Source organism: Paraburkholderia sp., from assembly GCF_050742655.1.
Classification (GTDB): domain Bacteria; phylum Pseudomonadota; class Gammaproteobacteria; order Burkholderiales; family Burkholderiaceae; genus Paraburkholderia.
This window is the reverse complement of sequence record NZ_JBOIGG010000008.1, coordinates 171934-227134: the sequence shown is the minus strand read 5'-3', so window position 1 is coordinate 227134 and position 55201 is coordinate 171934. Positions and strand designations below refer to the sequence as shown.

57 protein-coding genes and 1 pseudogene (2 of these 58 running past the window's edge) are annotated in these 55201 nt (G+C 64.0%); 26 read left to right on the top strand and 32 right to left on the bottom strand.

Annotation, left to right across the window (positions count from 1 at the left end; all coding sequences use genetic code 11):
* Window positions 1-720, top strand: the end of a protein-coding gene (locus tag ACREXZ_RS14090; RefSeq protein ID WP_431764698.1) for a peptidase domain-containing ABC transporter. 1467 nt of this gene lie to the left of the window's left edge; 720 of the gene's 2187 nt are visible here — the last part of the coding sequence; its start codon lies off the left edge, out of view; its stop codon occupies window positions 718-720.
* 6 nt (window positions 721-726) lie between these two features.
* Window positions 727-2166 (top strand): TolC family protein, encoded by a 1440-nt coding sequence (locus ACREXZ_RS14085; RefSeq protein WP_431764697.1) that lies wholly within the window; start codon window positions 727-729, stop codon window positions 2164-2166.
* Between the two features lie 120 nt (window positions 2167-2286).
* Here ACREXZ_RS14085 and phnN read toward each other — a convergent pair whose 3' ends face one another.
* From phnN to phnF, 3 genes are read right to left on the bottom strand one after another with little or no spacing between them, the layout of a single operon-like run.
* The gene (gene phnN, locus ACREXZ_RS14080) at window positions 2287-2880 is read right to left on the bottom strand and encodes a phosphonate metabolism protein/1,5-bisphosphokinase (PRPP-forming) PhnN (RefSeq protein ID WP_431764696.1); all 594 of its coding nucleotides are present in this window, start codon (window positions 2878-2880) and stop codon (window positions 2287-2289) included.
* The gene (locus tag ACREXZ_RS14075; protein ID WP_431764695.1) at window positions 2877-3605 is read right to left on the bottom strand and encodes a DUF1045 domain-containing protein; all 729 of its coding nucleotides are present in this window, start codon (window positions 3603-3605) and stop codon (window positions 2877-2879) included. The genes phnN and ACREXZ_RS14075 overlap by 4 nt, the downstream gene beginning before the upstream one ends.
* Window positions 3602-4360 (bottom strand): phosphonate metabolism transcriptional regulator PhnF, encoded by a 759-nt coding sequence (gene phnF / locus ACREXZ_RS14070; protein ID WP_431764694.1) that lies wholly within the window; start codon window positions 4358-4360, stop codon window positions 3602-3604. The genes ACREXZ_RS14075 and phnF overlap by 4 nt, the downstream gene beginning before the upstream one ends.
* Window positions 4361-4558: 198 nt before the next feature.
* Here phnF and phnG point away from each other — a divergent pair, with 198 nt between their 5' ends.
* From phnG to ACREXZ_RS14025, 9 genes are all read left to right on the top strand, one after another.
* Window positions 4559-5047 carry a phosphonate C-P lyase system protein PhnG gene (gene phnG, locus ACREXZ_RS14065; RefSeq protein WP_431764693.1) on the top strand — a complete coding sequence of 163 codons (489 nt, stop codon included), beginning with the start codon at window positions 4559-4561 and terminating at the stop codon, window positions 5045-5047.
* Between the two features lie 8 nt (window positions 5048-5055).
* Window positions 5056-5697, top strand: coding sequence for a phosphonate C-P lyase system protein PhnH (phnH, locus tag ACREXZ_RS14060; protein ID WP_431764692.1), 642 nt, complete (start codon window positions 5056-5058; stop codon window positions 5695-5697).
* Window positions 5697-6851 carry a carbon-phosphorus lyase complex subunit PhnI gene (locus ACREXZ_RS14055; RefSeq protein ID WP_431764691.1) on the top strand — a complete coding sequence of 385 codons (1155 nt, stop codon included), beginning with the start codon at window positions 5697-5699 and terminating at the stop codon, window positions 6849-6851. The genes phnH and ACREXZ_RS14055 overlap by 1 nt, the downstream gene beginning before the upstream one ends.
* Window positions 6848-7768 (top strand): alpha-D-ribose 1-methylphosphonate 5-phosphate C-P-lyase PhnJ, encoded by a 921-nt coding sequence (locus ACREXZ_RS14050; RefSeq protein ID WP_431764690.1) that lies wholly within the window; start codon window positions 6848-6850, stop codon window positions 7766-7768. The genes ACREXZ_RS14055 and ACREXZ_RS14050 overlap by 4 nt, the downstream gene beginning before the upstream one ends.
* Window positions 7765-8535 carry a phosphonate C-P lyase system protein PhnK gene (gene phnK / locus ACREXZ_RS14045; RefSeq protein ID WP_431764689.1) on the top strand — a complete coding sequence of 257 codons (771 nt, stop codon included), beginning with the start codon at window positions 7765-7767 and terminating at the stop codon, window positions 8533-8535. Before ACREXZ_RS14050 ends, phnK begins: the two co-directional genes overlap by 4 nt.
* A 45-nt stretch (window positions 8536-8580) precedes the next feature.
* Window positions 8581-9345, top strand: coding sequence for a phosphonate C-P lyase system protein PhnL (phnL, locus tag ACREXZ_RS14040; RefSeq protein ID WP_431764688.1), 765 nt, complete (start codon window positions 8581-8583; stop codon window positions 9343-9345).
* 56 nt (window positions 9346-9401) lie between these two features.
* Window positions 9402-10535: an alpha-D-ribose 1-methylphosphonate 5-triphosphate diphosphatase gene (locus ACREXZ_RS14035; RefSeq protein ID WP_431764687.1), complete on the top strand. Its 1134-nt coding sequence runs from the start codon at window positions 9402-9404 to the stop codon at window positions 10533-10535.
* Between the two features lie 255 nt (window positions 10536-10790).
* Window positions 10791-11573: an ABC transporter substrate-binding protein gene (locus ACREXZ_RS14030; RefSeq protein ID WP_431764686.1), complete on the top strand. Its 783-nt coding sequence runs from the start codon at window positions 10791-10793 to the stop codon at window positions 11571-11573.
* A gap of 244 nt (window positions 11574-11817) precedes the next feature.
* The gene (locus ACREXZ_RS14025) at window positions 11818-12933 is read left to right on the top strand and encodes a succinylglutamate desuccinylase (protein WP_431764685.1); all 1116 of its coding nucleotides are present in this window, start codon (window positions 11818-11820) and stop codon (window positions 12931-12933) included.
* A 389-nt stretch (window positions 12934-13322) separates the two neighbouring features.
* On the opposite strand, the pseudogene ACREXZ_RS14020 reads toward ACREXZ_RS14025, so the two are convergent.
* Window positions 13323-13460 (bottom strand): annotated as a pseudogene (locus ACREXZ_RS14020) (metal ABC transporter substrate-binding protein); the annotation flags it as partial.
* A 179-nt stretch (window positions 13461-13639) separates the two neighbouring features.
* Between ACREXZ_RS14020 and ACREXZ_RS14015 the strand changes: the two are divergent.
* A complete protein-coding gene (locus tag ACREXZ_RS14015; protein ID WP_431764684.1) occupies window positions 13640-14794 on the top strand; it encodes a porin in 1155 nt (384 codons plus the stop codon).
* Window positions 14795-14990: 196 nt separating this feature from the next.
* The gene (locus ACREXZ_RS14010) at window positions 14991-15389 is read left to right on the top strand and encodes a DUF6232 family protein (RefSeq protein WP_431764683.1); all 399 of its coding nucleotides are present in this window, start codon (window positions 14991-14993) and stop codon (window positions 15387-15389) included.
* 40 nt (window positions 15390-15429) lie between these two features.
* On the opposite strand, the gene ACREXZ_RS14005 is transcribed toward ACREXZ_RS14010, so the two are convergent.
* From ACREXZ_RS14005 to ACREXZ_RS13990, 4 genes are all read right to left on the bottom strand, one after another.
* Window positions 15430-16134, bottom strand: coding sequence for a fumarylacetoacetate hydrolase family protein (locus tag ACREXZ_RS14005; protein WP_431764682.1), 705 nt, complete (start codon window positions 16132-16134; stop codon window positions 15430-15432).
* A 126-nt stretch (window positions 16135-16260) separates the two neighbouring features.
* On the bottom strand, window positions 16261-17178 hold the full coding sequence (locus ACREXZ_RS14000; RefSeq protein WP_431764681.1) for a helix-turn-helix transcriptional regulator: 918 nt from the start codon (window positions 17176-17178) through the stop codon (window positions 16261-16263).
* Between the two features lie 180 nt (window positions 17179-17358).
* Entirely contained in the window at window positions 17359-18117 is a 759-nt protein-coding gene (locus tag ACREXZ_RS13995; protein ID WP_431764680.1) for a hypothetical protein, read from the bottom strand.
* Window position 18118: 1 nt separating this feature from the next.
* Window positions 18119-19261, bottom strand: coding sequence for an ATP-dependent nuclease (locus ACREXZ_RS13990; RefSeq protein ID WP_431764679.1), 1143 nt, complete (start codon window positions 19259-19261; stop codon window positions 18119-18121).
* A gap of 450 nt (window positions 19262-19711) precedes the next feature.
* Here ACREXZ_RS13990 and ACREXZ_RS13985 point away from each other — a divergent pair, with 450 nt between their 5' ends.
* Window positions 19712-20053 carry a hypothetical protein gene (locus ACREXZ_RS13985; protein ID WP_431764678.1) on the top strand — a complete coding sequence of 114 codons (342 nt, stop codon included), beginning with the start codon at window positions 19712-19714 and terminating at the stop codon, window positions 20051-20053.
* A 34-nt stretch (window positions 20054-20087) separates the two neighbouring features.
* Here ACREXZ_RS13985 and ACREXZ_RS13980 read toward each other — a convergent pair whose 3' ends face one another.
* Window positions 20088-22541, bottom strand: a complete 2454-nt coding sequence (locus ACREXZ_RS13980; RefSeq protein ID WP_431764677.1) for a glycogen/starch/alpha-glucan phosphorylase — start codon at window positions 22539-22541, stop codon at window positions 20088-20090.
* A gap of 303 nt (window positions 22542-22844) precedes the next feature.
* Here ACREXZ_RS13980 and ACREXZ_RS13975 point away from each other — a divergent pair, with 303 nt between their 5' ends.
* Together ACREXZ_RS13975 and ACREXZ_RS13970 are read left to right on the top strand one after the other, a co-directional pair.
* Window positions 22845-23072, top strand: a complete 228-nt coding sequence (locus tag ACREXZ_RS13975) for a hypothetical protein (protein WP_431764676.1) — start codon at window positions 22845-22847, stop codon at window positions 23070-23072.
* Between the two features lie 404 nt (window positions 23073-23476).
* Window positions 23477-24874, top strand: a complete 1398-nt coding sequence (locus tag ACREXZ_RS13970; protein WP_431764747.1) for an MFS transporter — start codon at window positions 23477-23479, stop codon at window positions 24872-24874.
* Window positions 24875-24893: 19 nt separating this feature from the next.
* Here ACREXZ_RS13970 and ltaE read toward each other — a convergent pair whose 3' ends face one another.
* On the bottom strand, window positions 24894-25898 hold the full coding sequence (ltaE, locus tag ACREXZ_RS13965) for a low-specificity L-threonine aldolase (protein ID WP_431764675.1): 1005 nt from the start codon (window positions 25896-25898) through the stop codon (window positions 24894-24896).
* A gap of 322 nt (window positions 25899-26220) precedes the next feature.
* Window positions 26221-26991: a peptidoglycan DD-metalloendopeptidase family protein gene (locus tag ACREXZ_RS13960; protein WP_431764674.1), complete on the bottom strand. Its 771-nt coding sequence runs from the start codon at window positions 26989-26991 to the stop codon at window positions 26221-26223.
* Window positions 26992-27345: 354 nt separating this feature from the next.
* Between ACREXZ_RS13960 and ACREXZ_RS13955 the strand changes: the two genes are divergently transcribed.
* Window positions 27346-27666: a hypothetical protein gene (locus ACREXZ_RS13955; RefSeq protein WP_431764673.1), complete on the top strand. Its 321-nt coding sequence runs from the start codon at window positions 27346-27348 to the stop codon at window positions 27664-27666.
* A gap of 110 nt (window positions 27667-27776) precedes the next feature.
* The gene (locus tag ACREXZ_RS13950; protein WP_431764672.1) at window positions 27777-28496 is read left to right on the top strand and encodes a DUF2968 domain-containing protein; all 720 of its coding nucleotides are present in this window, start codon (window positions 27777-27779) and stop codon (window positions 28494-28496) included.
* Between the two features lie 140 nt (window positions 28497-28636).
* Here ACREXZ_RS13950 and ACREXZ_RS13945 read toward each other — a convergent pair whose 3' ends face one another.
* The 11 genes from ACREXZ_RS13945 to ACREXZ_RS13895 all read right to left on the bottom strand — a co-directional run bounded on the left by ACREXZ_RS13945 (window position 28637) and on the right by ACREXZ_RS13895 (window position 38825).
* Complete coding sequence (locus ACREXZ_RS13945) at window positions 28637-28960, bottom strand: DUF4148 domain-containing protein (protein ID WP_431764671.1); 324 nt, start codon at window positions 28958-28960, stop codon at window positions 28637-28639.
* Between the two features lie 255 nt (window positions 28961-29215).
* A complete protein-coding gene (gene gndA, locus ACREXZ_RS13940) occupies window positions 29216-30625 on the bottom strand; it encodes an NADP-dependent phosphogluconate dehydrogenase (RefSeq protein ID WP_431764670.1) in 1410 nt (469 codons plus the stop codon).
* A gap of 175 nt (window positions 30626-30800) precedes the next feature.
* Complete coding sequence (locus ACREXZ_RS13935) at window positions 30801-31403, bottom strand: DUF938 domain-containing protein (protein WP_431764669.1); 603 nt, start codon at window positions 31401-31403, stop codon at window positions 30801-30803.
* Window positions 31403-32008, bottom strand: a complete 606-nt coding sequence (locus ACREXZ_RS13930) for a pyridoxamine 5'-phosphate oxidase family protein (RefSeq protein ID WP_431764668.1) — start codon at window positions 32006-32008, stop codon at window positions 31403-31405. Before ACREXZ_RS13930 ends, ACREXZ_RS13935 begins: the two co-directional genes overlap by 1 nt.
* A gap of 84 nt (window positions 32009-32092) precedes the next feature.
* Window positions 32093-32950 (bottom strand): NAD-dependent protein deacetylase, encoded by an 858-nt coding sequence (locus tag ACREXZ_RS13925; RefSeq protein WP_431764667.1) that lies wholly within the window; start codon window positions 32948-32950, stop codon window positions 32093-32095.
* A gap of 40 nt (window positions 32951-32990) precedes the next feature.
* Window positions 32991-33299 (bottom strand): oxidoreductase-like domain-containing protein, encoded by a 309-nt coding sequence (locus tag ACREXZ_RS13920; RefSeq protein ID WP_431764666.1) that lies wholly within the window; start codon window positions 33297-33299, stop codon window positions 32991-32993.
* A 21-nt stretch (window positions 33300-33320) separates the two neighbouring features.
* Window positions 33321-34079, bottom strand: coding sequence for an SDR family oxidoreductase (locus tag ACREXZ_RS13915; RefSeq protein ID WP_431764665.1), 759 nt, complete (start codon window positions 34077-34079; stop codon window positions 33321-33323).
* A gap of 68 nt (window positions 34080-34147) precedes the next feature.
* A complete protein-coding gene (locus tag ACREXZ_RS13910; RefSeq protein WP_431764664.1) occupies window positions 34148-35056 on the bottom strand; it encodes a glutamate/aspartate ABC transporter substrate-binding protein in 909 nt (302 codons plus the stop codon).
* A 43-nt stretch (window positions 35057-35099) separates the two neighbouring features.
* Window positions 35100-36347, bottom strand: a complete 1248-nt coding sequence (locus ACREXZ_RS13905) for a D-amino acid dehydrogenase (RefSeq protein WP_431764663.1) — start codon at window positions 36345-36347, stop codon at window positions 35100-35102.
* A 103-nt stretch (window positions 36348-36450) separates the two neighbouring features.
* Window positions 36451-37359 carry a LysR family transcriptional regulator gene (locus ACREXZ_RS13900; protein WP_431764662.1) on the bottom strand — a complete coding sequence of 303 codons (909 nt, stop codon included), beginning with the start codon at window positions 37357-37359 and terminating at the stop codon, window positions 36451-36453.
* A 56-nt stretch (window positions 37360-37415) separates the two neighbouring features.
* Window positions 37416-38825 carry a DUF2252 domain-containing protein gene (locus tag ACREXZ_RS13895; protein WP_431764661.1) on the bottom strand — a complete coding sequence of 470 codons (1410 nt, stop codon included), beginning with the start codon at window positions 38823-38825 and terminating at the stop codon, window positions 37416-37418.
* A gap of 24 nt (window positions 38826-38849) precedes the next feature.
* Between ACREXZ_RS13895 and ACREXZ_RS13890 the strand changes: the two genes are divergently transcribed.
* The 4 genes from ACREXZ_RS13890 to ACREXZ_RS13875 all read left to right on the top strand — a co-directional run bounded on the left by ACREXZ_RS13890 (window position 38850) and on the right by ACREXZ_RS13875 (window position 41512).
* Window positions 38850-39248 carry a hypothetical protein gene (locus ACREXZ_RS13890; protein ID WP_431764660.1) on the top strand — a complete coding sequence of 133 codons (399 nt, stop codon included), beginning with the start codon at window positions 38850-38852 and terminating at the stop codon, window positions 39246-39248.
* Complete coding sequence (locus ACREXZ_RS13885; RefSeq protein WP_431764659.1) at window positions 39202-39714, top strand: hypothetical protein; 513 nt, start codon at window positions 39202-39204, stop codon at window positions 39712-39714. The genes ACREXZ_RS13890 and ACREXZ_RS13885 overlap by 47 nt, the downstream gene beginning before the upstream one ends.
* A 32-nt stretch (window positions 39715-39746) precedes the next feature.
* The gene (locus ACREXZ_RS13880) at window positions 39747-40367 is read left to right on the top strand and encodes a LysE family translocator (RefSeq protein ID WP_431764658.1); all 621 of its coding nucleotides are present in this window, start codon (window positions 39747-39749) and stop codon (window positions 40365-40367) included.
* 167 nt (window positions 40368-40534) lie between these two features.
* Window positions 40535-41512 carry a 2-dehydropantoate 2-reductase gene (locus tag ACREXZ_RS13875; RefSeq protein WP_431764657.1) on the top strand — a complete coding sequence of 326 codons (978 nt, stop codon included), beginning with the start codon at window positions 40535-40537 and terminating at the stop codon, window positions 41510-41512.
* Between the two features lie 274 nt (window positions 41513-41786).
* On the opposite strand, the gene ACREXZ_RS13870 is transcribed toward ACREXZ_RS13875, so the two are convergent.
* Both ACREXZ_RS13870 and oxlT read right to left on the bottom strand, forming a co-directional pair.
* On the bottom strand, window positions 41787-42776 hold the full coding sequence (locus ACREXZ_RS13870; protein WP_431764656.1) for a LysR family transcriptional regulator: 990 nt from the start codon (window positions 42774-42776) through the stop codon (window positions 41787-41789).
* A gap of 46 nt (window positions 42777-42822) precedes the next feature.
* On the bottom strand, window positions 42823-44151 hold the full coding sequence (oxlT, locus tag ACREXZ_RS13865) for an oxalate/formate MFS antiporter (RefSeq protein WP_431764655.1): 1329 nt from the start codon (window positions 44149-44151) through the stop codon (window positions 42823-42825).
* Window positions 44152-44502: 351 nt separating this feature from the next.
* On the opposite strand from oxlT, the gene ACREXZ_RS13860 reads away from it, so the two are divergent.
* Together ACREXZ_RS13860 and ACREXZ_RS13855 are read left to right on the top strand one after the other, a co-directional pair.
* Window positions 44503-45447, top strand: a complete 945-nt coding sequence (locus ACREXZ_RS13860; RefSeq protein ID WP_431764654.1) for a LysR family transcriptional regulator — start codon at window positions 44503-44505, stop codon at window positions 45445-45447.
* 99 nt (window positions 45448-45546) lie between these two features.
* A complete protein-coding gene (locus ACREXZ_RS13855) occupies window positions 45547-45855 on the top strand; it encodes a hypothetical protein (RefSeq protein ID WP_431764653.1) in 309 nt (102 codons plus the stop codon).
* A gap of 66 nt (window positions 45856-45921) precedes the next feature.
* Here ACREXZ_RS13855 and ACREXZ_RS13850 read toward each other — a convergent pair whose 3' ends face one another.
* The 5 genes from ACREXZ_RS13850 to ACREXZ_RS13830 form a co-directional block, all read right to left on the bottom strand.
* Window positions 45922-46536: a hypothetical protein gene (locus tag ACREXZ_RS13850; RefSeq protein ID WP_431764652.1), complete on the bottom strand. Its 615-nt coding sequence runs from the start codon at window positions 46534-46536 to the stop codon at window positions 45922-45924.
* Entirely contained in the window at window positions 46537-47349 is an 813-nt protein-coding gene (locus ACREXZ_RS13845) for a fumarylacetoacetate hydrolase family protein (RefSeq protein WP_431764651.1), read from the bottom strand.
* A 137-nt stretch (window positions 47350-47486) separates the two neighbouring features.
* Entirely contained in the window at window positions 47487-48734 is a 1248-nt protein-coding gene (gene frc / locus ACREXZ_RS13840) for a formyl-CoA transferase (protein WP_431764650.1), read from the bottom strand.
* 359 nt (window positions 48735-49093) lie between these two features.
* Window positions 49094-49813 (bottom strand): GntR family transcriptional regulator, encoded by a 720-nt coding sequence (locus ACREXZ_RS13835; protein ID WP_431764649.1) that lies wholly within the window; start codon window positions 49811-49813, stop codon window positions 49094-49096.
* Window positions 49791-50021 (bottom strand): hypothetical protein, encoded by a 231-nt coding sequence (locus ACREXZ_RS13830; RefSeq protein ID WP_431764648.1) that lies wholly within the window; start codon window positions 50019-50021, stop codon window positions 49791-49793. The genes ACREXZ_RS13835 and ACREXZ_RS13830 overlap by 23 nt, the downstream gene beginning before the upstream one ends.
* Window positions 50022-50355: 334 nt before the next feature.
* On the opposite strand from ACREXZ_RS13830, the gene shiA reads away from it, so the two are divergent.
* Window positions 50356-51675, top strand: coding sequence for a shikimate transporter (gene shiA, locus ACREXZ_RS13825; protein ID WP_431764647.1), 1320 nt, complete (start codon window positions 50356-50358; stop codon window positions 51673-51675).
* Between the two features lie 40 nt (window positions 51676-51715).
* On the opposite strand, the gene ACREXZ_RS13820 is transcribed toward shiA, so the two are convergent.
* The 3 genes from ACREXZ_RS13820 to pcaQ all read right to left on the bottom strand — a co-directional run bounded on the left by ACREXZ_RS13820 (window position 51716) and on the right by pcaQ (window position 54746).
* Window positions 51716-52477 (bottom strand): ABC transporter permease, encoded by a 762-nt coding sequence (locus ACREXZ_RS13820; protein WP_431764646.1) that lies wholly within the window; start codon window positions 52475-52477, stop codon window positions 51716-51718.
* Window positions 52474-53484 carry an ABC transporter ATP-binding protein gene (locus ACREXZ_RS13815; protein ID WP_431764645.1) on the bottom strand — a complete coding sequence of 337 codons (1011 nt, stop codon included), beginning with the start codon at window positions 53482-53484 and terminating at the stop codon, window positions 52474-52476. Before ACREXZ_RS13815 ends, ACREXZ_RS13820 begins: the two co-directional genes overlap by 4 nt.
* A gap of 281 nt (window positions 53485-53765) precedes the next feature.
* Entirely contained in the window at window positions 53766-54746 is a 981-nt protein-coding gene (gene pcaQ, locus ACREXZ_RS13810; RefSeq protein ID WP_431764644.1) for a pca operon transcription factor PcaQ, read from the bottom strand.
* A gap of 99 nt (window positions 54747-54845) precedes the next feature.
* Between pcaQ and pcaH the strand changes: the two genes are divergently transcribed.
* A protein-coding gene (gene pcaH / locus ACREXZ_RS13805) for a protocatechuate 3,4-dioxygenase subunit beta (RefSeq protein ID WP_431764643.1) crosses the window boundary here: on the top strand, window positions 54846-55201 show its 5' portion. Its footprint extends 349 nt past the window's final position; the window shows 356 of its 705 coding nt (coding positions 1-356); its start codon is at window positions 54846-54848; its stop codon lies beyond the right edge, outside the window.

The following is a 55201-nucleotide window of genomic DNA, read 5'->3' as shown; positions in this document are numbered from 1 at the left end:
GCCGACCAGCTCGCTTTCCGTTACGCCGACGGGGAGCCGCCTGTGCTCGACGGTGTTTCGCTAAAAGTTGAAGCCGGCGAATCGGTCGCGATTATCGGGCCGTCGGGTTGTGGCAAGACGACGCTCATCAACGTGCTGCTCGGCGTGCTCGCTCCCTCAAGCGGAACGATCAGGATCGGCGGCATCGATATCAACCGGCTCGGGATTGACCGCCTCCGCTCGCTCGTCGGCACCGTCTTGCAGGACGACGTGCTTTTTGCGGGATCGATTGCCGACAACATCAGCTTCTTCGACCCTCAGGCCGATCAACATTGGGTCGCCGAATGTGCGCAGATCGCAGCAGTACATACTGACATCGTCGCGATGCCAATGGGTTACAACACCCTCGTCGGAGACATGGGCACGGTGCTCTCGGGTGGCCAGAAGCAACGGGTGCTGCTCGCGCGTGCGCTCTACAAGCGGCCAAAAATCCTTGTACTCGACGAGGCAACGAGCCATCTCGACGTGCACCGCGAGCAACAGGTGAACGCGGCAGTCGGCGCGCTGCGGATTACACGCCTGATCGTTGCGCATCGGCCAGAAACGATTGCGTCCGCGTCGCGAGTGATCCTGCTGAATGGCGGCAAGGTGGTGCTTGACCAACCAACGTCTGCGCTCCCTGCAGGCAAGGCCCCACCGCCACCTGTGGCATCCCACGGCCAGGCCATCGCGGGACGGTGACACGCGATGGCTAAAGCATTCCTTGTCGTGACTGCGTATGCAACCGCGTTGCTCACTTCGCAGACCGTCGAAGCGCAATGGTTCGACGTCTACGGGACTCACAAACTCGCCTCCGACTCGCCCGCCGCACCGTTGTTGAAGAATGCTTCGTGCCAGCCGGAAATCGTTGATCGTCCGGTCGAACTGGAGGACGCAATCCTCCAGGCGATCTGTGCGAATCCCCGGGCCCAGCAGGCATGGGCAAATGCTCGCGCGCAGGCAGCCGCCGTTGGCATCGGTGAAGCCGCATACCTCCCGACGCTGAATGCAACGGCTGGCATCGAACGTGACACGCAATCGACTACGTATGACGGCAGTAGATTCGGCGTGGATTCACCTGGAAGTTCGCAGAACTCGTCTAGCAGGTACGGAATGCTGAACCTGAGCTGGGTGCTGTTCGATTTCGGCAAGCGCAGCGCCGCACTTCGGCAGGCACGGCAACTCCTTGCCGCCGCCAATGCGTCTCAGGACGATACGCTGCAAACCGTGTTCTTCACGGCGGCGCAGGCTTATTACGCTGTTCGCGATGCCCAGGCCTCAGTCGATGCCGCACGGAAGACAGAAGACATCACGAAGGAAAGCCTCACGGAAGCCAGTGCGAAACACGACGCGGGTGCGGGCACACTGAGCGATCAGGTGCAGGCACAGACAGCCTGGCGACGTGCGCTGCTCGACCGCGTGAACGCCGAGGGAGAGGCACGCACGGCGGCCGGTGCACTAGCAGTTGCGATGGGGCTGGACGCGAATGCACCGGTCCGGATCGCCACGTCCGAGCCGCTCATGGATCGAGGCGAATTCGTGGAGGGTGTCGATCAACTTGTCGAAGATGCGAAAGCACGGCAGCCGAAACTGGTTTCCGCCCGTGCGAGACTGGATGCAGCGCGAGCGAATATCGACGCGACACGGGCACAGGGACGCCCGACGATTTCACTCGTGGGCAGCCTGACCCAGAACAATCCGTCGTACCAGCAGCAGCCGCAATCGATCCCGATCACCGCGAGTCGCGGCAGCACGATAGGCATTCAGGTGACGATTCCGCTATTCGATGGCTTCGCGTCCAGCTATCGTGCCGCACAGGCACAGGCTCAGGCTGATGCGCAGGAAGCCGATCTGCGGAACACCGAGCTGCAGGTGTCGCTCGACGTATGGACGAGCTACCAGAGCCTTCAGGCGGACACGGCAAATCTGGACAATTCCAAGGCGCTACTCGCCGATGCACAACGCTTGATTGATATAGCGCGCGGCCGCTATAAGGCGGGGGTTGGTACCTTCACTGAACTGCTGAACGCCCAGACCGCGCTGACTGATGCGCAGAAGCAACGTGTGCTAGCGATCTCCAAGTGGCGCACTGCGCGGCTCAAGCTCGCGGCGAGTCTGGGGAATCTAGGATTGTGGAAGGAAAATTGATGCTGCCAAGCGTCGCCTACCCGCCAGATGCTGCCCTGTGTGGACGCTATGCGAACGTTTGCGTGCGAAAGAGTTCCGGGTACCATGCGGTCTCGTCGAGTTTGGCGGCGGCTTATCGAGCTAAATGTGGTGGTTGCTACCGCTCACACCGGCTACGCCCATCGCGCTCTCCAACGTGCCACACAGTGCTCCAACAAACACATTGCCGGCCACTTCGAGCGTGCCGGAGTTGTCGATTGTTGTCAGCCGCGCGCCTTCCGGTAGCGCGAACGGCGCTTCGCGTACGAGGCGCGCGGCGATCTCCGCTGCGGTTTCGCGTGCACGAGCGCCGAGCCGCGCCGCGAGAATGTGGGGTGCCGCGGTCACGTGCACGACTTCCGTGTGCGGATAGCGCGCGAGCACGTGTGGCAGGTGCTGCCGCGACCCGTTAACGACCATCGTGCAGCCCAGCGCGAGCCATGCATCGAGTTCGATGCCGATCCCGTAGCGCAGCGCATGACTCGACCATTCGAGCGCAAACAGGCCGAGCGTCGAGCGAGCGTCGAACTCGGCCATCGACAACGCGATGTGATTTTCGCCGCTACCGACAGGTCGCGTGATGTAGCGATGTGCGAACAGCACGGGCTCGCCGGCAAGACGTTCGCGCGCAAAACCGAGCAGCGCGTCCTTGCCCGCGCCCGACGGCCCCATGACTACGATCAAGCGACCCTTCATTGATTGGCCCCTGCGAACGCCAGCCGCTGCCACAGCACGAACGGCGCACCGGGCTCGGGCTCGACGAACAGCGCGGCCCCGTTCACCAGCAACGCCCCGAGCGCCGGCACGCGCGCACGCCACCACGCGAGCAGCGTGTCGCGTTCGTGCGCGTCGTCGAGGGAATTCGACAGCGTCATGTGAAAGCGGAATTCGTCGAACACGTACGGATAGCCCCATTCGACGAGCAGTGCGCGTTGCCGTTCGGTCAACGGCGCTTCGAGACGTCGTGCGAGATCGGCTGCGGATGGCGCGGCACGCAACGCGTTGCAGGCCCGCAGCGCGCTCGACGCAAGTTCGCGCATTGCGGTGTCGGCCGCTGGCGTCGCGGGCCGCAACGCGATGAAACGACCCAACTGCGCCGCATCGACCGGTAGCGCGAACGCATCGCAACTACGCGCCCAGCGTTGCGCGACCGCCAGCACGTCCTGCTGCGTCACGCCGTCGGCGGGACGGAACGGCGGCACCAGTGTGCCGTGCCAGCCATAGCGACGCGGTGCCTGCGTCAGTTCCGCAAGCGGACGCGTGAGGCCATCGGGCTGCGGCGCCACGCAAGCCACGTCGCGCTCCGCATCGCGGCCGAGCCACTCGCTGCCGGCCTGCCACCACACGGATGCCGAAGGCGGCGCGTAATACAGCGCGAAGCGGGCCGTCGCCGGCCACGCCATTTCGACTGCTGCGCTCATACGTCGTGCTCGACCATCAGTTGCACGCGGTCCGCGGCGAAATGCGTGAAGCCGTATTTGATCGGCGTGCCCTCGAGATCGACGTCGACGTTCTCGACCCACAGCACCGGCTGCTGCCGGTTGATGTTCAGACGGCGCGCGACTTCCGCATCGGGCAACACGCTGCCGATACGGCTCCACTTACGCAAGTAATCCGCGACACCGAGTTCGGCCATCGCCTTCGTGATGCCGCCCGTGCGTTCGAGCACTTCCGGCAGGTTCGCGAAACGCACCGCGGGGTACCAGTTGCGCGCATACGTGAGCGGCACGCCGTCCGATTCGTGCAGCGTCTCGATGCGAAACACTGGCGCCCCTGCACGCAACCCGAGCGCTTTCGCGACGCCCGGCTCCGCCTTCATACGCGACGACGACAGCATCATTCCCGCAGCCGCGTGATGCTGCTGACGCAGGTTTTCGGTGAAGCGCGTGCGGCGTCCGATCGTGTAATCGATCGCGCCCGGCTGCACGAACGTGCCGCGTCCCTGCTCGACACTGACGAGCCCGAGTGCCGCGAGCCCGAGCATCGCGCGACGTACCGTGTGCCGGTTGACGTCGAAGCGTTTTGCCAGCTCCCCTTCGCTCGGCAGCCGTCCATCCTCGCCGAATCCGCTCGCTGCGATCTCAGCCGCGAGGATCTGTTCGATCTGCCGCCATACGGCTACGCCGCCGCCTCGTTCGACCGTCGTGCCAGGGGTTGCGCCGTCGTTCGATGTCATGGTGTTGTCATTCCCTTCGGTTCAAATATCGTTGGACGCATTGTAGTGCGCAGGCCGTGATGAAATGATGAAACGACACATGCGCAACAGACGCAAGTATTTTATCTCTAAACGTCTAGACGTTTAGATGAATAGATGGTCAAATGACTGGACGGATCGACGTCCGCAGCGACGTTACCGATTCAACAGGAATCTTCGATGAGTCTCTCTTCTTCCGCGTCTCCCTCTTCTTCTGCTGAACGGCGTGCCTGGATGGCGGTATTCGCCCGTACGCCGCGCGCCGAACTCGAAGCGGCGCTGCAGCGCGCGCTGGGCGACACCGCGGCACCGGCGTTCGACTGGCTGCGGCCGCCTGAAACCGGGCTCGCGATGGTGCGCGGCCGGGTCGGTGGCAGTGGCGATCCGTTCAATCTCGGCGAAGCCACCGTCACGCGCGCCACGCTGCGGCTGCGTGAACCGGAAGGCCGCGCGCCGGTCGGCGTTGCGTGTCATCTGGGACGCGACCGGCGCCGCGCGGAACTGGCCGCGCTCGCCGATGCGCTACTGCAATTGCCCGAGCATCATGCGCGGCTGCATACGCAACTGGTCGAACCGCTCGCGGCGCAGATCGTCGCCGCGCGCGCCGCACGACACGACGACACCGCGTCCACGCGGGTCGAATTCTTCACGATGGTTCGGGGCGACTGATGACTTTCATGCAAAACGATACGCAGAACGACACGCAGATCGCGCTCTCCACGTTGACGCCCGGCTTCACCGATCCGGTGCACGACACGCAGGCGGTGTTTCGCACGCTGCTCGACGTGTTGTCGCGTCCCGGCACGGTCGGCACGATCGATAATGTGCTGCCGGCTGCGCGCGCATCGGGCACGCATCGCGCACGCGCCGATCTCGCCGCCTTCGCCGCGCTGCTCGCGCTGTGCGACTACACGACGCCCGTCTGGCTCGCGCAGCCCGACACCGCGCTTGCATCCGCGCTGCGCTTTCATACGGGTGCACCGATCGTCGACGAGCCGCATGAAGCGTCGTTCGCGTATGTGCACGATGCGCAGACGTTACCGTCGCTCGCGAGCTTTCCGCTCGGTGAGCCGGAACAGCCTGAGCATTCGGTGACGCTGCTGGTACGCGTCGACGCGCTCGCCGGCGGCACGCCGGTCGTGCTGCGCGGTCCTGGCATCGAAACGACGAAAACCATCGCGCCGCTCGGCCTGCCCGCGCACTTCTGGGAAGAGCGCACCGCGCTCGCGCCGCTCTTTCCGTGCGGTATCGACTGCTATCTGGTGTGCGGCGACGCTGTGGTCGGCCTGCCGCGCACGACCCGTGTGGAGACGAACTGATGTACGTAGCCGTCAAAGGAGGCGAACGCGCGATCGAAGCATCGTGGCGTTTGCTCGACAAGGCCCGCCGCGGCGACACGCGGTTTGCCGAACTGAGCGTCGCGCAGATTCGCGAGCAGTTGCGACTCGCGGTCGCGCGCGTGATGACCGAAGGGTCCGTGTACGACGAAGACCTGGCTGCGCTCGCGATCAAGCAGGCAGCCGGCGACCTCGTCGAAGCAATCTTTTTGCTGCGCGCGTATCGCACGACGTTGCCGCGTTTCGGCTATACGTGTGCGCTCGAATCGGAACGCATGCACATCGAGCGGCGCATCTCCGCGACGTTCAAGGACTTGCCCGGCGGCCAGCTGCTCGGCGCGACCTACGATTACACGCAGCGTCTGCTCGACTTCGCGCTGCTCGCGGAAAGCGATGCGTCTGAAGACGAAAACACAACCCATGCCGTACGCACCCCTGCACCGCACGAATCGCACGAACCGGTGCCGCGCGTCGTCGCGCTGCTCGATCGCGAAGGGCTGATCGAACAGGAAACGTCTTCGCCGGATGCGCCGGAGCCCGCCGACCTGTCGCGCGAACCGCTCGCGTTTCCGGCGAGCCGCGCGACGCGCCTGCAGAATCTCGCGCGTGGCGACGAAGGCTTCCTGCTCGCGATGGGCTACGCGACGCAGCGTGGCTACGCGCATTCGCATCCGTTCGCGGGCGAGATCCGCTTCGGTTCGGTGGCGGTCGAGATGGAACTCGACGAACTCGGCGAGACCGTCGAGATCGGCGACATCGACATCACCGAATGCCAGATGATCAACCAGTTCGCCGGCAGTACCGACGTGCCGCCGACCTTTACGCAAGGCTACGGCCTCGCATTCGGTCATTCAGAGCGCAAGGCGATGGCGATGGCACTGGTCGATCGCGCGCTGCGCGCCGAAGAGCTTGGCGAGACCCTCGCTTCGCCAACGCAGGACGTCGAATTCATGTTGTCGCACAGCGATAACGTCGAGGCGTCGGGCTTCGTTCAGCATCTGAAGCTGCCGCACTACGTCGACTTCCAGTCGGAACTCGAACTCGTGCGTCGCCTGCGTGCGCAGCACGCTGCACGTTCTGAACATTCAGCAAGCACCGACAGCAACGACCCGCTCGACGAGGAGCAAGCCGCATGAGCGCGACCCCTCTCACCGCCCAGGCCAGCGAGTACAACCGCCCCGCCGAAGGCTACAACTTCGCGTATCTCGACGAACAGACGAAGCGCATGCTCCGCCGCGCGCTGCTGAAGGCTGTCGCGGTACCTGGCTATCAGGTGCCGTTCGCGTCGCGCGAAATGCCGCTGCCGTTCGGCTGGGGCACCGGCGGCATCCAGGTGACCGCCGCGATCATCGGTCGCGACGACACGCTGAAGGTGATCGACCAGGGCTCCGACGAAACCACCAACGCGGTGAACATCCGCCGTTTCTTCGCGCGCACGACAGGCGTCGCGACGACGCAGCGCACCGCCGACGCGACGATCATCCAGACCCGCCACCGGATTCCCGAAACACCGCTGACCGGGCAGCAGATCCTCGTCTATCAGGTGCCGATGCCCGAGCCGCTATACCGGCTGGAGCCGCGCGTCGCCGAATGCCGCAAGCTGCATGCGCTCGCCGATTACGGGCTCATCAGCGTGAAGCTCTACGAGGACATCGTGCATCACGGCAGCATCGCGACGACCTACGATTACCCGGTGATCGTCAACAGCCGCTACCTCGCGTCGCCGTCGCCGATTCCGAAATTCGACAACCCGAAGATGCACATGAACCCCGCGCTGCAGCTGTTCGGTGCGGGCCGCGAGCGACGCATCCACGCGATTCCGCCGTACACGCCAGTGCGCAGTCTCGACTTCGACGACCATCCGTTCGAAATTCAGCGCTGGGATCATGCATGCGCACTGTGCGGATCGAAGGAAAGTTTTCTCGACGAGATGATCGTCGACGATGCGGGCAGCCGGATGTTCGTCTGCTCGGACAGCGACTACTGCCGGCAACGCCGCGACGAGCAGGACAACGCGCACGAAGAAACGCACAACGAAGGAGCCGACGCATGACCCCGCTGCTGAGTGCCCGCGGCATCACCAAACGCTACGGCGGCCGCACCGCCTGCGCGAACGTCGGCTTCGACCTGTACCCCGGCGAGGTGCTGTGCATCGTCGGCGAATCGGGTTCGGGCAAGACGACGCTGCTGAACACGCTTGCGCTGCGCACGCCGGTCGACGGCGGCACGCTGCACTACACTGCGGCGCACGGCGACAGCATCGATCTGTTCGCGCTGTCCGAACCACGCCGCCGTCTGCTGATGCGCACCGAGTGGGGTTTCGTGCAGCAGAATCCGCGCGACGGATTGCGCAACGGCGTGTCGGCCGGCGCGAACATCGGCGAGCCTCTGATGGCGGTCGGCGCGCGCCACTACGGTCGCATCCGAGACACCGCGACGCAGTGGATGCAGCGCGTCGAACTCGACGCCACCCGCATCGACGAACTGCCCGCTGCGTTCTCGGGCGGCATGCAGCAGCGTCTGCAGATCGCGCGCAATCTGGTCACCGGTCCGCGGCTCGTCTTCATGGACGAACCCACTGCGGGACTCGACGTGTCGGTGCAGGCCCGGCTGCTCGATCTGCTGCGCACGCTCACGGCGACGCTGCATCTGTCGGTGCTGATCGTCACGCACGACATCGGCGTCGCGCGGCTGCTCGCGCATCGACTGATGGTGATGCAAGGCGGCGAGGTGGTCGAGGCCGGTCTCACCGACCAGGTGCTCGACGATCCGCAGCATCCGTACACGCAAACGCTGGTGTCGTCGGTCCTGCCGGTCTGACACCGGTCTCACGCTAGCCGAACGAATCCGCTTCGAGGTCAAGTCATGTCATCCATCGAATTGCGCAGCCATGCGCGCGCCTTCGCCGACAACGCCGCGCTGATGCTGCGCGCGGTCGACGTCGCGAAGACGTTCACGCTGCACGGCCAGGGCGGCGTACGGATCGACGCGCTCTCCGGCGTGTCGCTCGACGTCGCGCGCGGCGAATGCGTCGTGCTCGTCGGGCCGTCGGGCGCGGGCAAGAGCACGCTGCTGCGCTGCCTGTACGGCAACTATCTGGCGAGCCGCGGCTCGATCGCGATCCGCGACGATGCGCAGTCCGCGCAGCACATCGCGATCACGTCCGCGCAGCCGCACGACGTGCTGCATCTGCGCCGCACGGTCGTTGGCTACGTGAGCCAGTTCCTGCGCGTGATTCCGCGCGTGCCGACGCTCGCGCTCGTCGCCGAGCCGCTGATTTCGCGCGGCGTCGCGCAGGACGAAGCCGAGGCGCGCGCCGAGGCTTTGCTCGCGCGGCTAAACGTGCCGCGCCGGTTGTGGTCGCTCGCACCCGCGACGTTTTCCGGCGGCGAACAGCAGCGCGTGAACATCGCGCGTGGACTGATCGCCGGCCAGCCGGTGCTGCTGCTCGACGAACCGACCGCATCGCTCGATGCTGAAAACCGCGCTATCGTGGCTGGATTGATCGTCGATGCGCGCGAACGCGGCGCGGCGATCGTCGGCATCTTCCACGACGAGGACACGCGCGCGCAGGTCGCGACGCGCCGCCTCGAACTCGCGCCGCCGCAACGCGACGTCGCGCTGCATTGAACATTGAATTCGCCTGCGAATTTGCCTGCGAATTTGCCTGACTACGGAGCCTGTCGATGTTGATCAAGAACGCTCGCATCGTGACGCGAGATGAAGTTTTCACGGGCACGCTACGCATCGAAGACGGCGCGATCCGCGACGTCGAACGCGGCAGCACGTCCGCACGCGAAGCCGAAGACTGGAACGGCGACTATCTGCTGCCCGGCCTCATCGAGCTGCATACCGACAACCTCGAGAAGCACCTCGCGCCGCGGCCCGGCGTGTTCTGGAATACCGACGCCGCATTCGTGATCCACGATGCGCAGGTCGCGGCGGCCGGCATCACGACCGTGTTCGACGCGCTCGCGATCGGTTCGCGCGCGACGGTCGGCATTCGCGGCCGTGACATCCAGACGAAGTGCGCGGAGGCGCTCGAACGCTTCTCGGTACGCGGCCTGCTGCGCGCCGAACACTTTCTGCATCTGCGCTGCGAGATCGCGACTGCCGACGTCGTCGAGGTGTTCGATTCGCTGTGCGGCCATCCGCTGCTGCGGCTTGCGTCGGTGATGGATCACACGCCGGGGCAACGGCAGTGGCATGACCGCGACCAGTGGCGCCGCTTCCAGGAGCGGCACGGCAAGTGGACCGACGAACAGGCGAGCATGATGCTCACCGAACTCGAAAGCGAACAGCAACGCTTCGCCGATGCGCACCGTCGCGAGATCGTCGCGCGCTGTGCGACGCTCGGCGTGCCGGTCGCGAGTCACGACGACACGCTCGTCGAGCACGTCGAACAGGCCGCCGCCGAAGGCATCGTGCTGGCCGAATTCCCGACCACGCGGGTCGCTGCCGAAGCGGCGCACGCACACGGCATCTCGACTGTGATGGGTGCGCCGAACATCGTGCGCGGCGGCTCGCATTCGGGCAACGTGTCCGCGCTCGATCTCGCGCAGGCCGGGCTGCTCGACATCCTGTCGTCGGATTACGTGCCGTCGAGCCTGCTCACCGCCGCATTCGAACTCGTCGACAAGGCGGGCTGGAGTCTGCCGCGCGCGGTCGCGACGGTTTCCGCCGAACCGGCGCGCACCGCGGGTCTGCACGATCGCGGCGCGATCGTGCCGGGCCTGCGCGCGGACTTCGTGCGCGTGACGATGCTCGACGCATTGCCGGTGCCGCGTGCGACGTATAGGGCGGGTCTGCGGATCGTCTGACGCGGGTTACACGGGTTACGCGGGCCTTTCAGCGCAGCCGGCCCGCCGCTGCGCTGCACCATGCGGTTTAGAAGTGCAACTCCTCGACCATCCGGTGTTTCACTGACTCCGGGATCTTTTTGAACTGGTAAGCTTGGCGCGCGCTGCTGGCCGCCGGCCGGCAGCCCTGATCAGGCCCGGTCGTAGCACCTGGCCATGTCGCGCGGCGGCACAACCGCTGGCGCGGCCACACGAACCACTCGAGGAGTAAAAACAGTGAAAAAACTGCTAGCGGTTTTGACGGTTGCCCTGCTTGCCACCGTCTCGATCGGTGCGCATGCGAAGGACTGGACCACCATCCGTTTCGGCGTCGACGCCAGCTACCCGCCGTTCGAATCGAAGGGCGCCGATGGCAAGCTCGTGGGCTTCGACATCGACCTCGGCAATGAAATCTGCAAGCGTGTGAAGGCCAAGTGCGTGTGGGTCGAAAACGACTTCGACGGCATGATCCCCGCGCTGAAGGCGAAGAAGTTCGACGGCGTACTGTCGTCGATGTCGATGACGCCGCAACGCGCCGAACAGATCGCGTTCTCGTCGAAGCTGTTCAACACGCCGACGCGCCTCGTCGCGAAGAAGGGTTCGGGCATCCTGCCGACGGCCGATTCGCTGAAGGGCAAGTCGGTTGGCGTTGAACAGGGCACCATCCAGGAAACCTACGCGAAGGCGTACTGGGAACCGAAGGGCGCGAAGGTCGTGCCGTACCAGAACCAGGATCAGGTCTACGCCGACTTGCTGTCGGGTCGACTCGACGCAACGCTGCAGGATGCGGTTCAGGCCGATATCGGCTTCCTGAAGACGCCGCGCGGCGCCGGCTATGAATTCGTCGGCAAGGACCTCGACGATCCGAAGACGCTCGGCGACGGCGCAGGCGTCGGCATGCGCAAGGAAGACACGGATCTGAAGGCCGAGATCGACAAGGCTATCGCCGGCATGATCAAGGACGGTACGTACAAGAAGATCGAGAAGAAGTATTTCGCCTTCGACGTGTACGGCGGCTAATGTACGTTTGATGCCTTCGTGCGGCGGCGGTCTCCCGCGCCGCGCGGGCACGAATCACGGGCTCCGCCACACGCGGGGCCCGTTTTGTTTGGGGCACCCCCGCGCGCCAATCCGCGCCGGATCGGCTAAGATCGATCCGTTACGTTTCCGGCAGTGCGGCACGATGCGCCGCGCGCCGTCCGATTTTTGTCACTGCTGATTCGCGGCCCGTCGTTCAGGCGCCGCGCCCCTCGCACCCGATACCATGCAAACCCACCACCATCCGCTGATTTCCCCGACGCTCGGCACCGCACGCCAACTGACGAGTTTCCACTACGGCCCCGGCGGCGGGCAGAAGGTCTACATCCAGTCGTCCCTGCATGCCGATGAACTGCCAGGCATGCTGGTCTCGTGGGCACTGCGGCGCAAGCTCGCCGCACTCGAGGCCGCAGGCAAACTGCGCGGCGAAGTGATCGTCGTGCCGGTGTCGAATCCGATCGGGCTGAACCAGCACTTTCTCGGTCATCTCACTGGCCGCTTCGAATCGAACACCGCGCAGAACTTCAACCGGAATTTCTACGATCTGTCGGCGCTCGTGCAACCGGTGATCGAAGGTCGCCTCACCGGCGACATCGACGCGAACCGCGTTGCGATCCGCGCCGCGATGCGCGAAGCGCTCGACGCGCAAAAGCCCGTCACCGAAATCGAATCGCAGCGCCTCGCGCTGCAGCGTCTGTCGTATGACGCGGACGTCGTGCTCGATCTGCATTGCGACTGGGATGCGGCGATGCATATCTACACGAACCCGGAGCTGTGGCCCGACGTCGAACCGCTGTCGCGCTACCTCGAAGCGAAGGCGTCACTGCTCGCGCTGAACTCGGTCGGCAATCCGTTCGACGAGATTCACAGCTTCTGCTGGTCCGATCTGCGCAACCGCTTCGGCAGCCGTTTCCCGATTCCGAACGGCTCGATCTCGGTGACGGTGGAACTGCGCAGCCAGCACGAAGTGTCGTACCCGCTCGCCGAGCATGACGCGCAGGCGATCGTCGAGTACCTGACGCATCGCGGCGTGATCGACGGTACGCCGGCACCGCCGCCGCCGCTCGAATTCCCCGCGACGCCGCTTGCGGGCACCGAGCCGATCGTCGCGCCGGTCAGCGGCGTGCTGGTGTTCCGTGCGGAAGTCGGGAGCCGCGTCGAGCCGGGTACGCCGATCGCCGACATCGTCGATCCGCTGACGGACACCGTCGTCACGCTGCAGAGCACGGTCGCCGGCGTCATGTACGCGCGGCACATCACGCGCTTCGCGATCGCCGGCATGGAAGTCGCGCGTATTGCCGGAGAGAAGGCGTTTCGGACGGGCTCGCTGCTGTCGCAGTAGATCGGCGTCAATCCGCAAACAAGAGCCGCGCTGAAACTCTCTAGCCGTTCCACAAGTAAGCGCGGCGCCGGCTCCGGCAGCCACGACACGGACAGCAATTCCGGGCCTGCAGGAAACACTGGATACCCCGGCCCCCCGGCCGGTGTTGCCCTGCGTGCGCAACGAATATCCGCCCTTTAAGTCGCGCCAGGCTATCTCCGAAGACCTGCTGCGGCTTGCAGCACACCCGGACTTCGTCTCAGAGACGGCTCGCCTCAACGGCAATTTATCCACCATTAAGTTATTGAACCATAAAGGTTTTCTGTATATTTTCTGAAAACCTGGATTTGTGCCGAACAGCACATGCTTGAGCGGCTTTTTGTTTTTGCTCCGACGAAGCCTGGGCGTAGTCAGAACGCCGGCACAATCACGCCTTTGAACCGTGTGTCGATGTACTTGCGCACATCGTCCGACTCATATGTTGCGACGAGCTTCTTCACCCACGGCTTGTCGCGATCAACGGCGCGGCGCGCCCCAGCATAGGTGCCCCCGCGCGTGCAACATCCGGCTGTTTTGCGCCAGCCCTTGTCGCGCCTGCGCGACATCTACCGGCAATAACTTACCTGTCACATTCCTTTCGCTGGTTTTCCCTTACATTTGCGGCCAATCGTAAGACCTCGCCTCAGAGCGCGGCTCCGCGATTGCTTCTTTTCTAACGGAGAATGCCTTGAACAAGAAAGTATTGACCACCGCCCTCCTCGCAACCATCGCGGGGACCGCCCATGCGCAGAGCAGCGTCACGCTGTACGGCCTGATCGACGCGGGTATCAGCTACGTGAACAACGCGAAGTCCGGCAACACCCATGACAAGCTCGTCAAGTTCGACGACGGCGTCGCCCAGGGCAGCCGTTGGGGCCTGCGTGGCACCGAAGATCTGGGCGGCGGCCTGAAAGCGATTTTCGTGCTCGAGAACGGCTTCAACGTCGGTAACGGTACGGCTGGCCAGGGTGGCGCGATGTTCGGCCGCCAGGCGTACGTCGGCCTGTCGAAGGACGGCATCGGCTCGTTCACGTTCGGTCGCCAGTACTCGTTCTCGACCGACTACCTCGGCGGCAACTACTCGACCGGCGGCAACACGGTCGCAGGCAACTACGCGTACCACATCAACGACGTCGACCAGCTGACGTCGAGCCGCATCAACAACGCCGTCAAGTTCAGCAGCGCGAACTTCTCGGGCTTCACGTTCGGTGCGTTGTATGGCTTCTCGAACCAGGCCGGCGCATTCGCAGGCGCACCGACGGTAGGCACGACGACCGGTTCGTCGCGCGCCTACAGCTTCGGCGTGAACTACGCGAACGGCCCGATCGGCATCGGTGCAGCGTACACGGACATCCGCTTCCCGGGTCTCGCTTCGCCGTCGTTCTCGACCACGGTCTCGAACATCACCACCGGCACGATCCGCGATCTGCGCACGTTCGGCCTCGGCGGCCGCTACCTGATCGGACCGGCAACGCTGTGGGCGCTGTGGACCAACACGCGTTTCGCTCCGATCACGGGCGGCGCGACGACGTTCAACGCGTACGAAGCCGGTGCCAAGTACGCGATCACGCCGGCACTGACGGGTGGCCTCGGCTACACGTACATGCGCCTGTCGGGCGCGAACCACGGCCACTTCAACCAGGTCGACGCGAGCATCGACTACGCGCTCAGCAAGCGTACCGATGTCTACGTTCTTGGTATCTACCAGGGTGCATCGGGTCGCAACGGCGGCCAGGATCTGCAAGCGCAGATCGGTTCGAGCCCGACCTCGTACTTCGGTACGTCGGGCCCGGGCGCGGACAATCAGGTTGCTGCGCGCGTTGGTATTCGCCACAAGTTCTAAGCATTGCCGCGAGGTTTTCCGCTTGCGGGAAGTCATCAGCTGTAGAAAAACGCCCTTCGGGGCGTTTTTCTTTTGGTGCTGCCCGATGTATGCGTGAGCGTGTGCCCATCGATGCGGCGGCGTGCCGCTTTCGGGCCGAGGGCCGCATCTGGTACGCTGCGGCCTTTACACATTCAGATAGTCAGTCTGCGAAGCAATGGAAATTCCGTTCAACGAGCGTGGCGTGTCGGTCACGCGCAATGCGCTGTCCGCCGCCGGCCAGGTGTTCCCGCTGCGCGACATCCGCGCGCTGCGCGTCGTCACCGTACAGAAGAACAAGGTCGTGCCGGTCGGCATCTCGCTTGCGGGGCTCGTCGGTGCGATTGTCGGCGGCGTGCTCGGCTCGGGCGCGGGATTCGTGTGCGGCGTGATGCTGGCTGTCGTCGGCTACCTTGCGTGGCTCACGCAGGACGTTACGCACCGTCTGATCCTCGAAAGCGGCGACAGCGAGCGCGAAGCAGTGTCGAGCCTCGAGCTTGCATTCGTCGAGAGAGTCGAGCAGGCAGTGCGTGCGGCGATGTCGCCGGCAGAACCGGCGACGGCCGCAAAGGACTGATTGACGCGCGCCGTCGCGATTAGCTTCGGCGCGCAATGCGTCATGCGTTACGCGCGGCGCCGATCTTGAACTCGAATTCACCGATGCCTTCGAGACCGCCCTGCACCGTGTCGTCGGGTTGCAGTGCAGCGACGCCAGCGGGCGTGCCGCTGAAGATCAGATCGCCGGGCTTCAGCGTCACCGATTCCGACACGTAGCGGATGATGTCCGCGACCGGCCAGATCAGCTGGCTCAAATCGCCCTGCTGACGCAGCGTGCCATTCACCGACAGCCAGATCCGGCCCGCCTGGAGATGTCCGACGGCAGACGCCGGATGCAGCGGCGTCACCGGCGCCGACGCATCGAAGCCCTTACCCCAGTCCCACGGACGACCCGTTTTCTTCGCTTCGCCCTGCAGATCGCGGCGCGTCAGATCGACGCCCAGGCCGTAGCCCCACACCAGATCGAGCGCGTCGCTGGCCGCGACGTTCGTGCCTTCCTTGCCGATCGCGATGACCATCTCGATCTCGTGATGCAGATCGCGCGTCAGCGGCGGGTACGGAATCGTGCCGGCGGCGGGCACCACCGCGTCGGTCGGTTTCTGGAAAAAGAACGGCGGCTCGCGGTCGGGGTTGCCGCCCATCTCGAGCGCGTGGTCCGCGTAATTGCGGCCGACGCAGAACACCCGGCGAACCGGGAAACGCGCATCCGATCCGGCAATGGCGACGGACGTGACGGCGGGGGCGGGAATGACGAACTGGACCATGTGGGGCTCCGTGCGAAGGTTGTGATCGACAGAGCTGGACGATATCGCTGGAGTGGCTGGTTGGCCTGGACAGAATGGCGGGAGGGCCTGGATTATTTTGCTTTGTGTGGTGTTGCTCGTTTCGTGTCAGCGGGCGGGGCGTGATTTGCGGGGCGTCCCTGCCCCTGCGTTTGCCTCTGTCTTTGCTCGGTACTCTGATGGCGACTGCCCGGTCACCTGGCGAAAGCGTCGCGTGAAATAGGTTTCGTCACGGTAGCCGACCTGGAATGCGATGTCCTTGATCTGGCGACCCGGTTCGTCGAGCAGCTTTTTCGCGGTGTCGATGCGCGTCTGCGTGATCCACTGCACGACCGTCTTGCCGGTCTCGCGCTTCACGAGATCGGCGACGTAGCGCGCGGGCAGCGACATGTGCGCCGCGATCGACGCACCCGACAACGCCGGATCGGACAGCGTCGCGCGCAGATGATCGGACACGCGCGCGAACGCTGAATCGGGGCGTGGTGAGCGTAGTGCGCCTGCTGCGGACTGGGCTTCGATTGCTTCGCGATGGCTGCGGCAGATCGTGCCGATCAGTTGTAGCAGGTAGCCTCGTAGCAGCACTGTGTCTCCGAACTGGCGGTGTTGGTCTAGCTCGATCATCCGCTGCGCGAGGGTTTCGACTTCGGCGATCTGCGTGTCGTTTAGCAGGAAGTCCATGTGCTCCTGGAGCAGGAATGGGGCGAGCATTGGGTCGTGTGCTGCATCCGCTATCGACGTCGACGTTGTGGCTCCGGACGGGCGGCGTCCTAGCAGGAAGTCCAGCGAAAAGTTGATCACCACAAAGCGTGATTGCACCGGATGCGGAATGCGATGCACGCGATGCGGCAACACGAACGCGATTGCTTTGTGCGGGAATGGTCTTACTGTGTCGCCGATTTCTTGATGCGTGTCGCCGCCGAGGTTGACCTGGATCTGGAAGTAGTCGTGCTTGTGCGATTCAGTGATCGGCGAACGGGCTGTTTGATCCCGGATGTAGAAATCCAGGTGGTCGCTACGCTCGGGCATGGCGTAGGTGCGGGAGGTGGGGGGGCGGGGCATGGGGGAAAGGGCCGCGGCGGACGACCGTGTTTTTGTAGACGCAGGTTCGTTACATGATGAAGTGCACGGCCATTGTAGACGCCCGCTCCTACACATCGACCATCTCGCTCGCGACCCGCAAAATGACAGACGCCGCGCCAGCCTCTGTTATTTTGATGGGGTGGCAGGTTGAGCCGTCGCCCCTAGCGCAGTCAACCCTAGCGCCGACGCAGCCACTTTCAATATGTCATCGTTGGAGTCGATAGTCATTGGAAAACCCTTCACGTCCAAGATATTGCTATTCAATGAAACGACTAGCTTTCCGTCGCTGACCTCCAGATTGAACAAAGTAGCTTGCTGCCCCAAGGTCCCTTTTACAAGGTTTCGAAGTGCTTCTGTTTGAGTTCCGGCTCTAACTCTGGCCAGTGCCGGTGCAACTACTGCTAATAACATGTCCTGCAACGATTCGACTTCCCTGATCGGCTTAGTTGTTGCTGCTCTACGGAGGAAGCGGAGCACGTCGGAATACGCCTTTTCAACATCCTGCTCGGCTACCGTCCGAAGCGCTGCAACCTCTTCTGCCGCCAAGCCTGGCTTTTCAGCATTATTGTCGCTTGAAACGAACGCGTAGTAAGATTCTATAGATCCGCGACGCAGGATGAAGCATCCTCGAGCTTCGAGCACGTCCAAAAGTGCACCGAGACGATCCTTTATCGTTATCCAAGCTTTATCTGGCGATAAACTTTCGACAGTAGCATCATCGTTACCGAATAATGCAGAGAAGGCTGCCCTACGTTGGATTTTTTCTGCATCAGCGTCCTTTGAATCTCGAGTAACCCAATATCGCTGCCTCTCTGCGAGTGAAGCGATTTCGCTCCAACGCTTTTTAACTAATTCACAGAAAGCCGAAAAGACTGAGCGAGACAATTCAACTCCAGTGCGAGAACCCCATCTTCGCTACAATAGCGTCGATATCTTCTCCAACAAGGAAGTCGTTTGCCAAGTCCAGCCCGTCAGCAAGGCCATCCGCATCTGCTAGGACCATCGGCTCCTTACCTAACATCCTGAAAAGCTTCGCGACAATCGGAAACTGCCCCTTTCCGATCACTGGGAGTAGCTGTGCTCCACCAGCCTCCAAAGCTATGTCCAAATGCGTTGAAAGTCCATTGCAAATAATCGCATCCGACGGCCCTTCAATCAGCAACGGAGTCTTAGAAAAAAAACACAGCTTATGCTCTTGCCCCATCCTCGCTAACAAGCCAAGAAGTTTTCTATTCTTCAACTCGGCCGCGTCCGGAGACACTTGAATGGGCTGTTGACCGCTTTCATAGCACAACACCAGGTTCGGAAGTTGCTCAGGTGAATCTACGCGAATAAATTCCGTTGAATGCGTCGCGACTATGATCAATTTCTGGTTGGTAGTCGTCGTTGGCAATCCTGCGACACTTAGCAATTCCTTCAATAGAAATGCTTGTAACTGTGGGTGCAGCGAAACCTCTGGCTCATCGATAAGCAGCGCCCCTACTTCATCGTCGTAGATCGCGGATAACAACCCTACTAGATGCAGCAGGCCGGAGGCCTCGCGGGCCGACGAATATTCACTTCCTTTGCCATTTGTCTTTAGGAAGGCAATCTTGAGATTTCCCGCACTCCATTCAATAATCAAGTCCCGGTCGAACAACTTTCTCAATCGCTCTCGGACCTTTACCAAAATATCTGGCCTTGTAGCTAACGTGTGAAAGTCGCCTTGCAATGTTTCATATTTGTGCCGTCGCTTAGAATCATCTACGCTCCCGTAGGTTGCCTGCTCGTACCGAGGCTCGTTGTTCCTGTGACCATCAAAATCGGAACGAAACTGTTCCAAATAATACGCTCGGCCTGCAGAGAGATACCTTACATGCTTATTCGCCGTGTGTGGCAATAAGGCCGTTTTCAATCCTCGCAATAGCTGCGTTTTACCTGAACCATTCGGCCCGATAATAACGGTCAGACCTTGGTACAAGACAACGCTGCGCGGCTCATTCTTGCCATCAACCTGAACACTTGGTCTGGTATGAAGTGGGAAAGTCAACGGTCACCCCCTAGATTTCTACGAATCCCTCACGGTAACCGGAATGACAACTCTGAGGTGCGAAATTTAAGTTTATCGTGACCTCATAGCGAAAGCCGAAAGATGACTGACGCTTGATTCTCAATTGAGCAGGCTAAAGCTGACGCTCACACGACCGGCCCAACCATCAAACAAACGGTCACAATTGGTCGATAACACTCCAACACCAAAGGTCCCGCCACCAGTGATTCACCGCTCCACCCACTGCGAATAGCGGCAACGACCAACAGTGAACTGGCAGCGCCTCGCCCTGTTAAAGAGCCCAAGACTTACCCTCACAAACCCAAATCCTCCACGTTAACACCGCCTTTACACCCCCACCCCCACCTTTAACCTCCCGTTGACACCCCCGAGACTAAAGTAAAACCACCTCAACAACCCGCCGCAACGCCCAGCGACGGCGCCCTCAAGATGCTTCAATCCGTCCTTCTTGCGAGAGAAACCGCGCTGCCGCGTACCCAGTACAAGCCGCGCCCTCAGCCTGCCATCGTTTCGTTCGTCACGCTCGACGTGACAATCCCCGGTACGTCTTCATCACAAGCGCGGCACGTACTGCACTCCGCGCTCGGCGACGGCCTGCGCCTCTACATCGTCACCGTCGACAAGCGCCACGAATACACGACGTTCCGTATCGAAGTCACCGGCCGCACGCTCGACGAGGTGATCACCGTCCTCACACGCGCCCTCGGCAACGCGACGCTAGGCCGCGCAGCGGCCAGCGTCATACGCCGCCCCGCCACCCGCACCAGCTAAACGCAGCTAGAACGCAACTGAAACGCGCAAAGAATCAACTCATGTCGAGCGGCTTCACATGCCAGATGCCGCTCGCGTATTCGCCGATCGTGCGATCCGACGAGAACTGCCCCATGCCCGCGACATTCGCGATCGCGCTGCGCGTCCACGCAGCCGTATCGCGGAAGCGCGCGTCGACTTCGTCCTGCGCCTTCGCGAACGCCGCGTAATCGGCGAGCACCATGTAGTGATCGCCCCAGTCGACGAGCGTATGGAAGATGTCGGAGAAGCGCCGCGGATCCTCCGGTGAAAAGAAGCCGCTGCGGATCTGGTCAAGCGCGACGCGCAGCTCGGGGTTCTCTTCGTATAGCTGACGCGGCCGGTAGCCGGCGGCGCGCAGTGCGTCCACTTCGTCCGCGGTGTGCCCGAAGATGAAGATGTTCTCGCGCCCGACCGCATCACAGATTTCGATGTTCGCGCCGTCGAGCGTGCCGATCGTCAGCGCGCCATTCAGCGCGAGTTTCATGTTGCCGGTGCCGGACGCTTCGGTGCCCGCCATCGAGATCTGTTCCGACAGGTCCGCCGCCGGAATGATCAGCTCGGCGACGCTCACGCCGTAGTTCGGCACGAACACGACCTTCAACCGGTCGCCGACGAGCGGATCCTCATTCACCTTCTTGCCGACATCGCCGATCAACCGGATGATGGTCTTCGCCATCCGGTACGCGGACGCGGCCTTGCCCGCGAACATCACGACGCGCGGCACCCAGTCGCGCTCAGGGTTCGCGCGGATCTGGTTGTAGCGGACGATCACGTGCAGCACGTTCAGCAATTGTCGCTTGTACTCGTGAATGCGCTTGACCTGCAGATCGAACAGCGCATTGGGATCGACGTTCACTTTCAGCTGCTGCGCGAGGTGTTGCGTGAGGCGCAGCTTGTTCTGCCGCTTCGCGCCGCGGAACGCGTCGGCGAATGTCGGATCGTCGGCGAATTCGCGCAGCTTCGCGAGTTCGAACAGGTCGCGGCGCCAGTGCGTGCCGATGCGTTCGTCGATCAGCGCGGACAGTGGCCGGCTCGCCTGCGACAGCCAACGTCGCGGCGTAATGCCGTTCGTCACGTTGGTGAAGCGCTCGGGGAACATGCGCGCGAAGTCGGCGAAAATGTCGCGCGTCATCAGTTGCGAATGCAGCTTCGATACGCCGTTCACCTTCTGGCTCGCGACGATCGCGAGGTGCGCCATCCGCACGCGGCGCTGTCCGTATTCGTCGATCAGCGAGATGCGCCGGATCATCTCGGTGTCGTGGCCCAAATGCTCGCTCACGCGCTGGAGAAACTCGGCGTTGATCTCGAAGATGATCTCGAGATGCCGCGGCAGCAGCCGCGCGAGCGTCTCGACGTCCCACGTTTCGAGCGCCTCGGGCATCAGCGTGTGGTTCGTGTACGAGAACATTTGCTCGATCGATTTCCACGCGGTGTCCCACGGCACGCGATGCACGTCGACGAGCAGTCGCATCAGCTCGGGAATCGCGAGCACGGGGTGCGTGTCGTTCAGATGCACGGCGACCTTGTCCGAGAAGCGGCCGAAGGTGCTGTGCGTGCGCATGTAGCGGCGGATCAGGTCCTGCATCGTCGCGGAGACGAAGAAGTATTCCTGGCGCAGCCGCAGTTCGCGGCCGGCCGGTGTCGAGTCGTCCGGATACAGCAGGCGCGAGACGTTCTCGGACATGTTCTTCGCGTCGACCGCGCGGCGATAGTCGCCCTTGTTGAACGCGGACAGGTCGAGTTCTTCGGTCGCGCGCGCGGACCACAGGCGCAGCGTGTTCGTCGCGCTCGTCGCGTAGCCGGGGATCACGGTGTCGTAGGCCATCGCGTTGACGTGCTCGGTGTCGATCCACTCGACGCGATCGTCGCGCTGCACGGTGCGTCCGCCGAAGTGCACGAGATACTGGACCTCGGGCCGCGGAAATTCCCACGCATTGCCGCTGCGCAGCCAGTAGTCCGGCGTCTCGACCTGCTCGCCGTCGACGATCTGCTGGCGGAACATGCCGTACTCGTAGCGGATGCCGTAGCCGAAGCCCGGTATGCCGAGCGTCGCCATCGAATCGAGAAAGCACGCGGCCAGCCGGCCGAGGCCGCCGTTGCCGAGCGCGGCATCGGGCTCGAGTTCGGTCAGCATGTTCATGTCGACGCCGAGGCTCGCGAGCGCCTCCTTCACCTGGTCGTGAATGCCGAGCGCGAGCAGCGCATTCGTGAACGTGCGGCCGATCAGAAATTCCATCGACAGGTAGTACACGCGCTTCACGTCCTGCTCGTATTGCAGTCGCGTGGTTTTCATCCAGCGCGCGACGAGCCGGTCGCGCACGGCGAGCGCAGCGGCATGCAGCCAGTCGTGCGGTTGCGCGGTGACGGCGTCCTTGCCGACGCCGTACATCAAGCGGTTGGAAATGGAGCGCCGTAGCGCGTCGACGGTACTGTTGAGCTGGTCGAATTCCAGGTCCACGGTTGTCATCGAAGCCTCTCGGTTAGGCGATGCGACATGCTGCTGCCGATCGCGGACAAATAAGCAGGGTAGGACATTTCGCGGCGCGCCGTTGCGCACATCCGGATCGCGCATCGCGAACAGAACCGCGAAGCAACCACTGTACCGCACGATCCCGGTGCGATCGCGGACCAGACTCGAATCAGACGCGCGCCTTCAGTGCATCGTTCCATGCACGTGTGCGTGCACTAGTATGTGAGAGGACGAAGACGGAACCGCGACAGACCGCGCCGTCTTCGCATCGCGCGTTTCATCGCGCCGACGGAGAACGATATGAACGCACAATCCATGCTCGGAATGATGCACGCCCAGGAATTGCTGATGGTGTCGATCGTCCGCGCGCTGCCACCCGAGACGCGCCGCCGGATCTCCGACGAATTTCAGGATCAGGTCGAGCTTGCCGAGGCGCCGCATCTCGGTAGCGGTCACGATCGCGATACGGCCGAGGCGTTCAAGGCACACATCCGCAAGCTGTCGATCCTGCTCGCGACGTGTAGTTGAACGATCGTCGTCGAGGGGGGGTTGCGTTGGGTTGCAATCGTCCACACGCGGCACGTTGTGTGGCAGGCTCGGCGGCCTGGTCTGCTGGCGGGGTCTTTTCTTTCGCACCGAACGTGGTCGGTGCCTCAGGCGCAACTCGTTTCAAGGGGCTCAGCGGGGCAGACCGTTAGTTGCGTGCATGACCGCAAGCGCTTCATTCGACCCATGCCGCATTGCTCAACCCGGCTGCACGATTCTTCTGCGTCTGCAACAATCGCGTATCCGCCACGATTCGCCACGCGGCGAGTCGCGATTGTCAGCCGTCCGAAAGCGGGCGGCACACCGCGTGACCGATGCGCAACCCGACGAGCCCCACCTTGTCCGACCCGACCTCCCCCGGCGTCCTCCGCCCTGTCGACGAACCGATGTCCGCGGGCAACCGCCGCGCGATGGCGGCGATCATGCTCGCGGTCGCGCTCGCGACGCTCGACACCGCCATCGCCAACACCGCACTGCCCACGATCGCCGCTGACCTGCATGCGGCACCCGCTGCATCGGTGTGGATCATCAACGCGTACCAGCTCGCGATGGTCGCGACCTTGCTGCCGCTCGCCGCACTCGGCGACATCATCGGGCATCGGCGCATTTATATCTCCGGGATTGCGCTGTTCACGCTCGCGTCGCTCGCGTGCTCGCTCGCGGACACGCTGCCGCTGCTCGCGGCCGCACGCGTGCTGCAGGGGCTCGGCGCGAGCGCGATCATGAGCGTCAACGCCGCGCTGATCCGCGTGCTGTATCCGCCGCACCGGCTCGGCCGCGGGCTTGGGCTGAATGCGCTGATCGTCGGTGTGTCGTTCGCGGTCGGGCCGACGGTCGCGTCGCTGATCCTGTCGGTCGCGGCATGGCCATGGCTCTTCGCGGTGAACGTGCCGCTCGGCGTGCTCGCGCTGGTCTTCGCGTTGCCGGCGCTGCCGCACACGACGCGCGGCGCACATCAATTCGACCGCGTCGCCGCGATCTTCAACGTGATCACGTTCGCCGCGCTGATCTTCGCGCTCGGCGAAGCGGCGCAGCGCGCGCCGACGCACGTGGTGCTTATCGCGGCTGCTATCACGATCGTCTTCGGCGTGCTGTTGATCCGCCGCGAGGCCGGCCATCCGGCGCCGATGCTGCCGGTCGATCTGTTCAAGCTGCCGGTGTTCACGCTGTCGGCGGTGACCGCGGTGTGTTCGTTCGCGACGCAGGGTCTCGCGTTCGTGTCGTTGCCGTTCTATTTCGAGGGCGTCCTGCATCGCAGCCAGGTCGAGACGGGCTTTCTGATGACGCCGTGGCCGGTCGTCGTGGCGCTCGCCGCACCGATCGCGGGGCGGCTGTCGGATCGCTATCCGCCGGGCTTGCTCGGCGCGATCGGGCTCGCGGTGCTGTGCGGCGGGATGGTGTCGCTGGCGTTGCTGCCGCCGTATCCGCAGGTGATCGACATCGCGATCCGGATGTCGATTTGCGGTGCGGGCTTTGGGTTTTTCCAGTCGCCGAATCTGAAGGCGTTGATGGCGAGCGCACCGCCCGAGCGCAGCGGCGGCGCGAGCGGCATCATCGCGACCGCGCGTCTGCTCGGCCAGACGACCGGCGCGGCGCTCGTCGCGCTGAGCTTCGGTATCGCGGGACGGCATGGCCCGACGCTCGCGCTCGCGACCGGCGCGGTGTTCGCGGGCGCGGCGAGTATCGCGAGCGGATTGCGGCTGTTCGCGCCATCGCATCGCGCGGGGACGCCGGTCGCGAGTGGCTCGGCGAGTGGGTCGGCCAATACCACGCAGCGCGGCTGAACCAGCCCGCGCCCTACCTTCAACGCGCGAAGTACCCCTTCGCCGCCGCGACGAACGTATCGATATCGTCGCGTGATACGTCCATGTGCGTGACGAAACGCGACGCGTACAGCATCTGCACGAGAATGCCGCGTTCCTTGAGCCACGCTTCGAGCGGCGAGCAGTCCTCCGGCGGGAGCTGCGCGAACACCATGTTGGTTGCCTGGGACAGCACCTTCACCTGATCGATCTGCGCGAGCCCCGCGGCGAGATGCGCGGCGTTGTCGTGATCGTCGGCGAGACGCTCGACGTTGTGCTCGAGCGCATAGATGCACGCGGCCGCGAGCACGCCGGCCTGGCGCATGCCGCCTCCGAGCATCTTGCGCCAGCGGCGCGCGCTCTCGATCAGCGCCTTGCTGCCCACCAGCACCGATCCCACCGGCGCTCCGAGCCCTTTCGAAAAACAGATCGACACCGAATCGAACGGCGCGCACAACTCAGCGACCGGCCGGCCGGTCGCAACCGCCGCATTGCAGACGCGCGCGCCGTCGAGATGCGCCGCCAGCCCATGATGCCGCGCGAGCGCCACCGCTTCATCGACATAGCTGGCCGGCAGCACCTTGCCGCCGATCGTATTCTCGAGCGCGAGCAGACGCGTGCGGGCGAAGTGATCGTCGATTGGCTTGATCGCGGCGGCGATCTTGTCTAGCGGCAGCGAACCGTCGGCCGCGTTCTCGATGGGCTGCGGCTGGATGCTGCCGAGCACCGCAGCGCCGCCGCCCTCGTACTTGTACGTGTGTGCGGCCTGGCCGACGATGTACTCGTCGCCGCGCGCGCAATGCGCCATCAACGCGGCGAGGTTGCTCTGCGTGCCGCTCGGGAAGAACAGGCCCGCTTCCTTGCCGGCACGCTCGGCCATCGCGGCCTGCAGCCGCAATACGGTCGGATCGTCGCCCCAGACGTCGTCGCCGGTTTCGGCGGCGGTCATCGCGGCAAGCATTGGTTGTGAAGGACGGGTGACGGTATCGCTGCGTAAATCGATCATCGATTATTCCTGTGAGGGCGGAGGCGACGCGGCGAGCTTGAGCAGAGGCGGAGCGTGCGCGACGGGGACGAGCGGAAAGGCGAATGAAAACGCACCGTCGGCAAGTGTATGCGATATGCGTGCGCACCCGGCATCGTCCACGACGGCGTTGGGGGTTCAGCGGGAAGTTTCGAGTTGGGTTGACCGGGCGATCGCGGTACGCGTGATTAAAAGACTTGAGCACGGGCTACACGCAGGCCGCGTCCGCGCCCCGCGTGCAGCAACAGAGCGACAGCGGCTCTCCACCATCAAGGAAAGCACACCGTCGAAGCAATCTTCCCTTTTATCCGCCCGACTTCGGCAACCACGCGAGCGGATCAACCGGATGCCCGTCGCGGCGCACTTCGAACTGGATCGACGCGACGCCTTGCGCATCCGTGCCGACTTCGCCGATCGTCTGCCCTTGAGCGACCGCGTCGCCTTCCTTGACGAGCAGCGTGCGGTTTTGTCCGTAGGCGGTGATCAGCGACGAATCGTGCTTGATGATGACGAGCGGCCCGTACGCGGGAATGCCGTTGCCCGCGTAGACGACGCGCCCCGCCGCCGCGGCCTTGACCGGATCGCCGGCCTTGCCGCCGATCACGATGCCGTTCGTCTTGCCGGCCACGAACGTCCGCAGGATCGGCCCACGCAGCGGCCAGATGAGCCGCACGGAAGAAGCCTCGGGCGTCGCGGCCTGCGCGCCCGGAACCGCGGCGGCGGGATTGCCTGACGTACCGGATGACGGCGGGACATACGCGGAAGTGGACGGCGGCGCGACCCGCAGCACCTGCCCGACGATCAGCGATGCGTTCGACGGTAGCACGTTCCACGACGCGATATCTTGCGGACGCTGGCCGAACGCGGCGGCGACGCTCGCGACCGTATCGCCGGAATTGACGCGGTAGTAGCCGGCCGGCACCGAGCCCGTTGAAGCGGTCGGCGACGATGACGATGAGGACCAGTTGCTGCCGGTATCCCCCGGCCATGGCGTCAGTGTGCAACCGCCGGTGATGGCGGCAATGGAAAGTGCAATCAGAAACTGCGTGCGTGTCTGCTGCTGTTTTCGATTCATGTTGTGGTCCTCGACACGGTAGTCAATCGACGCTCGTCCCTCGGCATCCCGTCATGTGAAACAAAAAGGGAGTGACGCGGCCGTGGTTCGATCGGCAAATGCGTGCTGCGTTCCGGAATGGGCCCTCGCGGCGCAGCGGCGACCCCGTGCGTCAATGTCGCCGACGCATGGTTTCGCCGCCCCATTATAGGGCCGCTTGCCCGCAGAAGCCCGCCGCAAGCCAATCCGCGGACGGCGGGACAATTTTGTCCGAGCATTGATTCCGCAGACGACTCGCCTATACTGATCCTTGCTGCCACGACGTCCAGCAGGCGAGCCTGTCGCCGCAATGTCCCGTCCCGAAGGAGTTCGACGATGAACAAAGCTACGTTTCTGGCTGTGCAGCTGAATGTCGAAGACGTCACCACATCGCCGGGCCTCGTCGAACTGTTGAACGCCCACCTCGTCTTTTCCGCGGATGTCGCTGAAGCGGCCGATGCGCTGGTCCAGCTGGCCAGCGTGACGCGGCTCGCGAGCGGCGTCGAGGCCACCGTCGAAATCCCCGCGCTCGCGATCGAGCGGCTGCGCGAAGCGCTCGACGCGCTCAGCAGCTACGACGAATCTTGGCTATTCGCACTCGAACCGAGCCGCGCGCTGTTCGATGGACTCTCGCACCACCGCCGCATCCTGCATTGAGGCGCACCGCAATCTGAAGCGGTGCCATGCGCACCGCCCACCGGCCAGAGGCCGGGCCTGGCCCCCGCCGGGCACCGAATTTCGAGGGCACGTCACATAGAGGAACTGCGATGAAAAATCTCCTGAACCGGCGCAGCTCGTTGCTCGCCAACGGTACCGCCCATCTGGTCCCCGTCGTTCGCGACGAGGCGCCGGCCTCTGCCGAAGACGACGCCGCGGCACAGGCGTCGTCGACGACCGAGCCCGTACGGCCCGTCACGACACTGCGGCCGGTACCGGTCGTACCGTCGCAGGTGAACGGCCGGGCGGTGCAAATGGCGGACAGCTCGGAGGTCGAATGGCTCGCGTCCGAAGAAGCGCTGACGCCGTTCCGGGTCTTTCGCAGCTTCGAATACTCGGTGAGCCTGCTCTTTCACGCGAAGGAGTTGACCTACTACATCGTGATGTACCAGAACAACACGCTGTGGCGCGCGCTGAAGGCGGCCGAACTGGAGACGGCGGAGGCCGTGTTCCATCATTTCGAGGAACAGGCGGCGCGGCTCGCCGACAGCGAAACACGTCGCGCGCAACTCGAGGCGCAGAACGAACAGCTCGCGCGGATGATCGCGCATTCGGAAGCGCAGGCCGAACGGTTGCGCAACGATATGCAGCGCGGCACTGCGCACGAGCAGGCAGTGTCGAACCGGCAGCATCAGATACGCAAGGAGGTCGCGCAGCTGGAGGCGCAGCGTGTCGCCGCGCAGGCGCAGTTGAACAAGATGCACCGGCAGATCCACCAGCTCAATCTGTCCAACAACGAAGTGCTGCCGCATCTGCCGGCGAATCGCTAGCGGTCCGCATCGCTGGCGTCCGCCGACGCACCACGCGCCGCGCATCAATGTAAAACGGCGCGACCCGGGAAGTCCCGGGCCGCGCCGTTATTTCATGTGGGCTGCCGGAGTGCTACCGGCGTCCCTTGCTGCTTCGCTGCTTAGTGACCGAAGTACACCGACTGCGTGTCGTTGGTCGGCACGACCACACGGGCGCCGCCTTGCGACGAACCGCTGGTCGCTGCGCCGTAGCCGCTGGTATCGGCTTGCGCGACAGCCTTCTGTTCGTTGACGCGACGTTCAGCGGCCTGAATGTTGTTCGGGTAGTCGGTCTGGTCGCCGAGCGGGTTGTAACCCGCCTTTTCGAGCTGGACCAGGTCGGCACGGACTTGCGCGCGGGTGACCGGTTGGTTCGATTGAGCAAACACTGCGACCGGGGCGGCAAGAAGGGTAGCGATAGCAACTGCACGGATCAGGGATTTCATGATTACCTCCAGACTTTGTTAGTTCGCTTCGACACATGTCTTAAGCGATTGATTACAGTCTAGGCAATCGATCTCCTAGGGAAAACCCCCGATTCGATGATTCTCTATTCCCGGAATTGAAACAATAACGGCGCGATCGCGGGCCCAAGCGACGAGCCAGCGCAACAATGGTGCACATCGCCGTCCGTGCCACCGAGGCGGTTCCGGGCAACGGGGCACGCCCCACTGCCCGGAATGTTCAACGAACCAACCCGCTTAAGACCAGTTCGCGTGGAAGCTGCCCGGCTTGTCGGTACGCTCGAATGTATGCGCGCCGAAGAAGTCGCGCTGTGCCTGCACGAGATTGGCTGGCAGACGCGCCGAACGGTAGCCGTCGAAGTACGCGATCGCCGACGAGAACGTCGGCACCGGCACGCCCGCCGCGATTGCCGCGGTCACGACGTCACGCAGCGCGGCCTGATAGTTCGACGCGATGTCGCGGAAATACGGATCGAGCAGCAGGTTGGCGAGCGCCGGGTCTTTCGCATACGCATCGGTGATCTTCTGCAGGAAGCGCGCGCGGATGATGCAGCCCGCCCGGAAGATCTTCGCGATCGTGCCGAACTGCAGATCCCACTTGTACTCTTCGGATGCCGCACGCAGTTGCGCGAAGCCCTGCGCATACGAGATCACCTTGCTGAAGTACAGCGCGCGCCGCACGGCCTCGATGAACGCGTTGCGGTCGCCGGCGAACGGCTTCGTGGCCGGTCCTTCGATCACTTTGCTCGCCGCAACGCGTTGATCCTTCAGCGACGAGAGCACGCGCGCGAACACCGATTCGGTGATCAGCGGCAACGGCACGCCGAGATCGAGCGCGTTCTGGCTCGTCCACTTGCCGGTGCCCTTCTGCGCGGCGCGGTCGAGGATCACGTCGACGAGATCCTTGCCGGTCTCGTCGTCCTTCTTGCCGAAGATCTTCGACGTGATCTCGATCAGGTAGCTGTCGAGCTCGCCCTTGTTCCATTCGGTGTAGACACTGCCCAGTTCCGCATTCGACAGGCCGAGCACCTGCTTGAGCACCGCGTAGCTCTCGGCGATCAGCTGCATGTCGCCGTATTCGATGCCGTTGTGGACCATCTTCACGAAGTGGCCCGCGCCGTCCGGGCCCATGTACGCGACGCAAGGGTCGCCGTCGGGTGCCTTCGCGGCGATTTCGGTGAGGATCGGTGCGACCAGGTCGTATGCGTCACGCGGACCGCCCGGCATGATCGACGGGCCTTTCAGCGCGCCCTCTTCACCGCCCGACACGCCGGTGCCGATGAAGTGCAGACCGGCTTTCGCCAGTTCCTGATTGCGGCGGATGGTGTCGGTGAAATGCGTATTGCCGCCGTCGATCAGGATGTCGCCCTGGTCGAGCAGCGGCTTCAGCGATGCGATCGTCGCATCGGTCGGCGCGCCCGCTTTCACCATCAGCAGGATGCGGCGCGGTTTTTCGAGCGACCCGACGAATTCTTCCAGCGTGTAAGCCGGTACCAGCTTGCGATCCGGAAATTCCGCGATCAGCTCGTCGGTCTTCTCGCGGCTGCGGTTGTACACGGAAACCGCGTGCCCGCGGCTCTCGATGTTGAGCGCCAGATTGCGGCCCATCACCGCCAGCCCCACCACGCCGATTGCCTGCTTGCCCATGTGAATTCTCCAGATTCCAGAAAACGGGATGCTCCGCCGCGCATGCGGGCGACGGGGCGTCGAGGATGAAAGGATAAAAGAAATGCCCGCCGGCCGCTCGTTTCCCGGCATGCGGCACGGCGGCAAGACGCTGCTCTTGCGCGCCGGACGCCCGGTCTGCGGGCCGCGGACCCGGTCAGCGGCGCCGCAGCACGAGGCTGAAATTGTTCGCGGGCATCGCGACCGGTTCGCCGCACGCGAAGCCCGCCGCGTCGCCGAGCGCGACGACCGCCTCCATGTCGCGCACGCCCCATAGCGGATTGCGGCTGCGCAATTGCTGGTCGAATGCATCGTTGCCCGGCGACGTGTGCGCGCCGCCCCGCTTGTACGGTCCGTACAGGAACAGCACGCCGTCCGCGCCAAGCACGCGCGCGGCGCCGTCGAACAGCGCGTGCGCCGCGCTCCACGGCGAGATGTGCAGCAGGTTGATGCTGACGATCGCGTCGGCGTGTTCGATGCTCCACGGCAACCGCTCCACGTCGAGGTCGAGTGGCGGCCGCACGTTGGCGATACCCGTGTGCGCGATCCAGGCGGCAATCGACGCGCGCGCCTGCGGATCCGGATCGCTTGGCTGCCAGTCGACCTGCGGCAGCGCGGCGGCGAAGCGCATCGCGTGTTCGCCGCTGCCGCTCGCGATTTCGAGCACATGTGCCGTCGGCGGCAGCACGTCGCGCAGCACTGCGAGAATCGGTTCGCCGTTGCGCTGCGCGGCGGGCGCGTACTGTCGGGCGTCGGTCATCAGTAAAGACTCGTGCGTACGCGTTCGGGCAGATCGCGGTCGTAAGCCTGCGCATCGAACGACGAACCGCTCAGCCGGCGAAGGATTTCGCCGGTGCTCCGCAGCTGGGTCCGCTCAATGTGAAGCGTCGGGTCCCACAGCTTCGAGCGCGCGAACGCTTTCGAGCAATGAAAGTACACCGCGTCGACGTCGACGATCAGCACCGTGCGCGGCAGCCTGTCGTCCACCGCGAAACGCTGCAGCCATTCCGGGTCGGCGGTGATGTGTCCGCGTCCGTTCACACGCAGCGTTTCGCCGACACCCGGCACGACGAACAGCAGCGCGAGATGCGGCTCGCGGATCACGTTGCGCAAACTGTCGATGCGGTTGTTGCCGGGGCGATCGGGAATCGCGAGCGTACGCTCGTCGACGATCCGCACGAAGCCAGGCGCATCGCCGCGCGGCGAACAGTCGAGTCCTTCGGGGCCGGCGGTCGCGAGCACGACGAACGGCGCGTGTTCGATGAACGCGCGATAGTCTTCATTGACGTACGGGATTTCCTTGCGCACCGCGCGTTCGTGCGGCTCGCCGTAGAGGGCGTCGAGTTCTTCGAGCGTGGTCAGCATGAGGGCTCCTGGTTCGCAGCGGCGGTGTGCCAACGGTGTGCGATTCGCGATTCGATCCGTGATTATCGACGATTCGCGAGTCGTTCAGTGCGCGGCAAGCAGCCCCGCAAGCGCCGTCAGCGTCGGCGCGCACGGCGCTTCGACCTTCAGCGCCAATAGCGGATCGGCGCGCGTGCGGCCAAGATTCAGCGCCGCGATCGGCCGGCCCATCTTCTGTGCCCACACGCAGAAGCGATAGCCCGAATACACCATCAGCGACGACCCGACGACGAGCACCGCATCCGCCGCTTCGAGCGCCTGCGTCGCCGCTTCGACGCGCTCGCGCGGCACGCTCTCGCCGAAGAACACCACCGCGGGCTTCAACAGCCCGCCGCAGACCGGACACGCCGGCACGCGAAACGCGTCGAGGTCGTGCCACTCCAGGTGTGCGTCGCCGTCGGCGGCCGGCTCGGCGATCGCATCGAGGAGGCCAGGATTTTCTTCGACGAGCGTGTGCTGGATCGCGGTGCGCGAATGGTGCGCGCCGCAGTCGAGACACGTCACGCCGTCGATCCCCCCGTGCAGTTCGATGACGCGCTGGCTGCCCGCGCGCTGATGCAGCCCGTCGACGTTCTGCGTCACGAGCGTCGGCACGTGACCCGCGGCTTCGAGACGCGCAAGCGCGACGTGCGCGTCGTTCGGCTGCGCATCGGCGACGACCGGCCAACCGACTGTGCTGCGTGCCCAGTAGCGTTGCCGCGCGGCAGCCGAGCCGAGAAATTCCTGCAGCGTGATCGGCGGCGAACGCTTCCATGCGCCGTTCTCGTCGCGATAGCCGGGGATGCCGGAGTCGGTGCTGATCCCCGCGCCGGTCAGCACGAACAGCCGCGGATGACGCTGCACGAAGTCGTGCAGGTCGGCGAGCATGGGCACATCGGCGGGGGCAAACGGCAGCAGGGTCATGAGCGAAAACCGGCAGGGACGAATGGACGCGCACGCATGGTCAGTCTCTTTTGCGCCGTGGCCGCTGCGCCTGTGTTTGCGGATGGCGAGCCTCCCACGCCGCGAGCGCGACGCGATAGCGATCGAGCGCGTCCTCGTACAGATCGAACACGCATGGCTCACAGCCGCTGCGGCAGCAGTCGTCGGGGCCTGGCGGTCGCGGCGGCTCGGGACGCGGATCGTCTTCTGAAGCGAGGTCGGGCGAAGGCTTCGGCACGGCAATGAAACGGGTATAAAAGCGTGGCGTGAGATTGGAACAACTCAGGCGCCCAGTATATGACGGGGCGCCACACGCTGCCCGCCCGCGCATACACGCGTGCGGGTCCTTGCTTCACCCCCGCCCGACGAACGGCATCTTGCTCGCCATGATCGTCATGAACTGCACGTTGGTCGCAAGCGGCAGGTCCGCCATGTGCAGCACCGCATCGGCGACGTGCTCGACGTCCATCAACGGCTCGACGGCGATCTCGCCGTTCGCCTGCGGCACGCCGCGCGCCATCCGCTCGGCCATCTCGGTCGCGGCGTTACCGATGTCGATCTGTCCGCAGACGATGTCGTAAGGCCGGCCGTCGAGCGACACCGATTTCGTGAGTCCGGTGATCGCGTGCTTGGTCGCCGTGTACGCGATGCTGTACGGCCGCGGCGCATGCGCGGAGATCGAGCCGTTGTTGATGATGCGACCGCCGCGCGGCGACTGCGTCTTCATCAGGCCGAATGCCGCGCGCGTGCACAGGAATACGCCGGTCAGGTTCGTATCGACGACGGCGCGCCAGTCTTCGACCGAAAGCTCGTCGATCTCCACGGGCGGCGCACTGCGGCCCGCGTTGTTGAACAGCACGTCGAGGCGGCCGTAGCGCGTGCGGATCGTGTCGAACAGCGCGGCCACGCTCGCCGGGTCCGTCACGTCGCACGCGACGGGCAGCGCATCCTCGCCGCGCTGCTGCGCTTCATCCGCGAGCGCCTCGAGCGGCGCCGCGCGACGCCCCGTGAGCACGACCGTATAGCCGTGCGCGAGCAACCTGCGCGCGCTCGCATAACCGATGCCGCTACCGGCGCCGGTCACGAGCGCGATCTTCTTCGAATCAGTCACAACGTGTCTCCTTGCAGACGGAAGCCGCTCGCGCTCCCGAGACACACGTGACGCGTGATGCGCCCGATTCAGTCGAGCGCCCGGTCGTTCGGGTTCGCGAACAGCGATTTCATATCCGCTGACAGCGGATAGTTCAGGTTGATGCCCTTCGGCGGAATCGGCTGCGTGAACCACGTCCTGTACATCGACGCGGCCTCGCCCGACTTCTGCAGCCGCGCGATCACGCCGTCGGCGAGCGTCTTGAAGCCGGGATCGTCCTTGCGGAACATGCAGCCGTACACCTCGGACATCGGCGACGTGCCGGTGATCAGATAATCGTCCGGGTCCGCCTCCTTCGCCCTCGCACCATACAACAGCGGATCGTCCATCACAAATGCGACCGCCCGGCCGCTCGTCACGTTGAGGAACGATTCCGCGTGATCCTTGGCGCTGATGAGACGCATATTCATCCCTTTCTCGACGTTCATCTGCCGCAGCAACCGTTCTTCCGACGTACCCGCCGTCGTCACCACCGTCTTGCCCGCGAGGTCCGGAAAATCCTTCACGCCCGACGTTTTCTTCACGATCATCCGCACGCCGTACTGGAAAAAGCTGTTCGAGAACGCGACCTGGTTGTCGCGCTCTTTCGTGTGCGTGGTCGATCCGCACTCGATGTCGATCGTGCCGTTCTGCACGAGCGGAATGCGGTTCTGCGACGTGATCGGTATTTCCTTGACCTTCAGGTCGGGCCGCTTCAGTTCCTTGCGGATTTCGTCGACGATCTTCAACGCGATCGCCTGCGAATAGCCGATGGTGTTCTGCTGTTCGTCGTAGTACGAGAACGGTACCGACGATTCGCGCACGCCAAGCGAGATCACGCCGGTTTCGCGGATTTTCTTGAGCGTCGCGCTTTGGTCTTGTGCCTGCGCGCTGCTGATGCCTGCGACAGCGAGTGCGCATCCGGTTGCGATCGTGGTCAGGGCTGCTGCTAGTTTCATGGTCTCTCCTCTAGTGTTCGTGGGTTCGGGTGTTGCAGGGAAACTAGCGCCGCAGCGAATACGCGGCGAGGTCGACCGGTGGCGTACGGCCCGCGATCGCTTCTGCCACCGCTCGCGCGCTGCCGCACGCGAGCGTGAAGCCGAGTGCGCCGTGCCCCGTGTTCAGCCACAGGTTGCGGTACGGCGTCGCGCCGAGCAGCGGTTTGCTGTCCGGCGTCGCCGGACGGTGACCGCACCACGTGCGCGCCGCGAGGTAATCGCCAGCGGCGGGAAACATCTCCTGCGCATGACGCGCGAGCAGCGCGAGCCGTGCGACGCGCTGCCCGGGATCCATCCCGGCGATCTCGACCATGCCTGCGACGCGCAGCCGTCCGCCAAGCGGCGCATACACCACCTTGCGATGCAGATCGGTCACGCTGACGCGCGGTGCGCGCGGCGGCGGTGCAGTGATCGTCAGGCTGTAGCCGGTCAGCGGATAGATCGGCAGACGCACGCCTAGCGCACCAAGCAGCGGCACGCTGCCGTTGCCGAGCGCGACGACGAACGCATCCGCGCGCACGTCGCCGCGCGGGGTGCGCGCGGCAATCACGCTGCCGTTCGGCGCGACGAGTTCGCTGACCGGCGTCGCGTAGCGGATCGTCACGCGATAGCGCCGCTGCAGCACGTCCGCGAGCGCGACGCCGAAACGATGACAGTCGCCCGCTTCTTCCGACGGCGTATGGATGCCGCCCGCGAGCAACGGCTGCGCGTCCGCGAGCGCCGGTTCGAGCGCGACGCACGCAGCGGCATCGAGCGCGTGCTGTTCTACGCCGGCCGCGACGAGCGGCTCCATCCGGCGCCGCGCGCGCTCGAACTCGACGGGATTGCGATACACGACGAGCTTGCCGTTGCGCACGTAGTCGAAATCGAGCGCTTCGTCGTGCACGAGCGCATGCAGCGCGTCGCGGCTCAATGCGCCGAGTGCGAGCAGTTCGACCGCGGTCCGGCGTGCACGGTGCGTGCGACACGCGAGCAGGAACGAAACGCACCAGCGCCACTGCTGCACGTCGAGCCGCGGTACGAAACGCAACGCCGAATCGCGTTGCAGCAGCCACGCCGGCAAATGCGGCAGCACCGCCGGATCGGCGAGCGGCGCGACGTAGCTGTAGCTCAGCTGGCCGCCGTTCGCGAAGCTCGCTTCGAGCGCCGCGCCGCCGCGGCCTTCGAGCACTGTCACGTCGTGACCGTCGCGAGCCAGGTAATAGGCCGTCGTCAATCCCACTACACCCGCCCCGAGAACGCATACCTGCATGAGCCGCCATCCGCTGAAATCAGTCGGCGCCAGTGTCGAACGCCGAAAACGCGTGGGCAAATCACCAGAAGCGTGGTGCCATAACCTGAGGTTAAGGAGGTGTTCAGCTTGAGGCTGTCAGCACGGCGGAGGCGCGTTCAAACGGCGCGCGCAATACCTCGAGAAACGCGCGACCGGCCTGCGAATCGAGGCCGCCGTCGCGCCATACCGCGAACACGCCGACCGATAGCGGCGGCACGACCGGCTGGATCGTCACCGGCTCGACGCCGCTGCGTGCGGTCAGTTCGTCGAGCAACACGTGGCCGATGCCGCGCGCGGCCAGCGCCCGCGCGACGTACCACGTCTGCGCTTCGACCGCCGCGACCGGGCTATCGAGCCCTGCCGCTTCGAGCGCGTTGTCGATCACCTCACCGAGCGGATCGACGTTGCCGATGCTGATCCAGTCGCGCTCGACGAGCGCCTGTAGCGATATGGGTTCGTCGTTGTGCGGCGCATCGCTGGGCGGCCCGACACAGACGAGCGCCGCCCGCCCCAGTTCCGCTGATGCGATGCCCGGACGCGCGGGCGGATTCAACGCAACGCCGAGATCGAGGTCGCGCGTGAGCAGCGCATTCAGCAGTTCTTCGGTATGACGGGTCTGGATTTTCAGCGACACGCGCGGGTACGCGTCGCGAAACGTCTGCACGGCCTGCGGAATGACGCTTAGACCGAGGCTCGGCAGACAGCCGATGCGCAGATGGCCTTCAGGTTGCAGCGCCAGATTGCGTGCGAGGCGGCGGATGCCGTCGAGGTTCGCCTGCAGCTTCTGCGTTTCGGAGAACAGCAGTTCGGCTTCGCGCGTGGGTTGCAGTCGGCCGTGCGCGCGGCTGAAAAGCGGTAGCCCGAGGCTGCGCTCGGCGTGTGCAAGCACCTTGCTCACCGCGGGTTGCGACACGCTCAGCAACTCGGCCGCTTTCGACAGCGAGCCCGTGCGCATGATCGCGTGGAAGACTTCAATGTGACGCAGACGCATGCGTGAAACCGGTTGAGTTGAACGACTTCTGCACTGCCCTTCCTCGCTTCACGCGGTCACGCGCGCAGCGCTGCGGCAACTTCGTCATCGGTGCGCGCATCGAGTTCGCCACGTCGGCACGCGTTCACGAAGCGTTCATAATCGCGCTCGACCTGGTCCGCATACGCGCACGCGTACGCGGTCAACGCTTCGGGGAACGGATCGCTGCGGCCGATATACGCGGCAAGCTCGATCGCCTTGCCGCTCGCGCGTGCATGCGCGCGGGCGAGCGCCCATCCGCATAGTCGCGCGTAACCTTGCAGCACGCTGCTGTCGAACTGCTCGAGCGCCGCCGACAGTTTCACGTCGTTCAGTTGACGCACGTAGAACGGCCGCCCCGAAGGACCGGTCGCCCAGCCGAGAAAGAGATCGCTTGCCGCCTGCAGCAGCCGTTGTGCGTGCACGACACGCTCGCCTTCGTGACGCGGCGCCGCCGCCGCGAACGACTGCGCGACGGCCGAGCGATGCGCTTCCTTCACCTGCAGGAACAGTGGCCGGTCGTGATGGTCGGTGGCGAGCAGCACGAGACAGCGCGCACCGACGCTGCCGTCGTCGGCGATCTTGAACACGCTGTCCTGCAGCGCGAACTGACCGAGCAGCTCGCGACGCTCGGGAGCGAGCGTCTTCTGGTAATCGGCGTACAGGCGCTCGGCGGCTTTCTGGCCGTTGTCGGCGGCGCGCCCGTCGTCGCCTGCATCGAACAGCGCGCCGGCCTCGCCGATGTGAAACAGCGCCGGCGATTGCGTGCGTATCCGCCACGCGTCGCCTTCGCGCTCCGCTGCGCTTTCAAGCATGCTTTCGTGCGTGCGCGCGGCCGCTTTCTCCATGCCGCGCCGGATCGCGCGACGATGTTCGGGCGCCAGCGCCGATTCGATCATCCGGTCGAACGTGATGCGGTCGTACCAGAGTTCGAGTGCACCGCGCTCCGCATATTGCGCGATGCGTTCGCGATATTCGTCGGCGGCGGTCATGACAAGTTCGTCCGCGGCGCCGCGGCTCAACCGCATGTGGCGCGCGGCGAGCACGAGACTCGCGGCAAGCCGCTTCAGGTCCCATTCGAACGGGCCCGGCGCAGCTTCGTCGAAGTCGTTCAGATCGAACACGATCTGTCGTTCAGGGGTCGCGAAGCCGGCGAAGTTCAGCAGATGCGCATCGCCGCAGATCGGTGTAACGAGGCCCGTGTGCGGAACCTGGCCGAGATCGTGAGCTTGAAGAATCGCGCTGCCGCGAAAGAAGGCGAACGGCGAAGCGGCCATGCGGCCGTAGCGCAATGGCACGAGCCGCTCGATGCGGCCTTCGCTCGCGAGCCGCAACAGATCGAGCGGATCGCGCTGCAGATCGCCGACCGAGCGATGGCTCGAGCGTTTCGAATGTTCACGCACGGCACGTCCGGCTGCCTGCCGCTCTGCGATGGTGCTGGCCCTCATGCGCTGCTCCGTTTTTGAGTCGTCATGAACCGCCTGTGCCGGGGGCCGCCGGACTGCTACCCAGCATCGCTGCGCCGCACGGCCGAGGTACCGGCCGCCGTTGCAGACCGTATTAAATCCTGCGGCGAACACATGCGCAAGTGCGTCAACCGATGCGGGCGTGTCATCGCAACGAACGCACCGATTTTCGGCGAGCATGGACTCACCGGGCATACGCACGGTACCATCCGGCTCAAACACGGCCTCAAACACGCTTCACATCCCGACCTTGCCGCACGGCAAGACACGCATCGCCTACGTGGTTCGAACCGGCCTGACCTGCTCCGTGGTGAAATCGCCTTTTTCAACGCACTGCCGCATTCTGTGCACCGCATCGATGCTGTCGCTGTTGCCGGGCTGCTCGTGGTTCAGTCCGTGGTTTAGCCATCATCGCTCGCATGTCGAGCCTGTCACGGGCTCGCTCGCCATTGCTCCCGCACAGGACTTCGTCTACGTGCCGGCGCTCAGCGAGCACCATTCGGCGAACCGCATCGAGAACACGGCCGTCAGCAGCATTTTTCTTAAGCAGGATGTCAATGCCGCAGTACGCGATGCGATCGCCGCTCAACTACGGCTTGCGGGCTTCGATGTCGCCGGCACGCGCAGGGTGCTGAGCGGGCGGATCGAGAAATGCTTCGTCGACGACGAGCGCTCGCCCGCGCACTGGACGCTCAAGATCTACTACGTCGTCACCGACGTGGAGACCGGCCGCGTCGTCTATACGTCGACGAAAACGGTGCGGCGCGAGGCGCCGAAATTCACCAATAACGCGATCGCTCTGGAAGATACAGTAAGGGCGAACGTGCAGATCTTGATCGACGATTCGTCGTTTGCCAGCGCGCTCAACTAGCGCCGCACCCGCACCTCTATTCGCGAGCCATCATGTCTCTTACCGCCTGGCTGTTTTTCCTGCCCGCCTGCTTCGCGCTCAACATGGCACCGGGCCCGAACAACCTGCTGTCGATCAACGTCGCCGCACGTCACGGCTTCATGACTGCGTTCGTCGCGGGCGCGGGGCGGCTCGTGTCGTTTGCGCTGATGCTCGTGCTCGCGGCAACCGGACTCGCAGTGGTGCTGCATGCGTCCGAGATGTTCTTCCTCGCGATCAAGCTGACAGGCGCCGCCTATCTGATCTGGCTCGCGATCCAGTTGTGGCGCACCGATGCCGGTCCGATGGATGCGCCGAAGCAGGACGACGCGTCGCTGTGGCGCATCGCGCGACAGGAGTGTCTCGTCGCGGCCGGCAACCCGAAGGCAATCCTCATATTCACCGCGTTCCTGCCGCAGTTCGTCGATATCGCGAAGCCGATGCTGCCGCAGTTCGCGGTACTCGGCGCGAGTTTTCTCGTCCTCGAGTGTTTCGCGATCGCGCTCTATGCGTGCGCGGGCATGTACCTCGGCAAATGGCTCACACGCTCGACAGTACGGCGCTGGTTCAACCGCTGCTGCGGGACCTTTCTCGGTGCGATCGGCATCAGTTTTCTGCTGGTCCGGCGCGGGTAGCCATCCTGAAGCGTGCAAAAAAATCATAAGCAATCGCTAATGATTTTTCCGATAAACTTTAACTTTCATCAATCGTAGTCCTCCCCTATTCTGCATCGATAAGCCCGCCCCGACTGCGAGACGCGCATGGGCAGGCAAGCGGTTTTTCAATGTCAGGGGAGGCAACCATGAAGATCTGTATCTTCGGGGCAGGAGCGATTGGCGGAATGATGGGCGTGCAGCTCGCACGTGCGGGAGCGGACGTGAGTTTCGTCGCGCGCGGCCCGCATCTCGCAGCGATGCGCGAGCACGGCGCACGTCTGCAGATCGACGGCGAGGAGGTGTCGGCGAAAGTGCGCTGCACGTCCGACCCGGCGGAACTGGGCGTTCAGGACTACGTGATCGTCACGCTGAAGGCGCACTCACTGCCGGGCGTCGTCGACGCGATGCAGCCGCTGCTCGGCAAGCACACCGCGATCGTCACCGGCGTGAACGGCATCCCCTACTGGTACTTCTACCAGCACGGCGGCAAATTCGCCGGCACGCGCCTGTCGAGCATCGATCCCGATGGCTCGCAATGGACGAAGCTCGGACCGGAACGCGCGATCGGCTGCGTGCTGTACCCGGCTGCGGAAATCGTCGCGCCGGGTCTCATCAAGCACGTGTACGGCAAGAAATTCCCGATCGGCGAACCAGACGGCGAACGCACGCCGCGCATTCAGGCGCTGCACGAAGCAATGCAGTCGGCGGGGTTCGAGGCGCCGATCCGCGACAACATCCGCGACGAAATCTGGCTGAAGCTGTGGGGCAACCTGTGCTTCAACCCGATCAGCGCGCTCACGCACGCAACGCTCGACGTGCTGACGAGCGACCCCGGCACAAGAAACGTATCGCGCACGATGATGCTTGAAGCGAAGCGGATCGCCGATCAGTTCGGCGTGCATTTCCGCGTCGATCTCGAGAAGCGGATCGATGGCGCCGGCGCGGTCGGCGCGCACAAGACGTCGACGCTGGTCGATCTGGAGAACGGCCGGCCGATGGAAATCGATCCGCTGCTGACGGTCGTGCAGGAGATGGGACGCCTGGTGGGCGAGCCGACGCCGGCCATCGATGTCGTGTTAGCGCTCGTCAAGCTGCGCGAGCGCGTCGCGTTGCAGGAAGCTTGAACGAAGTAACGAGGAACTGAAAAGCGGGGCATCGAACCTGTGCGTTCGATGCCCCGCTTTTTAATATCGCGCTCATTGATCGAGCGCAAGTCATACCGTTTTCGGTTCGGTGAAATTTTCGATCGCGACGTCGCCGTGCTCGCGCTTAAAACCCGAATCGCCGAAGCCGCCTCACGGCAACCGCACGTCGTGGTGTTTCAGGTCGACATGCATGTTCATCGTGTTGCTCCTTGCATTGAGAATTCGCGCCGGCCGTGGCTACGCGACACGCGTATCAGCGTGCGTGCAAGGTCGCATTCGCATCGTCCAGCGGATGGTCGGCCCGCACACCGTTGGCGGCGGCCCATGTTTTCTTCGAGAAGGTCGCGGGCGTCGTTGCCGCACTGCCGCGCGCGAACTGCGACCACACCGCGTCGGCGTTCGGACGCAGCGAGCGATTGCGGCGGCGGATCAGCATCGCGGTCAACGTGATGTCGGGCAGCAGCGGCACGGCAACGAGTGTCGACGCGTGCGCCTCGCGTGCATCGACCGGCAGCACGCCGATGCCAAGTCCCAGTTCGACCATGCGCAGCACAGCGGCCGCCTGGCCCAATTCCTGGGTCGTGCGCACATGTACTTGTTGGGCGCGCAATGCGCCGTCGACGGCGGTGCGCACACCGGACTCCGCATTCAGCGTAACGAGCGGCAGATCGTTGAGCGCGCTCCATTCGAGCGACACGCGGCGTGCAAACGGATGCGAAACGGGCAGCAACGCGCAGAGCGGCGTCGTGAAGAGCGGCTGCGCGTGCAACGTGTCGGGGTTCGGCGCGGCGCTCGACGACACCACGCCGAAATCGACCTCGCCCTGCTCGACGCTGTCGATCACCGCATCGTGCGACCAGTCCCGCACCGAGACGACCAATTCGGGAAACGCGGTCGCGCAGCGCGCGAGCGCGCCGGGCAACCAGTTTGACGACAGTGCCGGCGACACCGCGACCGCAACCATCCCGGTATGACCTTCGTGCGCCATCCGTTCTTCGCGCAGCGTCAGTTCGATTTCGTCGAGCAGCCGGCCAATGCGTCGTTCGAGATTCGCGCCGGCCGGTGTCAGTTCGACTTGCCGTGTGGTTCGATCGAAAAGCCGCAGGTCGATGGCCTCTTCGAGTTCGCGCACGCAGCGGCTCACGGCCGACTGCGTCAAATCGAATTCGCGCGCCGCGCGTGTGAAGCTACGCTGACGCGCGACCGCGACGAAAACCCGCAACTGCTGCAACGATACGTTCATCGATTTCCCTGTTGCCTGTTGCGGCGGCTATCAACCCGAAAGGCTGCTATTCGCCGGTCTGTTCGGGCCAGTGACTCAACCGCGAAGGATTGGCGCCATTAAGCACCGGCGTGTCGCTGGCCTCGATGAACCGCGTGCGCATCGGAGCAAGGATGAATTTCGCCGCGACGCCAGCTGCGATCGTGACCACCGCGGCGGTGATGAAGACCGCATTCCAGCCGCCGCTCGTCGCCAGCACCGATGCGATCGGCACGAGCAGCGATGCAGTGCCCTTCGCGGTGTACAGCGTGCCGGCATTCGCCGCCGCATACTTGCTGCCGAACGTGTCCGCACAGGTCGCGGGGAAGATCGAGAAAATCTCGCCCCAGAACAGGAAGATCAGCGCAGCGAACGTCATGAACGCGTACGGGTTGGTACCGAACTCCATCAGCCCGAGCAGCGCGAGCCCTTCGCCGACGAAGATCGCGAACATTGTGTTCTCGCGGCCGATCTTGTCGGAGATGAAGCCGCACAGCGGACGCGTGAAGCCGTTGCAGATGTTGTCGATCGACAGCGTCGCGGTAAGCAGCGGCAGCGTCATGCCGAAGATCGTCATCGGAATGCGGGCGAGGCCCCAGTCCTTCGCGATCGGACCGATCTGCGCGGTCGCCATCAGACCGCCCGCGGCCACCGCGACGAACGACACGTAGATCACCCAGAACACCGGCGTCTTGATCATCTGGCCCGGCGTGTAGTCGGTCTTCGTCACCGCGAAGCGCTTCTTCGCCGCCGCAACCTTGCGCACTTCGGGCTTTTTCAGCAGCAGCGCGAGCACGAAGATGCACGCGCCCTGCAGGATGCCGAAGAAGAAGAACGTATGCTCGTAGCCCGATCGCGTGATCATGTTGGCAATCGGAATCACCGTCACCGCGGCGCCCGCACCGAAGCCCGCGGCCGTGAGCCCCGCGGCAAGACCGCGCCGGTCCGGAAACAACTTCAGCGCATTGCCGACACACGTACCGTACACACCGCCCGCTCCGATACCCGCGATGACAGCCGCGACATAGAGTTCAGGCAGCGTCGTCGCGTACGAGTTCATCACCCACGCGACGCCCGCGCACAACGCGCCGACAGCGACGACCGGCCTCGGGCCGAACTTGTCGACGAGCCAGCCTTCCACCGGCACGAGCCAGGTCTCGGTGAGAATGAAAATGGAGAACGCGAGCTGGATCGATGCCTGGCCCCAGTGGTGCCGCGTATTCATCGGTGACACGAAGAGCGTCCACGCGTATTGCAGGTTCGCCACGAGCGCCATGCACAACATGCCGATGACGAGTTGAGACCATCTGTTCGACCAGAAAGGGGCAGCTGTGGCCTGCCGTGTATTCGCGTCCATACATTGTCTCCGCTATGTATTCAGGGGCGCCGGCGTTATCGCCGTGCGCGATACATCACTGCTTATAGTTGTGCCCGCCGGGGCGGGAGTGCTTCCTTTTCAACGACTTCGCGTCGATATAAATTCCGTGAATCCACACAATAAAAAATCGAATACCAATTGTTACGCCGAGGGTTGTTACCAAAAGCGTTGCGGCTTGTTCGCCCTTGTCGCAATCAGCAAAAAACCCGCGTTAACCCGATGCTTTTACGGTGGCTCGCCGGCTTACAGTTTCCATCCTAGGGTCTATGCTCAATCAGTGATAATTAAAGTTTGTTAGTATTTGGATTCATATCTGCTTATACATCGGCCATGACGATGAGAAACGCGACGCTGCGTCAGTTGAAGGTGTTCGAAACGGTGGCCCGTCATCTGAGCTTCTCGCGTGCCGCAGAAGAATTGCACCTCACGCAGCCAGCCGTTTCGACGCAGGTGCGGCAACTCGAAGAACACGCGGGGCTGCCGCTTTTCGAGCAGCTCGGCAAGAAAATCTACCTGACCCCCGCTGGCACCGAGATGCTTCACTACAGCCGCACGATCATCCAGCAGTTCCACGAAGTGGACGAAGCGATGAGTCAGCTGAAGGGCGTCTCCGGCGGCAAGCTGAACGTCGCGGTGATCAGCGCCGGCGATTATTTTTTCCCTCGTCTGCTTGCCGAATTCACGCGGCGCTACTCCGGTGTCGTGCTGAATCTCGCGGTGCACAACCGCGAGGAACTGCTGCATCAGCTCGCGACCAACCAGACGGACCTCGCGGTGATGGTGCGTCCGCCGCACGAGATGGATGCGATCAACGAACCGTTCGCGCCGCACCCATACGTGATCGTCGCAGCGCCGACGCATCCGCTCGCGCACAAGCGCAACATCAAGATGAGCCAGCTTGCGAACGAAGCGTTCATCGTGCGCGAACGCGGGTCGGACACGTGGAATTCGATGGAAGAAGGATTCGCGGGCCGGCTCACCAACCTGAAGATCGCGATGGAGATCAAGAGCACCGAGACCATCAAGCAGGCGGTGATCGCCGGCATGGGCATCGCGTTCCTGTCCGCCCATACGATCAGCCTCGAACTGCAGGTCGGACATCTCGTCGTGCTCGACGTCGAGAGCTTTCCGGTGATGCTCAACTGGTACGTCGTGCATCGCAAGAACAAGCGCCTGCCGCCCGTCGCCGTCGCGTTCCGCCGCTTCCTGATGGAGGAAGGCGCGAAGCTGATCGAACAGATCACCGGCGTGAAGGAGTTGAGCGTACATAAGTAGTAGGTTATGAATTTCCAATAAAACTTTAACTATTGCAAATCCATCGCGGGCCCTATGCTGAAGGCGAGTTATTTCACTCGTCCGCACAGGAGTCCGATCATGAATCACGCTTCGACGGTGTCTCATGTCACCACGCGTGCTGTTCGCGTTACCGCGGACAGTCCCGACGACGCACACATCAGCGCGTATAACGCCGCGTTCAGCGACCTCGGTCTGCGTTTTCGCTGGGACCGCGGCACACTCGACGCACTCAACGAATTCGCCAGCGAGGCCGCGCGTATCACCGCGTACATCGAACGGTTTCACGCGCATCTGCACCGGGCCTACGACGCGGACTTTCTCGCGCAACTGATCCTGCAGAAGAAGAGCCAGTACTTCCGCGAGTCCGTTCCCTCGAACGGCTTCTGACTGCTACTGCTTTGCCTTGCGGCGCCCGATGAACACATCCCGCGCGGGCGCCGCCTTTTACCCGGTTTAGTACCTCACCCGCCTGGAACACCGGCACGAGTATCGGCGTCGATCCGTCGCGCTTCGTTCGATCGCGCGATGCCGCACATCGCAAGCATCGTCGAGTAGCTTCCATGGCTGCATGCTGCCGTCGCCGGCGCTCGCGTGCGCTTCGACGTCACGCCAGTCGAAGCGCAACCGGTGCATGCGCAAGCGCTCGCCGTGCGATGTGCCTGCGAACTTCGACAAAGCCATCCAGTGCGCCCCAAGTGCGGCGGCAAGCACGCTCATCGCGAACAACAATGCGCCCGCAGGAATCTGCGCGGATGCGGTGGCGAACCCATAGGCAAGCCACGCGCACAGCGCGAGCCCGGCGACATCGACGATGCGTTCGCTGCGCCACACAACCGGCTGTCTGCCGAGCGCAGCACGCACACCGTGCACACGACACAGCACGATCGTCGAACTCGCGAACAACACTGCACCGATGAAGATCGCGACGCAGATCTCGACTCGCTGGACGCCGTCCACCGGGGACACCGCAAACCCATACCGCGCGAATCCGCACGCGATCGCGATGCATCCCGCGAGCGCGCTGCACCCTGCGAGCGCAACAGGACGTCGTGCAAAATCGCGCGACATTCAGGCCGGCACCGCTGTCGCGACCGCGTCGGACGCACTCTGCGCAGCGAGTGCCAGCGTATTGCTCAGCGTGCCGATGCCTTCGATCGACACCGCCACCGTCGCGCCGTCCTTGATCGAGCCGACACCGAGCGACGTGCCGCATGCGATCACGTCGCCGGCTTCGAGCGTCAGATCCTGCGAGATCAGACTCACCTGCTCGGCCGGTGAAAACACCATGTCGGAGAGCGGATAGTTCTGGCGTTCGACGCCGTCGAGCGTCGTCACGACGCGCGCGGCATGCCAGTCGAAACCGGACACGATCGCGGGACCGATGCAGCAGAACGTATCGAAGCCCTTCGCGCGAGACCATTGCGGAAAGTGCGGGTTCTCGTTGAGCAGTTCGGCGGCCGTGACGTCATTGACGATCGTGTAGCCGAAGATCGCGGACGCAGCCTCGTCGACGCTCGCATCGCGACAACGCCGGCCGATCACGATGCCCAGCTCGCCTTCATAGACGATCTTCCCCGCGTAATGCACGGGCCGACGGATCGCATCGCCCGACCCGATGACCGAACCCGGCGGTTTGAACAGGAACAGCGGATGCATCGGCACCGGCTTCTCGAGCTTCGCGGCAAGCGCATGAAAGTTGTTCCACAAAGCTACTACCTTGCCGGGCGCGCACGGCGCAAGCGGCGTCAGCGTGCGCAGCGACAGCACCGCGCCGGTCGGCACAGGCTGATCGAGGCTGTCGTACTCATGCAGATAGCCGTTCTCGACGCGGCCGAACACGATCCCGCCGTCGTTCGACATGAAACGCATCCACGTATCCATCGCAATCTCCTGGCAGTGCCGGTGCGAACCGTGCGTGACCGCAGGGCGCCCGTACCGCGGCAACATCGTTTGATCGACGGGCCGCGCATGCGATGTTCAGCATGCGACGCCCCACGGTGCCTCTTGTTCAGTCCCGGTCAGATCGCGCCGGCTGCGCGCAACGCGCCGATCTGGTCCCTCGAATAGCCGAGTTCGGCCATCACTTCGTCCGTGTGCTCGCCGAGCAGCGGCGATCGCGTGACATCGGTCGGGCTGTCGGACAGCTTGATAGGATTGCCGACCGTCAGATACTTGCCGCGCACCGGATGATCGACCTCGACGATCGTGCCGGTCTTGCGCAGCGATTCATCTTCAGCGATCTCTTTCATCGACAGGATCGGACCGCACGGGATGTCGTACTTGTTGAGGATCTCCATCGCCTCGAACTTGGTCTTGGTCATCGTCCAGCGTTCGATCTCCGCGAAGATGTCCTTCAGACGCGGCAGGCGCGCAGCGGGCGTCGCGTAGTCCGGATCGGTGGCCCACTCCTCCCTGCCGATCACGTTGCAGATCTTTGCCCACACCGGGGCCTGCGTGATGAAGTAGATGTACGCGTTCGGGTCCGCCTCCCAGCCCTTGCACTTGAGGATCCAGCCAGGCTGGCCGCCACCCGACGCATTGCCCGCGCGCGGCACCGCTTCGCCGAAGGTGCCGTTCGGGTACTGCGGGTACTCGCGCATCACACCCGTGCGTTCGAGGCGCTGCTGGTCGCGCAGCTTCACGCGACACAGGTTCAGTACGCCGTCCTGCATCGCGGCGAGCACCTTCTGGCCGCGCCCTGTCTGCACGCGCTGATAGAGCGCGGCGACGATGCCGAGCGCGAGATGCAGACCGGTGCCGCTGTCGCCGATCTGCGCGCCGCTGACGACCGGCGGGCCGTCGTCGAAGCCCGTCGTGGAGGCCGCACCACCCGCGCACTGCGCGACGTTCTCGTAGACCTTGCAGTCCTCGTAGGGGCCCGGGCCAAAGCCCTTCACCGACGCGACGATCATCTTCGGATTCAGTTCCTGGATGCGTTCCCACGTGAAGCCCATCCGGTCGAGCGCGCCGGGCGCGAAATTCTCGACGAGCACGTCGCACTTCTGGATCAGCGCCTCGAGCACGAGCTTGCCTTCGGGGTTCTTCGTATCGATCGTCACCGAACGCTTGTTGTGGTTCAGCATCGTGAAGTACAGGCTGTCTGCGTCGGGAATATCGCGCAGCTGGTCGCGTGTGACGTCGCCGACTCCGGCGCGCTCCACCTTGATCACGTCCGCGCCGAACCAGGCCAGCAACTGCGTGCAGGTCGGGCCCGATTGCACGTGCGTGAAATCGAGGATGCGCACACCGTCGAGTGCCTTGCCCATGTCGTCTTCCTCCGTACGTTTGATTGCCTGCACATGAGCCGGCGGCGCTCCGGACCGTCGATCGGATGGTCCACGTTGAATCATCCAGATACGCCGCGTTGATCTCTTGATCAATACGGTATGTGATATATCACATTCGTTCAAGCGGATTTTTGTGTCGGGATTAACCCTGGATGACGCGGCCTGGCCTTGTGCGATGGGCGTCTCAGGGCGACGCATCGCCTGGTGCGATCGCGACCCGAGGGAAAACACTAGGGCTGGCGGTTGGGCCGGGCCGCAAGCAAAAAAGGCCGGCGGAAATCCGCCGGCCTTTCAGCTTTTCAACCCGCTTTTCAACCCCTCAACCGCGGCGCCTGGAGTTAGTCGAGGAAGTCGCAGTTCGCTTCGACGAATACGGCCAGATCGAGCGAGTGCTGGCGCACCAGCCGCTCGGCCAGTTCAGTGTCGCGCTGCTCGAGTGCCTCGATGATGCGCAGATGATCGACGATCGAACGCGACGCGCGGTCGCTCTGCGAAATGGTCAGCCGGCGGATGGCCCGCACGTGCACGAAGATGTTCTTGATCGTCTCGAGAATGATCTGCGATTTCGACAGCTCGACGATCGCCTGATGGAACGCGATGTTCGCGTCCGAGTATTCGGCGATGTGCTCGGCCGGCGTCGCGTCGCGGAAATGGTCGAACATGTGCCGCAGCCCCGCGATTTCCTCGTCCGTCGCATGCAACGTAGCGAGGCGCGCGGCCATGCTTTCCAGCGCGGCCCACATCTGGATCATCTCGACGATCTCGCGCTTGCTCTTGCGCACGATGTAGATACCGCGGCGCGGCACCATGCGCAGAAAACCTTCCTGCTCGAGCAGCGTCATCGCCTCGCGCACCGGCGTGCGGCTCACGCCGAGCGTTTCGCTCAGCACCCGCTCGTCGAGACGGATCTCTTCGCGCGACTGGTAAATGTCCGCGTCCGCGATGGCCTGCCGCAACATCGCATACGCCTGATCGCGCAGGCTGGCGGTTGCGTTGATCGGCTGTAGTACGAGCGTAAGCGGTGTAGCCACTGTTTCAGTTGGAAGTTCTGACGACATTCATCGCCTCTTGTTGAACATGCGCACGATACGGCACCGTCGCGGGCGCGGTCGCCGAATTCGCCGCTTCGCCCAGGCCGACATAGCGGCCGTGTTCAGCGGCGAGTTCCGCTACCGGCTGCGGCACCCAACGGGTCAATAGAACCGTCGCGGCCGAACCTAACCCTACAACAGCCACACCGAGCAGCGCGAGAGAAAGCAGATCCATTTTGCAGCTCCACAAGATTGAGTGAACAGAAGATGGCTCAATCATATGCTGCGTCGCCGCAAAAATCAATATTCCGTATGTAGTATATCAGTTGATGTTGTTTTTCAGCATCACAGGAAAAGATGATACCCGCTGACGGGGCAAAACGCCGCCCTGTCCGGTTGGATATTCCGTGCGCGGAGTCACGCTCCGAGGTTCGGCACGGCTGCGCCGGGACGATACGCCGCTCTCCTCACGTGCGCCGTCTTCCGCATTGCCTGCCGCGCGTCCTCTCTCTATCCTTGCGGCTGTTCAGCGATAACACAACGACACGGCCTGCCAGGAGACACTCTCGATGACCACCCCCATCAGCCCGTCGGCCGTGCCCGATGCCAATTCGAAGCGCAACCGGCGCGACGCCCGCAAAGCCGCGCTCGGCAGCTTCGTCGGCGCGGTCGTCGACTGGTACGACTTCCTGCTGTACGGCATCGTCGCTGCGCTGGTTTTCAACACCGAGTTCTTTCCGAAAGTCAGTCCTACGATGGGCACGCTAGCCGCGTTCGCGACGTTCGGCGTTGGCTTCCTGTTCCGCCCGCTCGGCGGATTCGTGTTCGGCCACTACGGCGACCGGCTCGGCCGCAAGCGCATGCTCGTGCTGACGGTCGCGATGATGGGCCTGTCCACCGCCGCGATCGGGCTGTTGCCGACGTTCTCGCAGATCGGCTGGTGGGCGCCGGTACTGCTCGTGACGCTGCGCGCGATCCAGGGTTTCGCGGTCGGCGGCGAATGGGGCGGTGCCGCGTTGATGGCCGTCGAGAGCGCGCCCGAACGCAAGAAGGCGTTCTACAGCAGCGGCGTGCAGGTCGGCTATGGTGTGGGCCTCGTGCTGTCGACGGGCCTCGTCTCGCTGATCAGCCGGTCGATGGACAACGCGTCGTTCGTCGCGTGGGGCTGGCGCCTGCCGTTCCTTTTCAGCGTGCTGCTCGTGCTGGTTGCGCTATGGATCCGCTCGAGCATGGCGGAATCGCAGGAGTTCGTCGACAAGGTCGGCGAGCATGGCGAGCACGGTCTGCGGCTGCCGATCGTCGAAGCGCTGCTGCGTCATCCGCGGGCGCTTCTGCTGATCATCGCGCTGCGGCTCGCCGAGCTGTTCACGATGTACATCGTCACCGCGTTTGCGCTCAACTATTCGACGGCGAACCTCGGCATGAAGCGCGAATTATTCCTGAACATCGGACTGCTGGTCGGTGCGCTGAGCTGCGTGACGATTCCGTGCTTCGCGTGGCTCGCGGACCGCTTCGGCCGCCGCCGCGTCTACATGCTCGGCGCAACGATCGGCATGCTCAGCGCGGTGCCATTCTTCGTGGCGCTCGATGCACGCGCCACGGTGTGGATCGTCGTATTTGCCGTGATGCTCGCGAACGTCGCGCACGACATGGTGGTCAGCGTCCAGCAACCGATGTTCACCGAGCTCTTCGGCACCGAGTATCGCTACAGCGGCGCGGGTGTCGGGTATCAGGTCGCGAGCGTGGTCGGCGGCGGCTTCACGCCGTTCATCGCGGTGGCGCTGGTGAATATGGCAGGCGGCTCGTGGCATCCGGTAGCCGCGTACCTCGCAGCGGGTTGCCTGATCTCGGTGCTCGTCGCCGCGCGGATGAAGACGGGCCGCGCGTAGCCTGGGGCGCCTGGCGGCGCGGTTCAGCCACGCGTCGCACTCAGGTTTTCAGGCGATAACCGGTCTTGAAGATCCACGCGACGCCGCCCATCAGCACCGCGAGAAACACCACGGTCATGCCGAGGCTCACGCCGACGTGCACGTCGGCGATACCGTAGAAACTCCAGCGAAAACCGCTCACCAGATAGACGATCGGATTGAACAGCGTCACGACGCGCCACACGGGCGGCAGCATGTCGACCGAATAGAAACTGCCGCCGAGGAACGTCAGCGGCGTGATGACGAGAAGCGGCACCATCTGCAGCTTTTCGAAACTGTCCGCCCAGATGCCGATGATGAAACCGAACAGGCTGAACGTCACGGCCGTCAGCACCAGGAACAGCACCATCCAGAACGGATGCAGGATCTGCAGCGGCACGAACAGCGCCGCGGTGGCGAGAATGATGAGGCCGAGCACGATCGACTTCGTCGCCGCGGCGCCGACATAGCTGACGACAATCTCCACGTACGACACCGGCGCCGACAGCAATTCGTAAATCGTGCCGCTGAAGCGCGGAAAGTAGATGCCGAACGACGCGTTCGAAATACTCTGCGACAGCAGCGACAACATGACCAGCCCGGGCACGATGAACGACCCGTAGCTGATGCCGCCGACCTGGCTGATCCGCGAGCCGATCGCCGAGCCGAACACGACGAAATACAGCGACGTCGAAATGACCGGCGCGATGATGCTCTGCATCAGCGTGCGCCAGGTGCGCGCCATCTCGAAGCGATAGATCGCGCGGATTGCGTGAATGTTCATGTTGCGCTTTCCTTGTCTCGACTCGCGTGCGTGCCGCCGTTCGCATCGCGTTGGCCCTTCACGAGGCTGACGAAGATGTCTTCGAGCGAACTCTGCGTGGTCTGCAGATCCTTGAAGCGGATACCCGCATCGCTCAGCGCGTTCATCAACGCGACGATGCTGGTGCGCCGGTCCGCGGGTTCGCCTGTTGTTTGCGTCGCGTGCTCTTCGTGCGAGTCGTACGTGTAGATGAGTTCGTTGCCGTCCGCCGACAGTTCCAGCCGGTATTCGGCCAGTTGCGGCGGCACCGCCGCGAGTGGGCCTTCGAGCTGCACGCTCAGTTGCTTCTTGCCGAGCTTGCGCATCAGTTCGGCCTTGTCTTCAACCAGCATGATCTCGCCGCCGTTGATCACACCGATGCGGTCGGCCATCTCTTCGGCTTCGTCGATGTAGTGCGTGGTGAGGATGATCGTGACGCCGCTTGCGCTCAAGCCCCGCACGAGGTTCCACATGTCGCGGCGCAGTTCGACGTCGACGCCCGCGGTCGGCTCGTCGAGAAACAGGATCTGCGGCTCGTGCGACAGCGCTTTCGCGATCAGCACGCGGCGCTTCATGCCGCCCGACAGCGTGATGATCTTGTTGTTACGCTTTTCCCACAGCGACAGGTCCTTCAGCACCTTCTCGATGTACGCGGGGTTGGCCGGCTTGCCGAACAACCCGCGGCTGAACGATACAGTGGCCCAGACGGTTTCGAATGCGTCGGTGGTCAGTTCCTGCGGCACGAGGCCGATCAGCGAGCGCGCCGCGCGATAGTCGGTATTGATGTCGTGACCCGCGACCGTGATGGTGCCTTCGGTGGGCCGAACGATCCCGCAGATCGTGCTGATCAGCGTCGTCTTGCCGGCGCCGTTCGGTCCGAGCAGCGCGAAGATTTCGCCGCGCCGGATCGACAGGTCGATCTGCTTGAGTGCGTGAAATCCCGACGCGTAGGTTTTCGAGAGATTCGTGACGGAGAGGATCGTTTGCATGCCCGCGACGATAGCAGAAGTCGTCGCTGCAGTGGCGGCGTCCGGCGCAATCATTGAGCATGACGCGCTGCAGCGGAAGCGGATTGGGCGAGAGTCACCGACAGGTCGCGGCGATTGTTCGGCTGGAACCGACGAATGGGCCGGTGTCCATCTTCAATACATCGCCAATACGTCCCAAAACCGGCAAGGTTTTCTGTCGCTACGCCAACAGCAGGTCAGCTGCGGAACATTGTGTTGCCTGCATGACGGTAATGCTCCGCCAATACCCATACCGCTACTACTCAACGCGGACGGTGGCCACGCTTCGAACCACGCGTCGACGGCGCGCCGCCCGCGGCAAGACGTTCCTGCGCGACCGCACGCACCGCGTCGATCAGCGCACGACCCGCCGGCGAAGGCTGCGAATCCGAACGCAGGATCAGGCCGACCGGTTCGTCGGTCCCCGCGAATGGCAACGGCAGACGCACCAGCACGCCGTGCGCGAGATCGTGTTCGACCGCGCCCGCGGGCACGAACCACACTGCGTCGTTCGAGAGCGCAAGCGCGCGCCCCACCGATACCGACAGCACCTCGACGAACGACGACAGCGGCGGCACGCCCCACACCGTCAGCAGACTTTCCGCCGACTGCCGGATCATCGTGCCGTACGGCGGCAACACGACCGTGTAGTCGAGCAGCGTAGCCGGCGGCCCCGGGTTCTCCGCCATCGGATGCCCGGCGCGCACGACGGCCACGAGCGGCTCGCCATACAGCTGTTCGAAGCTCAGGCCGACCATCCGTTCCGGATCGGCGAGCCGTCCCACCGCGAACTCGATCGCGCCGGCTTTCAGCCAGCCCATCAGTTCGACGTTCGACGCGGTGGCAAGCTGCACGACCACATGCGGCCACTGCGTCGCAAAGCGCTTGAGCACCGGCGGCACGAGCGAGGGCGCGACCGTCGGCAGCATGCCAACCGCGAGCGTCGCGGCGACCATGCCCTGCGCCCCTGCCAGCAGATCCACGCCCTGCCGCAGCGCGCTCACGCACGCGCTCGCGTGCGGCAGGAACAGCTGCCCCTCGCGGGTCGGCACCGCGCCGCGCCGGCCGCGCTCGAACAGCTTCACGCCGAGAATCGCTTCGAGTTCGGCAATGGTCTTCGACACCGCGGGCTGCGTGACCGACAGGCTTTCGGCCGCTTTCTGCACGCCGCCGAACTGCGCGACGGCGAGAAAGCACTGCAGATGACGGAATTTGACGCGGCTGTCCGCAAGGCTACGTTGCATAACGAGGGGTTATACGAAACACGATAAAACGTCATTTTGCATAACTTCCTGGATTAGTTAAAGTCGCCTCATCATTCCCCATCCAGACGGAGACACCCGATGGGCGACACCCTCCTCACACCGCGCGACTTCGCATCGCATCCCGCGTATCTCGAACCCGGCTACCGTTCGTCCGTGAAGCGCGGACCGACGCGCCCACTGATTCCGCTGAAGGAGCGGCTGCGCGACCAGCACGTGCCGGTCTACGGCGCCGACGATCTCGGCGCGCTCGATCACGACCTGACGCGCAACGCGGTCGTCAACGGTGCGCCGCTCGGCGAGCGGATCATCGTCACGGGCCGCGTGCTCGACGAAGGCGGCCGCCCGGTGCGCAATACACTGGTCGAAATCTGGCAGGCGAACTCGACGGGCCGTTACGTGCACAAGACCGACCAGCACGACGCGCCGCTCGATCC

Excerpts from the sequence above, each read along its gene's own strand:
- ACREXZ_RS13845 (WP_431764651.1), bottom strand. The coding sequence starts at position 47,349 with ATGGATACGTGGATGCGTTTCATGTCGAACGACGGCGGGATCGTGTTC.
- ACREXZ_RS14075 (WP_431764695.1), bottom strand. The coding sequence starts at position 3,605 with ATGAGCGCAGCAGTCGAAATGGCGTGGCCGGCGACGGCCCGCTTCGCG.
- ACREXZ_RS14085 (WP_431764697.1), top strand. The coding sequence starts at position 727 with ATGGCTAAAGCATTCCTTGTCGTGACTGCGTATGCAACCGCGTTGCTC.
- ACREXZ_RS13960 (WP_431764674.1), bottom strand. The coding sequence starts at position 26,991 with ATGAATCGAAAACAGCAGCAGACACGCACGCAGTTTCTGATTGCACTT.
- ACREXZ_RS13900 (WP_431764662.1), bottom strand. The coding sequence starts at position 37,359 with ATGCGTCTGCGTCACATTGAAGTCTTCCACGCGATCATGCGCACGGGC.
- ACREXZ_RS13890 (WP_431764660.1), top strand. The coding sequence starts at position 38,850 with ATGAACCGCCTGTGCCGGGGGCCGCCGGACTGCTACCCAGCATCGCTG.
- ACREXZ_RS13905 (WP_431764663.1), bottom strand. The coding sequence starts at position 36,347 with ATGCAGGTATGCGTTCTCGGGGCGGGTGTAGTGGGATTGACGACGGCC.
- phnG (WP_431764693.1), top strand. The coding sequence starts at position 4,559 with ATGAGTCTCTCTTCTTCCGCGTCTCCCTCTTCTTCTGCTGAACGGCGT.
- phnK (WP_431764689.1), top strand. The coding sequence starts at position 7,765 with ATGACCCCGCTGCTGAGTGCCCGCGGCATCACCAAACGCTACGGCGGC.
- ACREXZ_RS13975 (WP_431764676.1), top strand. The coding sequence starts at position 22,845 with ATGAACGCACAATCCATGCTCGGAATGATGCACGCCCAGGAATTGCTG.
- ACREXZ_RS13950 (WP_431764672.1), top strand. The coding sequence starts at position 27,777 with ATGAAAAATCTCCTGAACCGGCGCAGCTCGTTGCTCGCCAACGGTACC.
- phnL (WP_431764688.1), top strand. The coding sequence starts at position 8,581 with ATGTCATCCATCGAATTGCGCAGCCATGCGCGCGCCTTCGCCGACAAC.
- phnN (WP_431764696.1), bottom strand. The coding sequence starts at position 2,880 with ATGAAGGGTCGCTTGATCGTAGTCATGGGGCCGTCGGGCGCGGGCAAG.
- ACREXZ_RS14005 (WP_431764682.1), bottom strand. The coding sequence starts at position 16,134 with ATGGTCCAGTTCGTCATTCCCGCCCCCGCCGTCACGTCCGTCGCCATT.
- ACREXZ_RS13945 (WP_431764671.1), bottom strand. The coding sequence starts at position 28,960 with ATGAAATCCCTGATCCGTGCAGTTGCTATCGCTACCCTTCTTGCCGCC.
- shiA (WP_431764647.1), top strand. The coding sequence starts at position 50,356 with ATGACCACCCCCATCAGCCCGTCGGCCGTGCCCGATGCCAATTCGAAG.
- frc (WP_431764650.1), bottom strand. The coding sequence starts at position 48,734 with ATGGGCAAGGCACTCGACGGTGTGCGCATCCTCGATTTCACGCACGTG.
- ACREXZ_RS13855 (WP_431764653.1), top strand. The coding sequence starts at position 45,547 with ATGAATCACGCTTCGACGGTGTCTCATGTCACCACGCGTGCTGTTCGC.
- ACREXZ_RS13980 (WP_431764677.1), bottom strand. The coding sequence starts at position 22,541 with ATGACAACCGTGGACCTGGAATTCGACCAGCTCAACAGTACCGTCGAC.
- ACREXZ_RS13955 (WP_431764673.1), top strand. The coding sequence starts at position 27,346 with ATGAACAAAGCTACGTTTCTGGCTGTGCAGCTGAATGTCGAAGACGTC.
- ACREXZ_RS14050 (WP_431764690.1), top strand. The coding sequence starts at position 6,848 with ATGAGCGCGACCCCTCTCACCGCCCAGGCCAGCGAGTACAACCGCCCC.
- ACREXZ_RS13815 (WP_431764645.1), bottom strand. The coding sequence starts at position 53,484 with ATGCAAACGATCCTCTCCGTCACGAATCTCTCGAAAACCTACGCGTCG.
- ACREXZ_RS14000 (WP_431764681.1), bottom strand. The coding sequence starts at position 17,178 with ATGCCCGAGCGTAGCGACCACCTGGATTTCTACATCCGGGATCAAACA.
- ACREXZ_RS13970 (WP_431764747.1), top strand. The coding sequence starts at position 23,477 with ATGTCCGCGGGCAACCGCCGCGCGATGGCGGCGATCATGCTCGCGGTC.
- ACREXZ_RS13830 (WP_431764648.1), bottom strand. The coding sequence starts at position 50,021 with ATGGATCTGCTTTCTCTCGCGCTGCTCGGTGTGGCTGTTGTAGGGTTA.
- phnH (WP_431764692.1), top strand. The coding sequence starts at position 5,056 with ATGCAAAACGATACGCAGAACGACACGCAGATCGCGCTCTCCACGTTG.
- ACREXZ_RS13875 (WP_431764657.1), top strand. The coding sequence starts at position 40,535 with ATGAAGATCTGTATCTTCGGGGCAGGAGCGATTGGCGGAATGATGGGC.
- ACREXZ_RS13895 (WP_431764661.1), bottom strand. The coding sequence starts at position 38,825 with ATGAGGGCCAGCACCATCGCAGAGCGGCAGGCAGCCGGACGTGCCGTG.
- ACREXZ_RS13925 (WP_431764667.1), bottom strand. The coding sequence starts at position 32,950 with ATGACCCTGCTGCCGTTTGCCCCCGCCGATGTGCCCATGCTCGCCGAC.
- ACREXZ_RS13935 (WP_431764669.1), bottom strand. The coding sequence starts at position 31,403 with ATGACCGACGCCCGACAGTACGCGCCCGCCGCGCAGCGCAACGGCGAA.
- ACREXZ_RS14055 (WP_431764691.1), top strand. The coding sequence starts at position 5,697 with ATGTACGTAGCCGTCAAAGGAGGCGAACGCGCGATCGAAGCATCGTGG.
- oxlT (WP_431764655.1), bottom strand. The coding sequence starts at position 44,151 with ATGGACGCGAATACACGGCAGGCCACAGCTGCCCCTTTCTGGTCGAAC.
- ACREXZ_RS14010 (WP_431764683.1), top strand. The coding sequence starts at position 14,991 with ATGGAAATTCCGTTCAACGAGCGTGGCGTGTCGGTCACGCGCAATGCG.
- ACREXZ_RS13910 (WP_431764664.1), bottom strand. The coding sequence starts at position 35,056 with ATGAAACTAGCAGCAGCCCTGACCACGATCGCAACCGGATGCGCACTC.
- ACREXZ_RS13835 (WP_431764649.1), bottom strand. The coding sequence starts at position 49,813 with ATGTCGTCAGAACTTCCAACTGAAACAGTGGCTACACCGCTTACGCTC.
- ACREXZ_RS13820 (WP_431764646.1), bottom strand. The coding sequence starts at position 52,477 with ATGAACATTCACGCAATCCGCGCGATCTATCGCTTCGAGATGGCGCGC.
- ACREXZ_RS13850 (WP_431764652.1), bottom strand. The coding sequence starts at position 46,536 with ATGTCGCGCGATTTTGCACGACGTCCTGTTGCGCTCGCAGGGTGCAGC.
- ACREXZ_RS14035 (WP_431764687.1), top strand. The coding sequence starts at position 9,402 with ATGTTGATCAAGAACGCTCGCATCGTGACGCGAGATGAAGTTTTCACG.
- ACREXZ_RS13880 (WP_431764658.1), top strand. The coding sequence starts at position 39,747 with ATGTCTCTTACCGCCTGGCTGTTTTTCCTGCCCGCCTGCTTCGCGCTC.
- ACREXZ_RS13920 (WP_431764666.1), bottom strand. The coding sequence starts at position 33,299 with ATGCGCGGGCGGGCAGCGTGTGGCGCCCCGTCATATACTGGGCGCCTG.
- ACREXZ_RS14025 (WP_431764685.1), top strand. The coding sequence starts at position 11,818 with ATGCAAACCCACCACCATCCGCTGATTTCCCCGACGCTCGGCACCGCA.
- pcaQ (WP_431764644.1), bottom strand. The coding sequence starts at position 54,746 with ATGCAACGTAGCCTTGCGGACAGCCGCGTCAAATTCCGTCATCTGCAG.
- ACREXZ_RS13885 (WP_431764659.1), top strand. The coding sequence starts at position 39,202 with ATGCTGTCGCTGTTGCCGGGCTGCTCGTGGTTCAGTCCGTGGTTTAGC.
- gndA (WP_431764670.1), bottom strand. The coding sequence starts at position 30,625 with ATGGGCAAGCAGGCAATCGGCGTGGTGGGGCTGGCGGTGATGGGCCGC.
- phnF (WP_431764694.1), bottom strand. The coding sequence starts at position 4,360 with ATGACATCGAACGACGGCGCAACCCCTGGCACGACGGTCGAACGAGGC.
- ACREXZ_RS13860 (WP_431764654.1), top strand. The coding sequence starts at position 44,503 with ATGACGATGAGAAACGCGACGCTGCGTCAGTTGAAGGTGTTCGAAACG.
- ACREXZ_RS13870 (WP_431764656.1), bottom strand. The coding sequence starts at position 42,776 with ATGAACGTATCGTTGCAGCAGTTGCGGGTTTTCGTCGCGGTCGCGCGT.
- ACREXZ_RS13930 (WP_431764668.1), bottom strand. The coding sequence starts at position 32,008 with ATGCTGACCACGCTCGAAGAACTCGACGCCCTCTACGGCGAGCCGCAC.
- ltaE (WP_431764675.1), bottom strand. The coding sequence starts at position 25,898 with ATGATCGATTTACGCAGCGATACCGTCACCCGTCCTTCACAACCAATG.
- ACREXZ_RS13985 (WP_431764678.1), top strand. The coding sequence starts at position 19,712 with ATGCTTCAATCCGTCCTTCTTGCGAGAGAAACCGCGCTGCCGCGTACC.